A 54,837-nucleotide genomic window follows, 5' to 3' on the forward strand; every position below is an offset into this window, starting at 1 on the left:
CCTGCAGACCGCCCCCAACGCGCCTGCCACAGCCGACACCTTCTACGGCTATCTCCAGACCAGCTTCTTCTTCTAAAAACCACGCCGGCCCAACAGCAAATGCCTGTGGGCCGGCATCTATTTTTTTCGGCCGTGTGAAATTTCGTCCCTAGCATTCCTCGATTGAGGAAAGAGTAGGCGATCAAGTCTGGCATCAAACACCAGAGCGCGTACCGCTTTAAGTCCCGTAGCTCTGCACGAGACTGCCGGCCACCAGCGCCCAGCCGTCGACCAGCACGAAGAAGATCAGCTTGAACGGCAGCGACACAACGACGGGCGGCAGCATCATCATGCCCATCGACATCAAGACCGATGCTACCACGAGATCGATGATCAGGAACGGCAGGAAAAGCAGAAATCCGATCTCGAAGGCGCGCTTCAGTTCGGAGATCATGAAGGCCGGCATCAAGATGCGCAGCGAGAGTTCAGCGGGCGTACCCGGCGGCGGCTCGCCAGACAGATCCATGAACAGCTTGAGATCCTTTTCCCGCACGTTCTTCTGCATGAAGCCGCGCAGTGGAACGGACGCGCGCTGCAAAGCGTCCTCAACCGTGATTTCGTTCGCAACCAGCGGCTTGATGCCATCGTCGTAGGATTTCTGCAGCGTTGGTCCCATTACGAAGGCAGTGAGGAACATCGCAAGTGCGATAATGACGGAGTTGGGAGGTGCGGTCGCGGTGCCTAGCGCGGTACGCAGCAGTGAAAGCACCACCACGATGCGCGTGAACGACGTCATCATGATCAAAATCGACGGTGCAATCGACAACACGGTGAGCAGCGCGATCAGTTGGATCGCACGCTCGCTCACGCCGCCGTTGCCGGCGCCGCCAAGATTGATGCTGATATCCTGCGCGAACGCCGGATCGGTGAGCGATCCGGCGGCTATCAGAATGAGAAGGAATGAAACTCTACGCGGGTGGGTCGCCGCACTCACGAAGGGGACTTCGAGCGCCCGAGCAGAGACGCCATCTCGTTCTCAAGGTGCTCGAACCCGGATTTCGGACCGGGCGGGGCGACCGGCGGTGCCCCTGACGATTCGCTACGGGATGCGGGACCGGGTGTAATTTCCGTACTGCGCGGACGAGGCGGTGGTTCGGAGGTCGCGGGCGCCACGGCCGAAGGCTTGCTGTCGCCCGTCGGGCGCCGGAGTGCGGCCTCGAGACGTTGCGCCATCTCCGCGAGATTTTGATCCGCGTTGGAGGCAGAGGGAGGCGGTGAGGGCGTCGGCGCAGGAGGCGGTGCTGGACGCGGCGGCATCACCGGTTCCTGTCGCGCCGGACGGGCGCCGCGAATGTCGGTTCGGCTCATGGGCTCGGGCGTGAAACCGGCCAACGGATCGCTGCGGCGCTCAGCGGCAACCGGCCGGCGTGGGGCATCGGCGAAGGGAGGGCGGGCCGGGGGAGGCGATTCCGGGATTGGAGGCTCGGGATGGCCGGACGGATCGGAGCGAGTGCCGTCGGACTCCATCCAGCCGGTCTCGGCCAGCGGTGGCAGCCTCGGCATTTCAACGTTCGATAGCGGGCGTTGCGGAGCCTGATCGCGTCCGGGGCTGGCGGCGCGAACGATGTTGTGCTCCACGACAATGTCGGTCGGTCCTCCGATCATCAGCAGGTGCTCGACATTGTCCCGGCGCACCAGGACCAGCCGCCGACGTCCGTCGACTGCGGCGGCATCGATCACCGCCAAACGGGGCATGCGTCCGCGATTGGCATTGACGCCGAGACGATCTCCCGCGAATCGCCGCACGAGCCAGGCGGCCCCGGCGATCAGCGCCAGGACCACAATGAATGCGATGACGAATGTGACTGCCTGCATGCTGTGTTCCTGACAGAAAGCGCCTTTAATTCAGCTTCGGATCGTCGAATGCCTTCCGGCATTCCTCCCGTGACGATCGAGCCTTGGCCCAGTCTATTGATCCCGCCCGGCAAAAACTGCCGCCGACAGCCTTAATAACCTATGAATCGACGAGACCAAAACAACTTCTGCGCGTCGTACGCTCCGGTTAACAAAGGTGGTTAACGCACTCGTGGCAAGTATCTGGGCAATCCGAGATTTTAACGTGCGCCTGAGCGGAAAGCGGGTTTAGGCAAGATCCGCCGCTTTGCTGTTCTTAACCCGCTGTTAACCATGAGGGGGGCAAATTCTGCCTACCTCGGCGGCGCCCCGTCCCGAGGCCGGAGCAAAGACCCGTGCCCCTCAACGATATTACCTCGCTGGCGGCGCTGCGCACCCGGATGCAGTGGCATCACGAACGCCAGCGTGTTCTGGCCGAAAACGTCGCTAACTCCGATACGCCGAACTTCAGGCCGCACGATCTGGTGGAACCGAGGTTCGACGCGCAAGGCGGCAATGCCTCGGGCGGCGCGACTCTGGCGATGATCCGCCCCACCTCAGGTCAGAGCATCGCCGGTTTCGAAGCGTTCTCGCACTTCGGACAAAACGGCAATGGCGGCTTTCAGACCCGTCCGGCTGGCAACGCCGTCAGCCTTGAGGATCAAATGCTCCAGGTGTCGGCCAACCAGATCGACTATGCCGCCGCGACCTCGCTCTACAGCCGTAGCCTGCGGCTGCTGAAGATGGCTGTCGGCAAGGCGTGACGCAGGGCTAAACGGAAGGAGACCGCATCATGGCAGACAACGGCGCCGACTTCATGCGATCGATGAGCATCGCGACCTCTGGTCTGCGAGCGCAGGCCGGGAGAATGCGGGTGATTTCGGAAAACATCGCCAACGCCGACTCAACCGCGCAAGGGCCAGGCGGCGATCCTTATCGCCGCAAGGTGCCGACCTTTTCTTCGGCCCTCGATCGTGCGCTCGATGCGAAAGTGGTGACGCTCGGCCGGGTGAGGCCTGACATGTCAACGTTCCGCGTCAAGCACGAGCCGGGCAATCCGGCCGCAGACGCCAGCGGCAACGTCAAATATCCCAACGTCAATTCGCTGGTGGAGATGACCGACATGCGCAACGCGCAGCGGTCCTACGAGGCGAACCTCAACATCATCAGCGCAACGCGCCGGATGATCCAGCGCACACTCGATATCCTCAAGTCCTGATCGGAGATCTGACCATGGCGTCGCCCACAGTTGCAGCAAATGCCTATGCGAGCCTCGCGAGGATGATGGATTCCGGCGCCGCCGGTGGCAAAGCGCCGGGCGGTGATGGTCCCGCGTTCAGTGCGGTGCTGAAAGATGTGCTCGGCGGCGTGAGGGAAGCGGGGCGGGCGTCCGATGCGCAGACGGTGGCGATGGCATCAGGCAAGGCCAACCTGATGGATGTGGTGACCGCGGTCGCGGATACCGACGTCGCGGTGTCGACGCTGGTGTCGGTGCGCGACCGCGTCATTCAATCCTATGAAGACATCATGAGGATGCCGATCTGATTGGAGCGCACATCAGCTCGCTGATGCTGCGTCATTCCTTATCTGGCCGAAAAGAGGTTTGTCATGACCGGCGCTGAAACACTGGATGTCGCGCGTGACGCGATCTGGACCATCGTTCTGGTCTCCGGACCGCTGCTGGCGGTCGGACTCATCGTCGGCGTCGCGATTTCGCTGGTGCAGGCATTGACGCAGATTCAGGAGCAGACGCTGGTGTTTGTGCCGAAGATTCTGGCGATCTTCGTGACGCTGGTGCTGGCGCTACCGTTCATGGCCGATGCGCTGCACGCCGAAATGATACGGATTTCATCGCGAATCATCGGCGGCTGACGCACAGTCGCGAGATGCACATCGATATCTCGCTTCTACCCGCTCTCGCCGCCACCTTCATGCTGGTATTCGCCCGCATTGGCGCGATGGTGATGCTGTTGCCTGGGTTCGGCGAGGGCTTCATTCCGGTGCGTGTGAAGCTCGCCATCGCTCTGCTTTTGACCCTCATCATCCTGCCGCTGCATCGTGCCGCCTATCACGTTGACATGCAGTCGGTCGCGCCACTGGCGGTTTTGTTGGTGCACGAGATCATTATCGGCGTCGTGCTGGGCGCTACGGCACGTGTCACGCTCGCGGCCTTGCACGTGGCAGGCTCGATCATCGCACAGCAGCTCGGGCTTGGATTCGTCACATCGGTGGACCCGACGCAGGGCCAGCAAGGCGCGTTGATGGGAAACTTCCTGACCCTTCTCGGGATCGCGCTGCTGTTCGCAACCGACACCCACTATCTGGTCATTGCCGCGCTCAACGACAGTTATAAGATATTCTCGCCAGGCGAACTGATGCCGAGCGGCGACGTGGCGGCGCTGGCGACGCGTGCTTTTGCCGGCGCTTTCAAGATCGGCCTGCAACTGTCGGCTCCGTTTCTGGTGTTCGGACTGGTCTTCAATATCGGGCTTGGCGTGCTCGCGCGGCTGATGCCGCAGATGCAGGTTTATTTCGTTGGCGTGCCGCTCTCGATTCTTATCGGCTTCATGATCTTCGCCGCCGTGCTGGCGTCCATGATGGGAACCTACATGGATTATCTGGTCGGCGTGATGCAAGATCTGACGTCGCTGAACTGAGGTCTCCGCGATGGCCGACGAGAGCGACGATACCGAGAAAACAGAAGACCCGACGCAAAAGCGCCTCGACGATGCGCTCGAGCGCGGCGACGTCGCCAAGAGCCAGGAGATCAACACCTGGTTCGTGATTGCGGGTGCGACACTGGTACTTTCGACGTTTGCTGGTTCGATCGGCGACGGGTTCCAGACGCCGTTGCGCAATCTGATCGCCAATTCCTGGCAAATTCGGACCGACGGCCCCGGTCTTTTGGCACTGACCGAGCAAATCGGGTATCGCCTTGCTGCCGTGCTGGGCATTCCGTTGCTTTTGCTGATGATGGCTGCCGTTGCCGGCAATGTCATTCAGCACCGCTTCGTCTGGTCGGGGGAATCGCTCAAGCCGAAGCTCAGCAAGATTTCAGTGGTGTCCGGCGCCAAGCGGATTTTCGGCAAGCAGGCTGCTGCGAACTTCGCCAAGGGACTTTTCAAGCTGATCGCGCTGGGCGCGGTCATGACGGCGGTGCTTTGGCCGGAGCGCTCGCGGCTCGACGCGATGGTGCGGCTCGATCCGGACGCCCTTCTCGGAATTACGAAAAGCCTGACGCTGCAATTGCTCGGCGCCGTGGTTGTGATGCTCGCGCTGGTCGCGATCGCAGACTACCTGTTCCAGTACCGGCAATGGTTCGAGCGACAGAAAATGTCGCTGCGGGAGATGAAAGAGGAGTTCAAACAGTCAGAGGGCGATCCGCATATCAAGGCTCGCATCAGACAGTTGCGCCATGTCCGCATGAAGAAGCGCATGATGGCCGCCGTTCCCAAGGCTTCGGTGATCATCACCAATCCGACGCACTATTCGGTCGCTTTGTCCTACGAGCGCGGCATGTCGGCGCCGGTCTGCGTAGCCAAAGGCGTGGATAACATCGCGCTCAAGATCAGGGAAATCGCCCGCGAGCATGACATTCCAGTCGTCGAGAACGTGCCTTTGGCCCGCGCGCTGTATGCCGTTGTCGAAATCGACGACGAGATTCCGGCCGAGCACTATCACGCCGTCGCCGAAATCATTGGTTACGTCATGGGCCTGAAGCGCGGGTTTTCGGGGCACCGGATCTGAGGCCGGTGGCCGGGATCGGAGGAGCATCGGGGTGGGGGAAATGGCGGGAATGAGCCCATGAGGCGCTTGCGCTGCCGGGTCCGATTCAGGCACTCAGGACCCGGCGCATGCGCATTCCGCGCCCGCCGCGATAGGCCCCGCCGGATTCCATGACGCCAGATCCCGACATCGATTCACCGCAGGTGGGGCAGGAGCCGGCGCGGCGGAGCGGCAGCATCCTCCTGGTTCTGCTGGTCGCGGGTTCGATCGTCGCGGCCGCCGTGGCGTTTATGACGCTGGGGAGTACTAACGCCCAGCCTTATATTCTGGCGCTATTGGCCTCGCTGGCGATGGTCGGGCTGTTCACGCTTTTCGCGTTCGCGGCCGGGATCGTCCGCTTTGCCGACCGCACCATTGATGATCCGCTGATGCGTCCGATAGCGGATCACGCCTTCGACGGTATCGCCGTCACCGATTCCGGCGGGCACGTCATTTATGCCAACTCCGCTTATCTCGCCCTGACCGGAGCTACGTCGATGCAGGACGTGCGGCCGGTGGAGCGCGTATTCATCGGCAATCCCGACGTTTCCGAGGCGGTGTTCCGCCTTTTGAAGGCGGCGCGCGAGGGTAAACGTCAGCAGGAAGAGGTGCGCGTTGCCGCCGCCGACGGCACGAACGGTCGCTGGCTGCGGCTGAGGGTCCGCCGGCTCGCACAGGCAAAGCGGTATTCTCGATATGCCGTGTGGTCGATCGCCGACATCACCCGTGATCGCGAGCGGCAGGAAGATGTATTCCAGGAACTGCGCCATGCGATCGAATATCTCGATCATGCGCCGTGCGGGTTCTTCTCGGTCAACCAGTCAGGCGATCTTGTCTATGTCAATGCGACGCTTGCCAACTGGCTGGATCACGATCTGGCGGAGGTCGGCTCGGGTGGCCTGAAGCTCGCCGACATCGTTTCGGGGGACGGCGCGTCTTTGCTGACATCGATCATTGCTGCGCCCGGCGAAGTCCGCACCGAGGTCTTCGATATCGATCTGCGGATGCGCAATGGCAAGACTATGCCGGCGCGGCTGTATCACAAGTTGGCTTTCGGCGCCGACGGTGTGCCCGGTCCCTCGCGAACGCTGGTGATCAGCCGCGCCCGCGACGAGCGCGTCGATCCGCAGCGTGCGGCGGAAGTACGCTTCATGCGCTTCTTCGACAACACGCCGATGGCTATCGCGACGGTCGATAAATCCGGCGCGGTTGGTCGCGCCAACGCGCGGTTTGCGAAACTCGCGCAAAGCCTCAGTCCGGACGGCGCCGTGGCCAAGTCGATTCTTGCGGCGGTCAAGGAGCGCGATCGTGGTCAATTGAGCGCGGCCATCCACGCTGCGGCGGACGGGCAGGGTGATATCCCTCCCGTCGAGGTGATGCTGGAGGGCGCGCGCGAGCGATGGGGACAGTTTTTCGTCACCGCGGTGGAGGACGATCGCGACGCGGAAGCAGCCATCGTCTACATGCTTGAGACGACCGAGCGGCGCACGCTCGAGAGCCAGATCAATCAATCCCAGAAGATGGAGTCGGTTGGCCAGCTTGCCGGAGGCATCGCGCACGATTTCAACAACGTGCTGTCCGCCATCATGATGGCAAATGACTTCCTGCTGAACGCGCACAAGCCGACCGATCCGTCTTTCCAGGATATCATGCAAATCAAGCAGAACGCCAACCGCGCCGCAGCCCTGGTGCGGCAATTGCTGGCGTTCTCACGGCGACAGACCCTGCAGCCGAAAGTGCTCGATCTCGGCGACACCCTGAGCGACATCGGCATGTTGCTTAAACGTTTGATCGGCGAGAAGGTTACTTTCCCAGGCGTCGTGCACGGGCGAGACCTGTGGCCGGTCAAGGCCGACGTCTCGCAGTTCGAACAGGTTATCGTCAATCTCGTGGTCAATGCGCGCGACGCCATGCCAAATGGCGGCAAGCTCGCGATCCGCACCGCGAACGTCGCGGCCGCGGAGGTCGCGGCGTTCGGCCACAAGGGAATGCCGGCCGCGGACTATGTGCTGGTCGAGATCGGCGACACCGGCACCGGCATTCCGCCCGAGATCGTCGATAAGATTTTCGAGCCGTTTTTTTCCACAAAAGAGGTGGGCAAGGGCACCGGGCTCGGTCTGTCCACGGTCTACGGCATCGTCAAGCAGACCGGCGGTTTCATCTACGTTGACTCCAAAGCGGGCGAGGGCACGACGTTTCGTATTTTCCTGCCGCGCCACCATCCCGAAGCCGAGGCGCCGCCGGCGTCGTCCGGCGTGATCGGCGCGGCGAAGGAGCCTTCTCCCGCGGCCAAATCGGTCAACACCGATCTGACCGGCCAAGGCACTATTTTGTTAGTGGAGGACGAAGAGGGGCTGCGTTCGCTTAATGCTCGCGGCCTGCGTTCGCGCGGCTACAGCGTGATCGAGGCATCCAACGGCATCGAAGCGCTGGAAGCGCTCGACGAGAATGGTGCCGTCGATCTGGTGGTTTCCGACGTTGTTATGCCGGAAATGGACGGGCCAACTCTGTTGCGGAAAATGCGGGTGCGCAATCCCAATCTCAGAATCATTTTCGTGTCGGGTTACGCCGAAGAAGCATTCGATAAGAGTCTGCCGGAGAACGAGCAGTTCGCTTTCCTTGCGAAGCCTTTCGCGCTCAGTGCGCTGATCGCCAAGGTCAAGGAGACGATGACGGCATCCTAGCCTCGATGTTTCGGCCTACCCTTGACCGCTCGGCCTTCAAGAACCGGTTTGGCAATCCGCTCATCTACCCTTTTATTGGATTGCGTCCGGTTCCGCGCGCGGCAGGCGCCGTGCCGGGTTGGACAGCGCCGTGACGCCCGTGCGCCGGCGCTGTCCGCGTGCGATTGCGCCCGTCATCGTAAAGGGTGGAGCGATACTTCGCCCGAGCTTCCGTCATCGTGGCGCCGCGCCAGGCGGCCAGCATGATTCGCGCAGAGCGTTCACTGAGCGCGTCGTAGAGGCGCGAGAGCCGATAGACCTCAGTGACGGACGTGCCGATGGCCGGATCGAGAAACAGCAAAATCTGCTGGAAGATTTCAGAGGGAATGCCGATGGCCTTGGCGGCGCAAACGAGTGGCTCGCCGCCCGCATCCTTCACCACCTGTTCGGAGATCGCGGCGGGAAGCATCAAGGTTGCGCTGAGTTCGGTCGCGAAGCTATCAACGTCGGACGCGAATGCGGCCATGTGCAAAATCTCGATCGCCCGCAGGGCACGGGACGGATGAATATGCGGCGACGGCCGCAGCGGGGCCGTGGACAGATTGTGCAGGATCAAAGCGCGATCTTTAGAGCTTGCGCCAAAGAACATCTCACTTATTTCGGCGGCGTCACCTGGTGCCATCGATAGCGTTGCGACCGTGTGCTGTTTCGTCGCTGAGGCCGCCGTCGCGGGCGGCGATGGCGGCGCGGGGCTACCAGCCTGCGGTGGGGTGGTGGACGCGTCGAGCCGCAGCTTGCTCATGATCGCCGCCGGCGTCCGCGGGTAGATCGACAGGCGGGCGCGCACTACGGCGCGGGTGGCGTCGTCGACATGATCGATCAGGCGTGAGGTGAGTTCGACGAAGTGTCGTTCCTCTTCGACAGAGTGTGTGCTGGTCTGCACGTAAAGGTCGGTCAGGACCCGTAGCAGAGTCGGACGGATGTCAACGCCGTCCCGGCGGGACAGCATCAACAACCCGTCGAAGCCGGGAAACATCGGAGGTGCGGTCATGGCGGCTTACGCTTACGGAACCAGTTTGTTCTCAACCTAGCGCGGCCGCTTTAACAGGCCGTTAACCATGCGGGGTTCTAAATCCCGACGCGTCGCTGCCCAAATCGCGACGAGCGCTGGGGCGAGGAGAGACTGAGCATGGGCACCGTTATTGCGTTTCCGGCAGATGCGGCTTCGCGGCTGGGATCAACGGTAAATCGCTCTTCGGATCAGATGAGGGGAACGGTGGTGATTCTGCCGGTCATACGCATCGACCGCGAGACCGACGAAACCAGCGGTGGAAGCGGTCCCGAGCAAGGCACGGCTGCCGGGCGGCGGCGCCGCCGCCGCGCCCGCTCCTGATTTTTCCGGACACGCCCGATGCAGGAGACGTCGCTTGCGATGCCAGGGCTGAAACGTTCACCTCTCACTTCGCTTGTTTCCGTGATTCTATTAGGAACTGCGCTCGCAGCATGCAGTGGTGGTGACTTCGGCCGCGTTCGTCAGGATGCACGCAACGACGACATGCACCGCTGGATGGGCGCGGAAGCGACCGGCAGCATCGGTCGTCAGCCGTCGCGGTTTCAACTAACCGAGAGCGAGAGGATGTTGCGCGATCTCGCCTATCCGCTGGTCGAGCCGCCGCATTCGCGGCCGGCCTGGAAGAGTGTGTTCGGCGACTACGACCCGCTCGCTACGCCATGGCGGCAAAAGCCTGCATATGATCGCTCCGCTTACGGCCGCCTGCTCATCGACGAGCCGCATCGTTCTCACACTTCGCGCTATACGCAATTAATCGATGACGTCCGCGACGACATCACCCGTTTTGATCCGTTCTTCAACACCGCCCGGCAGGTCTTCGTTCTCGACGGCAAGCGCAACGCCAGCCTGAGATTGGTGTCCGACCTATCGCCGCGTGAGCACGCTGACGCCGTCGCCCGCATGGAGGAAAACACTCTGATCGTGCAGTGGGTGCAGCAATGCCTCGAGCAGCGGATCGCGTCCTATCGCTGGGCGCTCGAGCATCTGGTGGTTCAGGCGCCGGACGGTATGGCGGCCGACGCAGACCGCCTGATCGGGCAACTTGCGGCGTTGACCGCCAATCCCCCTGTGACCGCGACCCCCGTGATCGGCCGCGCCCTGCGTACGCGCGGGTAGCGTATTCTTGATTGTAACGAACGCTTGACGAGAGCAAAACCGACCAAGCCTCGTTAACCCGGATTTCCTCGCAAACGTCCTATCGTTTCGCTTCCGGTTTCACCACGGGCGGCTCAGTTTGCAGCCGGCATTTTGCGGCGGCGAGAGATGATTTCGCCTGCTGCGTCATGCCGGACTCAGGCGCCAGCGCCTTCAGAACGATCAGCCCCGTCGTCGAGGGGGAGTCGATGATGAGACGGTCCGCGGCCGTCACGTCCTCTTCTTCGGGCAGCTCTGCGTGCTGTGCTTCGGTCATCAGATTGAGTTCGATCACCTTGCGTCCAGCTGAACGGTCGTTGATGGCGTAATAGGCGACGTTGCTTTGGGTGTAAAATGACACCGACGTGTAGGCCTCGCTCACGGGCACCGTGAGCTTGATCGATCCGTCTGACAGGTCGTAGCGGCAGACCGCGACGGCAAAGGCGGGGTCCATGAAAGGCATCAGCGAGTTGGCGGGATCCGCCGGCGGCAACGGCGTCACGGCGTTCAGCGTCGTCATTTCCGTTAGTCGCGAATAGGCGTCCTGCGAGGCGATCCGCGGCAGCGCCAATACGCTGACGAGATGCACGATCCCGCCGAGCAGAATGCCGCCGACGATCGCAAACAGCAGGCGGATCATGAACACCTCTCTGTCGCGATGGAAGGCATTGGGGCGTCGCGTCGGGTTCGCGTACCCACTCCGACGGGCGTGTCATAGAGTCGAAGCATCAGCACATAGCTCTCGATGCCGCCGGTCGGCAGCCAGTTGCCGGCACGCGCGCGAGATGCCACATGCACCACGAATGAGCCGTCGGAATTCCGCACAATTTCCTGGCTGGTGAAGCCATAGCGTTGCAGCGAGTTCGCCACCAGATGGCCCTTGCGGTCGTGGAGCGTCAGCGTCCAGAACCGCGCTGCCGGTGTGACGCCGCTGATGATGACGTCGCATCGGCCATCGAGCGGTCGCTTGGCGTCGTCGGTCGTGGCAAGAAATGCTATGCCGTCTCCCGCTCCGATCGGCAGCTCTCCACTTCGCGCAATTGCGGCGCGGGAGTAAGGGTCGATCTCGGCGGATCCAATCCTTGGTTTTGCCGTCCATGCGCCGATGGTCAGCGTGCCGAGATTAGTGCCGCGCGTTGCGGTGATCCAGGTAGTTCCGAGGCCTATCGCGGTGGCGAGACCGAGGCCCAGCAAAATGACAATCAGCCGCACGTGTCGGCGCTCCGGTGTTGAAGCCATTCGAGTCGCGCATCTGTAATGCGAATGTCGGAAACACGCCACGTTTGGATCAGAAAGATCCAAATCATAACTGTGATCGATTCCATTGTTTATAGCGGTCGCAAACCGTACACACTTCCGCATCCCACTCTAATTCTTGCTTGGCGCCGGGTCTGCTCGGTCGCTGGACGTCGCGGCCGCCAAGTTTTCTGCGCCGCCGCCAGAGGAGGTGGGACTAAGGGCGCCGGAGCGAGCCGGATCGACCGGTTTTCCGGCCGAGGTTTTTCCGATTGTCTTGGCTGCTTGATCCAGCATCTTTTCCACGCGGACTAGGATGTCGGCTCCGCGTTTGGTCAGGATCGGCGGGGGGGCCGGTTTTGCATTGTCGTCGCTGGCGGCGGTTTTGGCTGCCGCGTCGGCGGTCGGCTTCGCTGGCGCTGCAACGCCGGCGAGGTCTTTGACTTCGATACCGCGATGCGCGGCCGTCATGATGTCGTGCCAGGTTTGGGCGGGCAACGCGCCGCCGGTCAGGCGATTGGTTGGCGAATAGTCGTCATTGCCGTACCAGACACCACATACAAAGTTGCCGGTGTAGCCGACGAACCATGCGTCGCGATAAGCGTTTGTGGTGCCGGTCTTGCCCGCGGCCGGAATGCCGTCGAGAATGGCGCGTCGTGCGGTGCCTTCGCTGACCACATGACTCATCATACCGGCCATATCCGCGGCGACTGAAGGCGGAATGATCTGGCGCGGTGCGGGGCCGTCGCGGTCGTAGCGCCACACCAGATCGCCGGCGCCGGTCCGAACCTCCAGAACCGCGTGCGGCGCCACCGCCTTGCCCTTGTTCGGGAATGTCGCATAGGCGACGGCGTGTTCGAGCACGTTGACCTCGTCGGCCCCGATCGGCAGCGAGGGCGTGTCGGGCAGCGGTGTGACAATGCCGAACTTGCGGGCGACCTCGACGATCTTGGCGCGGCCGGCTTTAGCGGGATTTTTTGCCCCCTTGCCGAGCGCGATCGAGAGTTTTACCGGCACGACATTGATCGACCGCGTCAGTGCCTGGGTTAGCGTCACCGTCCCGGAGTAGGAATGGCCGTAATTCTGCGGGCACCAGTTGCCGAGGCAGACGGGGCCGTCGACGATCTTGGATGTCGGACTGAAGCCGTTGAGCAACGCTGTGGTGTAGACATACGGCTTGAACGATGATCCGGGCTGGCGCAGGGCATCCGTTGAGCGATTGAACTGACTTGCGCCATAATCGCGTCCACCGACCATTGCGCGCACGCCACCGTCGAGATCTGCGACGACCGTTGCCGCTTGCGTCGCGTGATAGTCGCGTCCGAACTGGCGCAACTGGCTCTCAATCGCTTCTTCCGCCGCTTGTTGCACATTCATGTCGATTGCGGTGCGGACGACAAACACGCGCTCGGTGTAGGAGCGCGGAAACGTGTCGACCAGCTTGCGCATTTCTTCGAATGCCCAGTCGAGATAATAGTTCGGCGAGTTCTCGTCGCGGCGGTCGACCGCGGTGGCGGGATTGCGCCGCGCACCGAACACCTGGCCCTCGGTCATGAAGCCTGCATCGACCATGTTGTCGAGCACCTGGTTGGCGCGGGCGCGGGCGGCGGGCAGATTGATGTGCGGCGCGTATTTTGTCGGCGCCTTGAACAGGCCGGCGAGCATCGCGGATTCGGCGAGGTTGACGTCACGCACCGACTTGTTGAAGTAGAAATGCGCCGCGCCGTCGACGCCGAAGGTTCCGCCGCCCATGTAGGCGCGGTCGAGATACAGTTTAAGGATCTCGTTCTTGCTCAGTCGGGTTTCCAGCCAGACGGCAAGGAAGGCCTCATTGACCTTGCGCTCGATGGTGCGCTCGTTGGAGAGAAACAGATTCTTCGCAAGCTGCTGGGAGATCGATGAGCCGCCTTGCCGCACGCCGCCGGCTTGCGCATTGGTTACCAGCGCGCGGAAGGTGCCGCCGACGTCAATACCGAAGTGATCGTAGAAGCGGCGATCTTCGGTCGCGAGCGTCGCCTTGACCAGGTTGTCGGGAAATTCCTCCAACGGAATCGAATCGTTGTGTTTGATGCCGCGGCTGCCGATCGGATTGCCGTAGCGATCGAGGAACGCCACCGCGAGATCGGATTTCTTCAGCCAGTCCTCGTCGGCGGTTTCGCGGAACGCCGGCTGTGCCAGCGCCAGCAGGAGGATGAGACCGCCGAGACCCAAGGTCGCAGCTTCAGACAGCGGCTCGACGATGACCCAGCGCTTCCAGTGGCCGACATAGAAGCGGTCCATGAACGTGGAGAAGCGCTCATAAAGTTCCCGCGCGCCGGCCGCCGAGGAGAACAGGGTCGAATCGATGCGCGAATCGAGATCCAGCAGGATGTGCCGGATTCGCTTCTTCCAATCGGAGGGCAGGTTGTTGCGCACCAAGGCCTGTGACCGATCTGCGGCATCGCAGCGCCTTCTCTAAGGCGCCATCTCGCCACCCTCATGCAAGAACGTTACGGCAAACCCAAGGCACTCGAGAAGGCATCTCAAAACCCGCGCTGGACCATCATCTTGGCATCCTCGGGAAAGCCGATTTTCTTCTATCCGAGCGCGGAAGATAAACCAATGGCCGGTTGCGATTTCAGCCTGGCATAGCCGCTATTGGCATCCCAGATCCCTAGGGCGCTTGCGCGAGGTGCCGGCGAAGCCCATAGACGGAAAATCGGTTTTCTTCGGCGCAACCTCTGGCACACCCCTTGGCTCACTCCATGACCCAACGACCCGCGCGATCATCGGAACAAAACGGGTTCTTCTGGAAGACCAAATCCTTGGATGAAATGTCCAGCGCCGAATGGGAAAGCCTGTGCGATGGTTGCGCACGCTGCTGCCTGGAGAAGCTGGAGGACGAGGATACCGGCGACATTTATTTCACGCATGTTTCCTGCCGGCTTCTGGATGCCGGGCTCTGCGCCTGCAAGGATTATCCGAAGCGTTCCGAACAAGTTCCGGACTGCGTCCGCCTCACGCCGGACAATGTCCGGACCTTGAACTGGTTGCCGCCGAGCTGCGGTTATCGCCTGGTCGCGGAGGGGCGCGATCTCTACTGGTGGCATCCGCTGATTTCCGGCAATCCCAATACCGTCCACGAGGCCGGTGTTTCGGTGCGTGGCCGGGTCCGCGGCACCGAGGATGAGATTCCCGATTCTGAACTGGAGGATCATATCGTGCAGTGGCCAGTTCGGTTGCCGAAGCGCGCCCGGCTTCGGAAATCGCCGAAGGGTTGACCGGTCTCCCATCACAAATTTGCGATTTTGCATTGGAGGCTTTTTATTCCGTCGGTCGCTGTCCGAACGCGGGCCTCAAGCGTTAATGTTTACAAAGCAGCGAACCGCACCGGCCTCCGCCTCTTGTTAGCCAGTTCATATTTTGTCTGTCCGCATGAATACATTCGAGCGTCTGGGTCGGGGTCCGTCGGATCCCCCGATTCTGTCCGGCGACGCCGCGCCAGAAGCTGCGGCGCGTTCCGGCAAGGCTGACGGTGACGCCAGTGCGCCGCCGGTCGTGACGCCCGCGCCGCTGAGCCGGAGCGAGGTGCGCACCATTCTGGTCAGCCTGATGCTGACCATGTTCCTCGCCGCCCTCGATCAGACCATTGTCGCAACCGCGCTGCCGACCATCGGCCGCCAGTTCCACGAGGTCACCACCCTGTCGTGGGTCATTACGGCGTACCTGCTGGCGTCCACAGCGGTCGCGCCGTTGTTCGGTACCTTGAGCGATATCTACGGTCGCCGTGCCATGATCGTCACCGCGCTCGGTCTGTTCGTTGCGGGTTCGGTCCTGTGCGCGCTGGCGCCAAACATGGCGGCGCTGATCGTGGCGCGCGGCGTGCAGGGCATTGGCGGCGGTGGTATCCTGCCTGTGGTGCAGACCGTGATCTCCGATGTGGTGACGCCCCGGGAGCGTGGTCAGTATCAGGCTTATTTCAGTGGCGTATGGACTGCGGCAGGCATCGCGGGGCCGGTGCTGGGGGCGTTTTCGCCGAGCACTTGCACTGGTCGATGATTTTCTGGATCAACGTGCCGCTCGGCTTTGTCTCGCTGGCGTTGCTGTTGCCGAAAATGGGTAAGATTCCGGTGTTCCACCGCCGCCGCAGAGTGGATTGGACCGGCGGCCTGTTGCTGATGGCATCCGCCGTTGTTTTCCTGCTGGTGCTGACATGGGGCGGTAACCGCTTCGCCTGGGCGTCGCCGCAAATCGCCGCCATGCTTGGCGCCTCGCTTGTGCTTGCCACGGTCTTTGTCCGGCACGCGCGCAAGACGTCCGAACCATTCCTGCCGCTGTCGCTGATGGGCGGCCCGGTGGTTCCGTATGCGATAGCCGCGGGTGCTTTGGCGCTCGGCGCGATTATCGGGATCACCGTGCATTTGCCGCTGTACTATCAGGTCGTCCACCATCTCAGCGCGAGCGAATCCGGACTGGCATTGATTCCGATCGCGGCGATTTCGACCGGCGGGGCGGCGCTTGCGGGCCGCTCCATGACGCGTACCCTCCACTACAAGCGGGTCGCGGTACTGGGGACCACATTTGCCGCCGTCGTGGCCGCCATTCTGGCTGTGGTGACGCCGCCTCTATGGCCGCTGCTTGCGTTGCTATCCTTGTTCGCCTTCGGCCTCGGCACGATATTTCCCGTCAGCGTGGTGTCGCTGCAGAACGCGGTGGCGCGTCAGCAGGTCGGAACCGTCACCGGCGCGATGAATTTTTTTCGCGCGTTGGTTTCCTCGTTCGCCGTCGCTGCATTTGCCGCCATCCTGCTGATGGCGCTGGGAACCGATGCCTCGATCGGCAATGAGGGCGGCGGTCGGGTCGGTGTAATCTCCGCCTCCGACCTCACGACCGCATTTCGCTATGTATTCGCCGCCACAGCCGCGATGCTGGCGGGCGCCGCGCTGCTGCTGGTGCGAATGGAGGAACGGCCGCTCACCGGCCCCCCGGCTTGATCCGCACGCAACTTTTGCTATCGCTCTTAAGCATTCTTTCAGAGTGTCGGTTAGGCTCCGAGAAATCTTTCAACTCTAGCATCCTATTTTTGAAAGGTTGTCGCGCTGCGCCCGATCACTATTGGAGCATCCGCGGGGATTCAAAGGCTGGAGTTGGCGTTGCACCTCATTCCAAAACTTGCGTCGGATTTTCTGCGGGACGAAACAGGCGCCACGTCGATCGAATATGCCCTGATTGCTTCCGGCATCAGCATCGTCATCGTGGCCGCGGTCACCGGCATCGGCAGTTCGCTCAAGGACCGCTTCGACACGCTGAACGGGCTGCTGAGATAAGGCCAGGCGACAGGTAAATTTTCCTAGGAAAATATACCTTGACAGCGTGACGCTGCCGGAGTAGGTTTACGCCATGCTCCACAGTTGCGCCGAGACATCACGCGATGCTTTCTGATCGCGCGGCTGACGAAACCGTCAAACGAACATTGCCGGGAATTCCCGGATGAAGCTCATAGCGAGTCGTAACCACGGCTCTTTTTTTGCACGGAACATCGCAGGGAGTCTGCTGTTGTCCTGAACAATTGGCATGCGATGGCGGACCGTGGGGGAGAACGAACATGACGACGGAAAAACACAGTCAAACTGTGAAGACATCCATGGAGATGCGACGGTCCGAGCCTGAGCTTCCCGCCCTTTTGCTGTCGACCATCAGCACCGGTCTGGTCGCGTTGATCCTTTGCGTAACGTGGCTCGTATTCGTCCATCAGTGAGATCGGACTCAAGGGTCTACACAATAAAAAATACGGCTTTGGTCGGCGGGGATGAAACCGGCCAAGGGATCCGAAATCTTCATCGCAATCCAGCTAATCCAGGAATTCAGCGGCATTGGGTCCGCTTGAAGGGAGTTCTTGATCTTCATGTGTGCGACGCGAACCGGCAAGCCGGCACGAAAGCCGGCGGCGGGGCGCGTTGCCTCTCGCTCAAAGCTGACGCCATCCAGGACCGGAACGTCCTCAGCATCGAAGAAGAAAGCGTCGTCGTCATCGGAGCAGAATAAGCCGCTCACGCCGGCCGAAGCGGCGATAAAGCGAAGCGCGGTTAGAACGTCGCCCCCCAGCAAGACCCGCGCCGCCGTTCTCGCGCGCAAGGCGACAATCGCTGCCACCACACGGTACGTTGATGATGTCCCCGTTATCGTTGATGAAGACGACGATGCGGCAAAGGCCGGATTGAAGCGGCAGCGCAAGCGGCCGACAACCGCCCGCCGCAAGGATCAACCAAGCCCGCGCATCAAGCGCACCGCAGTCGAGCGTGTCGACGATCCGCCGCCGGCGACAGGCGCGCTTTTGATTGAGAGGGTGACGCGCGCGATTGAGCGCGAGCTGTCCCTGATCGAGGTGATCGTCGGCGGCAGCCATCTGAAACCGCAGCAGCGCACGGAGGCCGAGCGCCGTGCCCGGACGCTGGCGAGTCTCGCGCGTACGCTCGGAGAGGTGACGCGGCTGCGCGCAGGTCAGGAGAAGGTGAAGCCAGCCGATGACGACGCCGTGCCCCGCGACCTTGACGAGTTCCGGCGCGCGCTTTCGCGCCGACTGGAGCAAATGGTCGCCGCGCCAACGCCGGCTCCTGCTGGAGAGCATGAGTGAGACGGAACTCGGATTTCTTGCCCGACAGTGGGATGTTTTCGCGCATCCACATCAACGGCCTTCCGAACTCGCTCCGAACGGCGCGCCGTGGCTGATCTGGCTGATGATTGGCGGCCGCGGCGCCGGAAAGACCCGCGCAGGAGCTGAATGGATTCGTGCGCAGGCGTTGGGTCTGCCGCCGTTCGCCAGCGAGGCGGTGTCGCGCATCGCACTGGTCGGCGAGACCGAGCATGACGCGCGCGAGGTGATGATCGAAGGCGTCTCCGGGTTGCTCGCGGTTCACGCCGCTCATGAGCGGCCATCATGGTCGCCGTCGCGCAAGCGGCTGGAGTGGAACAACGGCGCGGTGGCGCAGGCGTTCTCGGCCGAAGATCCCGAAAGCCTGCGCGGGCCGCAGTTCGGCTGTGCCTGGTCCGACGAGATGGCGAAGTGGCGCTACGCCGAAGCCGCGTTCGATATGCTACAGTTCGGCTTGCGGCTGGGATCGAAGCCGCGCCAGCTCATCACGACGACGCCGCGGCCGACCGCGCTTTTGAAACGCCTGATGAACGACCGGGCGAGCGTGGTGACGCGCGCGCCGACGCAAGCGAATGCTTTCAATCTGGCGCCGACCTTCTTGCAAGGCGTGATGGCGCGCTACGCCGGAACGCGGCTTGGACGTCAGGAGCTTGATGGCGAAATCATCGAGGATCGTCCGGATGCGCTGTGGTCGCGTGCGCTTCTGGAGCGATGTCGCGTGCACGAGGCGCCGCCGTTGCAACGCATCGTGGTCGCGGTCGATCCGCCGGCGAGCGCAAGCAAGCGCGCGGACGCCTGCGGCATTGTCGCGGCGGGGCAAGCCGCGGACGGCACTGTTTACGTGATTGCCGACGAGACAGTGGCGGGCGTGACGCCGGCTCTGTGGGCGGCGAAGGCGATCGCGCTGTGGCGGCGATGTGAGGCCGATGCGCTGGTGGCGGAAGTCAATCAGGGCGGCGACATGGTGAAAGCCGTGATCGCGGAGGTCGACGCGGAGGTGCCCGTGATCGCGGTGCGCGCGACTCGCGGCAAATGGCTGCGCGCCGAGCCGGTGGCGACGCTTTACGAGCAAGGCCGCGTCAGGCACGCCGGCAGCTTCGCCGCGCTGGAAGACGAGATGTGCGATTTCGCTCTGTCCGGCCTGTCGTCGGGGCGCTCGCCCGACCGGCTCGACGCCCTGGTGTGGGCGGTGACATCGCTGGCGCTCGCACCGCGTGCTCAGCCGCGGGTGAGGGGGTTCTGAGAGGGAACTGCAATGCCGCACAGAGCGCTGCGTTGCAGCCACGACATAACAGGAAAATGGCCATGCGCTTGCGCTTGAAAAACATGTTCACCCCGCCCGAGACAAAAGCCAGCCGCACGGCCAGACTGCTCGCCTTCGAGAGTGGCGGCCGCGCGCGCTGGACACCACGCGATTATGCTGCGCTGGCGCGCGAAGGATATCTAACCAATCCCATCGTGCATCGCGCGGTGCGGCTGATTGCGGAGAACGTTGCGTCATGCAGCTACCTCGTGTTCGAGGGCGCGCAGGAACACGAAGCGCATCCGCTGTCGCTGCTGCTCGCGCGACCCAACACACGGCAGGACGGCGGCGCACTTCTCGAGATGCTGGTGTCGCATCTGCTGCTGGCAGGCAATGCCTATGTCGAAACCGTCGCTCTTGACGGGGCGGTTCGGGAGCTTCATGCGCTGCGGCCCGATCGCATGAAGGTGGTGCCCGGATCCGAGGGCTGGGCGGAAGCGTATGAATATAGCGTCGGCGGGCGCAGCGTGCGCTTCGATCAAGCGTCATCCGTGGTGCCGCCGATCCTGCACCTGACATTCTTTCATCCGCTCGACGATCACTACGGTCTTGCGCCGATCGAGCCTGCTGCCGTCGCCATCGACACCCACAACGCCGGATCGAAATGGAACAAGGCGCTTCTCGACAACGCGGCGCGGCCGTCCGGCGCGCTGGTCTATTCCGGGCCGGAAGGCGCGGTGCTGTCGGATTCACAGTTCGATCGGCTCAAGCGCGAGTTGACCGACACCTATCAGGGCGCGGTGAATGCCGGCCGGCCGCTGCTGCTCGAAGGCGGACTCGATTGGAAAGCAATGTCGCTGACGCCGAAGGACATGGACTTCCTGGAGGCCAAGCACACGGCCGCGCGTGAGATTGCACTCGCTTTCGGTGTGCCGCCAATGATGCTCGGCATTCCCGGCGACAACACCTATGCAAATTTCCTGGAGGCCAATCGCTGCTTCTTTCGTCAGACCGTTCTTCCGCTGGCGTCCCGTATCGGTAACTCATTCGCGCAATGGCTGTCGCCGCAGTTCGGCGAGAGAATCCGTATCGTCGTCGACACCGACAGGATCGACGCGCTGGCCGCCGATCGTGCGGCATTGTGGGAGCGAGTCAGCAACGCGGCGTTTCTTACGCTCAACGAAAAGCGCGAAGCGGTCGGCTATGCACCGATCGAGGGCGGCGACAGGCTGGAGTAAGCAGCCATTTTCCGCAAGGGAAAGAGGCGAGAAAGATCGTCATGCCGGACCTCATCCGCATCTTCAGCGAGCGCGGCGATCTTGCGCATCTCGCGCTGTTTCTTTGGGCGAGCGCCGCGAGCGCGGGTCTGCTGTTCACGCTTCGCGAACTGTCTGCGGCCTCGCGCCGTTTCGATGATTTCGTTCGCGAATTGCAGCGCTTCAACCGCAAGGCGCATCGCCGCGCCGGAAACCTCAAAGAGGATCTGGACTGATGGATACCCTTCACAGCGTGTTACGGTCGTTCGGCGCCGAAACGAAATCCTCGCGCGATCATCTCACCGTGTTTCGCGAATTCCTCGCGCATCTTGATCGCGTTCAGCGCAAGCCACCCGCGGCTCGCGCGCCTCGTGCCAAATCGCAGACGCGGCGCAAGCCGGTGAAGCGCAACCGCAAGGGATAGCGTTCATCCAGTGACGCCCGGTGCCCTGATGGGCGCGTGGCGCAACGTCCTGTTACGAATTTCAGACATCCTCCCCGCCTGTTGCGAGGCCGATCATGCATGCTCCGTTGTCATCCGTCTCGCGTCTGTCGTTCTCCGGCGACGGCACGGTCGAAGGTTATGCCAGCCTGTTCGGCGAGATCGATCAGGCGCGCGACATGATGATGCCCGGTGCGTTCACGCAGACGCTGAAGACGCGGGGGCTGCGCAGGATCCCGATGCTGTTCCAGCATGATCCCGCCGAGCCGGTCGGCGTCTGGCTCGAACTGCGCGAGGATTTTCGTGGCCTGTGGGCGCGGGGAAAGTTGATTCCCGACGTGATGCGCGCGCGCGAATTACTTTCTCTGGTCGAGGCTGGCGCGGTGGACGGACTGTCGATCGGCTATCGCACCGTACGTGGTCGAATCGATCCGCGCACGCGCGTGCGCCATCTCTATCAGGTCGACTTGTGGGAGATTTCCATCGTCACGTTCCCGCTGCTGGCGGGAGCGCGTGTCCGCGCGGTGAAGCAGGCGACAACCCAGTCGCCGCGCTCACGCGTGCGGACACAGGCCGAGCGCGGCTGGCGGAGCATGACGGAGGCCGCGGATGAACCGGCACCGCAGCTCCGCCCGCGTTCGGCGATGGTTTCGGCGTCTCTGCGCGGAAGGGAAGCGCGGCGCGCTGCGCTTCACGGCGCGGTGCGCGCGCAGTTGGCGGGAGCGCGCTGATGTCAAATCATGCTGGCATATTCGAAGCCGCGCAGTGCGCGCGCTGGATCCGGCCGGACGCCGCGCGCTTTCTCGCTCCCGGCATTGATCCTCGTGATGTCTATCCGGCGCTTCAACGCAAGTTCAACCCGGACCAGCCGCGCGTGCCAGCGGGCAATCCGGACGGCGGACAGTGGACGGATGGCGGCGGCGGCATCAACGAACGGATCTTTCGTCTCCGTAGAAAGTGCAAACGAACCGGACACTTGAGCGGAATCCGGATCAAGTCGAGGCCGTGGCGACTGGGCGGTTAGCTAAAAAATTTATAACATATCGTTTTGGCTACAAGACCGGCCGCGAGGCTTTCAGGGAAGACGTCGATGCGGTGCCTTACCTCCGAGACACCTATGGGGTCGGCGTATCTATCGTACATGATCCACGCGCTGCCAGGGGTTTCAGCGTGATAACGGCCTATCCCAGAAACGAACCTAGCAAATAGCAAGGAGAGGTCATGTTGGTTCCGAAAGAGTTCGACCACGTGGTCCAATGCTTCTATCAGGGCAGCAGCGCTGAAGTCTCCTCGATGGAAGAGTGGGTTGCGCTGGCCCTGGGATATTCGAACAAACAGGATCAAGCGATCGTCAAGCGCTTTCTGCAGGAATTGCTCGCGCAAAACCTTACGGACGCCGAGTTGGGGCGGATATGGAACGATGCCGGGGCCGACTACTTCTTTGACAACATACGCGGGGTATTGACGCTGATACGGGACGCGATCGATTAGGAGACAGCGAGAAACGCAAGGGCCGGTAGACACGCGTTCGCACGCGTGAAGGAAACGCGTCAGATCAAGATCTGACAGTTCCGCTTCTGATTCCATCAGAAGCGGAAAGGCTCCAAAAATCTGATCTTATGGCTTCCAGAGTCCGATTTCGGCTCGCAGCCGCTATTTTGTAATCGGCGCGGACGGTATCCTGTCGCGGTTTCGCCTGCGGACATATCGGATCACCGTTTGAACGCCAGCGCCAGCGCGAGGCCTGCGATGGCTCCGACGCAGATCGCCGCGCCGCCGGTGGCCATGCTCCAGTTCAAAAGATAAAGCACTATCGACAGCAGCGATTTTTCGGCGCTGGCGCTCAGCATTACGAAGGATATCCCGAACGCCGCCAACAGGACGACGCAGGCGGCGATCGCGAACCAGGCGACGACCCGCCTCAAGGGCTGCATCGCATACCACGCGCTTCCGGCCGAGGCGACGGCCAGAGTTATCCAGACAAAGATCAGAAATCGCATTGTTCGCCTCAACGTGCTGCCGTTGCCGGAAGCCATTGTAGCGCACAACCGCGCGCAAGTCTTGGGTGTCAGAGAAGCCTTGGGGTCAACAGGGTCTTGGGGTCAAACAAGTCTCAAACGTCAGACACGACGGGGCGAAATTATTATCACCGAGGAGAGCATGAATGGACTTCGATATCACCGACATCGCGCCGGAGCATAAATCCGGCGGCGCCGTCCGCGGCGGCTACGACGACTTCCGCGTCACCTTCGAGGAATTCAAGGCGGCCAACGACGAACGCCTGGCAAGGCTGGAGCAAAAGCGCGGCGACGTGCTGCTGGAGGAGAAGGTCGATCGCATCAATGCCGCGCTCGATGCCCAGCACAGGCGCATGGATGAACTGGCGCTCAAGAGCGCTCGCCCGGCGCTCGAAGGCCGCGCTGGAATCCTCAGGGATGCTGGCTCCCGCGAGCACAAAAGCGCCTTCGAGGCTTACGTGCGTGGCGGCGAGACCGGCACCTTGCGCGCGCTCGAGACCAAGGCGATGTCGGTCGGCTCCAATCCGGATGGCGGTTATCTCGTGCCGGTCGAACTCGAGCACGAAATCGGGCAACGCCTGGCGGCGATCTCGCCGATCCGCGCGCTGGCGTCGGTTCGTACCATCTCGGGCAATGTCTACAAGAAGCCGTTCATGACCGCGGGTCCCGCCACGGGTTGGGTCGGTGAGACGGACTCGCGAACGCAAACCACCTCGCCGACGCTGGATGCCTTGAGCTTCCCGGCGATGGAGCTTTACGCCATGCCCGCGGCGACTGCGACGCTGCTTGACGATTCCGCCGTCAACATTGACGAGTGGATCGCGCAAGAAGTCGAGCTGACCTTCGCGGTGCAGGAAGGCGCGGCGTTCGTTAACGGTGACGGCACTAACCAGCCGAAGGGTTTTTTGCAATCCGATACGGTTGCGAACGGCTCGTGGGTGTGGAGCAAGCTGGGTTACGTTGCCAGCGGCGCGGCCGGCGCGTTCGCCTCGAGCAACCCGTCGGATGCGCTGGTCGATCTGATCTATGCGCTGAAGGCTGGCTATCGCCAGAATGCTGCTTTCATCATGAACCGCAAAACGCAAGCCGCGATCCGCAAGTTCAAGGACACCGGCGGGGCCTATCTGTGGCAGCCGCCGGCGCAGGCTGGCGGACGCGCCTCGCTGATGACCTTCCCGCTGGTCGAGGCCGAAGACATGCCGGATGTCGCGGCGAATTCGCTGTCGATCGCGTTCGGTGATTTCCGCCGCGGGTACCTCGTGGTGGACCGCGCCGGCGTGCGCGTGTTGCGCGATCCCTATTCGGCAAAACCTTACGTGCTGTTCTATACCACCAAGCGCGTCGGCGGCGGCGTGCAGGACTTCGATGCCATCAAGCTGATGAAGTTCGCAGCGAGCTAAGGAAGGTCGCCGGTCCTGCATCCGGCGTCATGGCCGGACCAAACCGCGAAGCGTGTCTTCACGCAGGCCCCCGCGTATGACCTGAAATTCAGCGGCGCGCCTTTCTGGCGCGCCGTTTTTTTGGAGCGCGCGTCGTTCCTCAAGGACATATTTTCATGCCACCGCATCACGACGCCTGGCTGCGCCATCAGCAATCGCGATGGCTGCGGCCGGATGCGGCACGCTGGATTCGTCCCGACGCCGCGCGCTTTCTTCCGCCCGGAGCGGATGTTGCCAAAGCGTTTCCCAGACTGGCGCGCAAATACAATCCAAACCAGCCGCGCGTGCCGGTCGGAAATCCGGACGGCGGCCAGTGGACGGATGGCGGCGCAGGAGGAGGCAGTCTCGGCCTCTTTCAGATCACGCCGCGCGATAACACGATCGACGGCGTGCGGCTCGCGGGGGATTGGCCGCCGGATGACGGACCCGGCATTCCGAGTGACGAGCCGCCGCAAATTCCGCCAAAGCGACCTAGCACAAGCGCCGAACGAACGAGCTATCTCCGTGCGGCCGCTAGTTGGCTGGTCCGGCACGGAGGGCTCGCAGGCGAAATTTACACCGGCGCAATGAACAATGCGGAATGGCTCAAGAATTAACGTGATCTGGTTCAAGCGGCGCGCGACGAACCGAAGTCGCTTGACGAATTACAAGCCAATGTCGGTTTGAAGCGGCCAGGTTACGATGATCATCATATCGTCGAGCAGACGTGGGCAGAGCGGTTCGGCTATAGCCGCAGCGAGATCGACGATCCATCCAATCCTGTCAGTATTCCACGGTTGACGCATTATCAAATAACAGGCTGGTATATGACCAGCACCGAAGAATTTGGCGGGCTCTCGCCGCGTCAGTATCTTGCGGACAAGGGCTGGGATTCGCGTCGGCGGGTTGGCCTGCAGGCTCTTGTAAGGTTTAAGGTATTAAAGCCATGAACGTCAAACGGGTTCGCTTGGCTGACGTATCAACAGAAGACCTTGTTGATCGATTTGCGCAGATCGGTGTTGAGCAGGATCAAGCGCTGCTCGGTGGGCAAATCGCGAAATTCAATCGGTTGTTCGAGCTAATGAGTGATGTCTCCAACGAGCTGAAGGCGCGCACAGGGGATCATCGCCGTAGCCTTGTAAGGCTGTACGAATATCCAAACATGCAGGTGCGGCTTAAAGCGGCCAAGCATACGCTTGCTGTCTTGCCGATCGAAGCAAGACAGCAACTCGAGTCTATCGCGGAGACACATTGGATGCCGCAAGCTGAGGATGCTGGGATGTGTCTTGAGCTTCTCGAAAATGGCACATTCAAGCCGAGCTGATGGACCACGGGGCTTGTCGTAACTTATATCCACGCTCCCCAGCTTCGTGCCGTTGTTAGAACCTAGTCGCGGTAGAGCGCCAGCGTTGCCGCGCGTTTCGCGCCTGCGTTCAAGCATGACCGGAAATTCAGCGGCGCGCTTCTTTGGCGCGCCGCTTTCTTTTTTTGGAGCGCGCGTCGTTCCTCAAGGACATATTTTCATGCCACCGCATCACGACGCCTGGCTGCGCCATCAGCAATCGCGATGGCTGCGGCCGGATGCGGCACGCTGGATTCGTCCCGACGCCGCGCGGTTTCTCCCGCCCGGCGCAGATGTAGCCAAAGCGTTTCCGACGTTGGCCTGGAAATACAATCCAAACCAGCCGCGTGTGCCGGCGGGCAATTCCGACGGCGGGCAGTGGACGGATGGCGGCGCAGGAGGAGGTAGTCTCGGCCTCTTTCAGATCACGCCGCGCGATAACACGATCGACGGCGTGCGGCTTGCGGGAGAACCGCCGTCCACCGAAGAACCGCCGGAGATTCCACCAGCTGCCCGGAAGCCAGGGGAACGACCGATCGAGCTTATTCGCCGAGTGATTAAATATCTTCGCGTCGTCGGTCCTATGTCGCCTGCCGCTGACTCAGTTTTCGAGGCGCTGCGGCAAGCCGAGGGACTTAGGGGAGAGACGGCGGCGATCAAATCAGCAAATGATCCGCCGCGCACGCTCGAGGAGTTGCAAGCCCGCGCGCAGCTGCCCAGCGAGCCCGGCTACCAGGATCATCACATCGTTGGTCAATTCGCGCAAAACAGGCTGCAATTCGGGCGCGTGCGGATTGACAGCCCTGAAAATACGGTGCGGATTCCTGTCGTAAAGCACCTCGATATCAACGGTTACTATTCAAGGGCCAACGAGCAATATAATGGTCGGTCGCCCAGAGATTATCTTCGTGGCAAGAGTTGGGATGAGCAGACACATGAAGGACTAAAAATCCTGCGCAAGAATGGGGTGCTCAAGTAATGATATTTGTTCAGCCGGATGATGCTCTTGTGAAGAACCTCGTTGCGCAGTTTGTCGAGGTCGGTATAGCGCAATATGATGCGATTTATGTAATCGACAATGCTAAGTATAATCGCTTGTACAAGGAGATGGAGCGTATAAGAGCAGAGCTAAAAAAGATGCCTGGCGATCAAAGGAGGGCTCTGTTGCCGCTGCTCTCCCATCCGAACGTACAGGTTCGACTGAAAGCGGCTCACTCTCTTCTTGCGCTCTATCCGGATTTGGCTCGCAATGCGCTTGAAAGTATCCGCAGATCGGGCATCGAGCCACAAGATGGAGAGGCTGCAATGGCAATCAGCGGGCTTGATGAGGGCAGCTATATTCCAAAGTGAGGAACGACAGAGACAAACCTTGCTCTAGTTAAATTCAAGGTTCTAAGCCAATGAAACGCGCCAACTTGAAAGAAATGAGCTCTCCTGATCTCGTCGAGCGTTTTACAGAGATCGGTGTTGCGCAGGATCAGGCATTGCTTGGGGGGCCAGACCTCAAAATTCAATCGCCTATTTAAACAAATGGTTGAACTATCGAATGAACTGAAGAAGCGGGACGGTGATCAGCGACGGGCGCTTGCATCTCTTTATCAGCATCCAAATATGCAGGTCAGGCTCAAAGCCGCGATACACACGCGCGAGGTTTTGCCCGTTGAGGCTCGCCAGCAAATCGAGGCTATCGCCGAGAGCCACTGGATGCCTCAGGCGGGCGACGCCGGCATGGCACTGGCCATCATGGATGGTGACTTGAAGCTGGCGGGATTGAAGCGGGATTAAACCGGCTCGCTCCCTATATCCTCGCATTTCAACTCCGTGCCGTTGTCGTGACTATCTTCGCGGCAAGAGTTGGGACGAGCAGATGCAAGAGGGATTGAAGATTCTGCGCAGTAAAGGAGTGCTTAAGTGATGACCTCCGTTCAAATCGGATGACGCCCGAGTACAAAGTCTCGTTGCGTAGTTCATCGAGGTCGGCATCGCGCAATATGATGCGATTTATGTAGTCTGACAATGCTAAGTATAATCGCGCCGCTTTCCTTTTTGGAGCGCATGTCCTCAAGGACATACTTTCTCAAGCCATGATCTTCAGAAAAATTAGACTCGACGCAATGGCCGTCGATCAGCTGGTCGTTCGATTTGCGGCAATCACTGCCGCACAGGATGGCGCGCTTCTCGGCAACGAACTCACAAAGTTCAATCGTCTCTTCGATCGAATGATGGAAGTCTCGGAAGAACTGAAAGGACGTCCAGGCGATCAACGACGCGCATTGATAGCGCTTTATAACCACCCCAACATGCAGGTTCAGCTGCAGGCAGCCAAGCTCACGCTGGCTGTTGTGTCTGACGAGGCTCGCAGGAAAATTGAGGCCATTGCATCTTCGCGATGGTTACCTCAATCTGGCGATGCCGGCATGTGCTTGCTTAACCTTGATCGTGGAATTTTCAAGCCGACGTAGCTCACGGCCTCCGCCAGCTTCGCAACGTCATCGCCATCAAGTTGCGATAGAGCGGAGAATGCGGCGTGGATTTCAAAGGTCCAACATCTTCGCATCAATGGATGGTACTCTACGCCTAGCCCGGATTATGGTGATTTATCGCCACGGGACTATCTTCGCGGCAGGAGCTGGAATGAGCAAATGCGAGAGGAGTTGAATATCCTGCGCGTAAAGGAGTGCTTAAGTGATGACCTCCGTTCAATGGGACGACGCTCGAGTACAAAGTCTCGTCACTCAGTTCGTCGAGATCGACCTTGCGCAATATGATGCGATCTATGTGATCGACAATGCTAAGTACAGTCGCTTGTACAAAAAGATGGAGCGTATAAGGGCGGAGCTTAAGGAGATGCCTGGCGATCAGCGAAGGGCGCTGTTGCCGCTGCTTTCACATTCGAACGTTCAGGTTCGGTTGGCAACGGCGCGTTCGCTCCTCGCGCTCTATCCGGACTTGGCTCGCAATGCTCTTGAGAGTATCCGTGAATCCGGCATCGAGCCACAGAACGGGGAGGCGGCGACGGCTATCAGAAGGCTCGATGAAGGCAGCTACATTCCGAAGTGAGGGACGAACCTTTTTCATATCCCAGCGCCCCAGCTTCGCGCCGTTGTCAGAATCCAGTCGCGGTAGAGCGCGAGCGGCGTGACGCCGGTAAGGCCGCCGCAGCCTGACGCGTTGTTCGGTCCCGTCGACCAGCTCACGACACCGACGATGACAGCGCCGCCGCTGGAGTCGAGAATCGCCGGCGCGCCGGAATCTCCGGTGCAGGCGCCAAGACCCGCGCGCGCGTTGTTGGTTGAAGGATCGACCAGACGGATCTGCAAGGTGCCGGGCTGCCCCGTCACCGCAAGGCTTGCGGCCCGCGCCACGCCGCCGCTGCGGCCGTCGCCAACGGTTGCGACGCCCATGCCCACGACGGTGAGGCGCTGACCGACGTTGATCGGCATCAACGCGCCGCCGATCCGGAGGGGTTGCACAGCGAGCGGCGCGGCGAGTTGCAACAAGCCGACGTCGGCGGTGGCGCGGTGCGCGAACACGCTCTGCGGGTTGAACTGCGGATGCACGGCTACGCTCTTGATATCAAGCAGGCGCGGCGGCTGACTCTTGTAGTCCACCATCTTGGTGGTGACGCCGGGCGCGATGCAGTGCGCGGCGGTCAGGATGATATCGCGCGCGATCAGCGTGCCGGTGCAGGATGAGCCGCGCGAGCCGACGATGGTGACGACTGCGTTCGCCACCGCGGGCGAAGGCGCACCGCCGCCGCCGACCATGGCAAGGGCAGGGTGCGTCAGCATCACGGCTGTCGCGGCTGCAGCCAAACGAATGAATTTTTGAATCATGCAGCGATGTGAGCCATCGCGTCGCGTGTCTGTCAACATATGCATCGTCACAGCGAGGATATCCGATGCCGTCGATACTCCTGACCGGATCTGCGGTCGAACCATGGTCGGTCGAAGAGGCCAAGAGCTTCCTGCGCGCGGAGAACGATGACGACGACGCGATCATCGCGTCGCTGATCGCAGCGGCACGAAGCCATGTGGAAGCGATGACTCGCTGTGCTTTGATCGCTCAGACCTGGCGCTTGGTGCTGGACCAGTGGCCGAATGACGGCCGCATCAAGCTGGGCCGGGGACCGCTGCGGGCGCTCGCCGCGGCGCGCGTCTACAACTCCGCGGGGATCGCCACGCCGATCGACGCCGGAACGTTCGTTCTCGACAAGGCGGCGGGCGTGATCGTCTCATCCGCGTGGGTGCTGCCGGGCCGCGCCAGCGCCGGCATCGAGCTCGATGTCGAGATCGGATTTGGTACGAGCGCGACCGACGTGCCTGATGTGCTTCGCCATGCGGTGCGGACGCTCGTGGCGCACTGGTACGAGAACCGCAGCCTTATCGCCATCGGCCAGAGCGTCGCGATGATGCCGGCCAGCGTCAGCGCCATGATCGCGAGCTATCGCGTCCATTCGCTCTGATCGTTCTCGCATTCTCGAAAAGGACATCATCATGACCAGCGCCAATGCAGCGCTTCGCGCTGCCGTTCACGATGCGCTCGCTGCCGACAGCGGCCTTCAGGCCGTGCTCGGCGGCAAGCGGATCTATGACGAGCCGCCGCGCGGAGCGCTGTTGCCTTACGTTTCGATCGGCGAGGCGCGCATCACCGACGCATCGGTGGACGAGGGGCCGACACAGGAGCACCAGATCACGCTTCATGCGCGTTCCCGTCAAGGCGGCCAAAGCGAAGCTCATGCCATCGCCGGCGCGGTGTTGCAGGCTCTCGACGACGCGCCACTGACGCTCGCCGCTCACCGGCTGGTCAATTTCCGCTTCGCGGTCGCCGACATCCGGCGCGAGTCCGACGGCCGCACCTATCACGCACAGGTGCGTTTCCGCGCCGTGACCGAACCCAGAACCTAATCAAGGAGCCGTCATGGGCGCACAAAAAGGCAAGGACCTGCTTCTGAAGATGAGCGATGGCTCGAGCTTCGTCACGGTGGCGGGACTGCGCAGCCGCAGGATCGCGTTCAACGCGGAGATTGTCGATATTACGAATGCGGAATCGACCGACCGCTGGCGCGAGTTGCTTGCGGGCGCCGGCGTCAGGCGAGCGTCGCTGTCGGGACGCGGTCTGTTCAAGGACGCCGGATCCGACGCGCTGGTTCGACAGGCATTCTTCAACGGCACGATCAATGACTGTCAGGTGGTGGTACCGGACTTCGGTGCCATCGAGGGTCCGTTCCAGATCGCAAGCCTCGAATTCGCGGGCGAACACAATGGCGAGGTGACGTTCGATCTTTCGCTCGAGTCCGCTGGCGCTCTGACGTTTACGGCGCTGTGAGACGAAAGGATTCAAATGCCCAACAAATATCGCGGTGAGATCGGTGCCGAGCTTGGCGGACGGCAGCGCACGCTGGTGTTGACGCTGGGCGCCCTGGCGGAGCTTGAATCCGCATTCGGCGCTGGCGACCTGATGGCGCTCGCGGAGCGGTTCGGTTCGGGGCGAGTGTCGTCGCGCGACTTGATCCGTATCATCGGTGCCGGCCTGCGCGGTGCGGGAGAGGCTGTCAGCGACGATGATGTGGCCGTGATGACGGTGGAGGGCGGCGCGGCTGGCTTCGTCAGGATCGCGGCGGATCTGATCGGCGCGACCTTCGACGAGAGCGGGGCTCCATGAAGCCGTTCCCGTGGCAACAGGCAATGGGCTTCGGCTTCGGCGTGTTGCGTCTTGCGCCGGATGATTTCTGGCGGATGACGCCGCGCGAACTGGCGCAGGCGATCCGCGCGATCCAGGGGTATGCGACCGCGCCGCTGGCGCGGGCCGAGCTCGATGAATTGCAGGCACGGTTTCCGGATGCGCCGCCCAAGGGAGGACGCGATGACTGACGACACGAGTTTGCAGGATACGTCGAGCACGCTGGATGGCCTCACCGCAAAGACCCAGGCGCTGACGATCAGCGCAGGCGGTTTTGCCCGAGCGATGACGCAGGCTTTTTCATCATCGGTCGTCGGCGGCAAGCAGTTCGACGACGTGCTGAAGACGCTGGCGCTGCGCGTCTCGGGTCTCGCCGTGACGGCGGCGTTCAAGCCGCTGACGGCGAGCCTGACCAGCGGCATCTCCAGCCTATTTTCGGGGCTTGCTGGCAGCATTGGTTCGACCGCGTCCAACGCGCTTGGCTCGATCAAGCCGTTCGCGACCGGCGGCGTGATCGGCATGCCTAGCTATTTTCCGATGATGGATGGCGGCGTTGGTCTCGCCGGGGAGGCGGGACCAGAAGCGATCATGCCGCTGGCGCGCGGGTCCGACGGCCGGCTTGGCGTTTCCGGCAAGGGCGGCGGTAACAGCATCACGGTGCAGATCGCGACGCCCGACATCGACAGCTTCCGCCGCTCCGAGAGTTACATCGCGGGCCAGATCGCGCGCGCGGTGGCGCGAGGACAGCGGAGCTTGTGACACATGACCAGCTTTCACGAAGTGCTGTTTCCGCTCGACGTCGCGCTGAAGAGCGCGGGCGGGCCGGAGCGGCGAACCGATATCGTCAGCTTCGGCTCGGGCCGCGAGGCGCGCAACGCGCGCTGGGCGCAGTCGCGGCGGCGCTTTGACGCCGGCTACGGCGTCAAGACGCTGGATACCTTGCAGGCTGTTATTGCTTTCTTCGAGGAGCGGCGCGGAAGGCTTTACGGCTTTCGCTGGCGTGACCGGCTGGATTGCGGTTCCGCGACGACTGGGAGCGTTATCTCGCCGCTCGATCAGGTCATCGGAATAGGAGACGGAACGACATCGACGTTTCAGTTGATCAAGACATATGGCGGCGCGTTCGCGCCTTATGCGCGCGTGATCGCCAAGCCGGTGAACGGCAGCGTGCGTGTCGCGGTTGCCGATAGCGAGATGGTGGCGGGATCGACCTTCACCTGCGACGCCACCGTCGGCGTTGTGACGTTTCTTCCGGGGCACACGCCGCCGCCGGGAGCGGCTGTCACCGCCGGATTCAATTTCGACGTGCCGGTGCGGTTCGACACCGACTATCTCGAAGTCGATCTCGCGACCTTCGCCGCCGGCGCCATTCCGAAGATTCCGCTGGTGGAGATCCGCACGTGAGAAGCATTCCCTCCGCGCTTCAGGCAAAACTCGATTCCGGCGCGACCACTCTGGCGCGCTGCTGGATTGTGACGCGGCGCGACGGCGTCGTGCTCGGCTTCACCGATCACGATTGCGATCTGACGATCGGCAGCGTCGTCTGTCGCGCCGCGACCGGCTTTACCGCGTCGGAAGCCACCAGCCGCTTCGATCTGGCTGTCGATGGCGCCGAGATATCGGGGGCATTCTCGGACGATACTCTGAGCGAAGCCGATCTCTCCGCCGGACGTTACGACGCCGCCGAGGTCGCGACCTGGCTGGTTGATTGGAGCGACGTCTCGCTGAAGATCCTGATCGCCCGCGGCACCATAGGAGAGGTCCGGCGCGAGGGGGCCGCGTTCACCGCGGAATTGCGCGGGCTCGCGGATGCGCTGACGCAGGATAGCGGACGCCTGTTTACGGCGCGGTGCGGTGTCGATCTTGGCGACGGAAAATGCCGTGTCGATCTGACCAGCTCGACCTTTCGCAGCAGTGGGACGGTCACAGCAATCGAAGGAACGTCGATCCTCGCCGTTTCGGGCCTTATTGGCTTTGCCGGCGGCTGGTTCACAGCGGGGCGATTGAACTGGACCGGCGGGGCCAACGCCGGGCTTGCGATTGAGGTCAAACAGCACCGCGTCGTCGCGGGCGAGGTGCTGATATCGCTGTGGCAGGCGATGGCGGAGCCGATAGCTATCGGCGACAGCTTCGTGATCACCGCCGGCTGCGACAAGAGTTTCGCGACCTGCCGCGACCGCTTTGCCAACACCGACAATTTTCGCGGCTTTCCGCAGATTCCCGGCAACGATTTCGTCGTCAGCTATCCGCTGCCCGGTTCGCCCGACAACGGCAACGGCAGCAAGGCGTTGTGAAGGAGCCGCTCGTGACTTGCGCGTATTCGACCCGCGCGGCCATCGTCGCGGAAGCCCGCGCCTGGATTGGCACGCCCTATCGGCATCAGGCCTCGCTCAAGGGGGTCGGCTGCGACTGTCTCGGCCTCGTGCGCGGCGTCTGGCGCAATTGCATCGGCGATGAGCCGGAAGTGCCGCCGCCCTACGCGCCGGACTGGGCCGAAGCAAAAGGCGACGAGACACTGGCCGCGGCGGCGCTGCGCCATCTCGTTCCGGTCACGTGCGACGGTTTCGAAGCGGGCGACGTGCTGCTGTTTCGGTGGCGTGACGGGTTTGTCGCCAAGCATGTCGCGATCGCATCGAGTGAGCGCACCATGATTCATGCACATGACGGCGCGGCCGTCTGCGAAATCGTCCTCGCGCCGTGGTGGCGGCGACGGCTGGCTTATGCATTTCGTTTTCCCGGAGTTTCTGACTGATGGCAGCGCTTGTTCTTTCCGTCGCAGGCGGCGCCGCTGGCGCGTTGTTCGGGCCGGCAGGTGCAATTGCCGGGCGTCTCGCCGGCGCGCTGATCGGAAATGTCGTCGATCGCAAGCTGTTCGGGCCAGGAAACCAGACGATCGTCGGGCCGCGCCTCGCCGATCTCGATGTGATGGCCTCGACCGAGGGCGCGCCGATTCCGCGCGTTTACGGACGCGCCCGGCTGTCGGGTCAGGTGATCTGGGCGACGCGGCTCGAAGAGGCCGTCAACAGCGAAACCTCGTCGTCCGGCGGCAAGGGCGGCCTGTTCAGCGGACCGAGCACGACGACCACCACTTACAGCTATTTCGCTAATTTCGCGGTTGGTCTTTGCGAAGGCGTCATCGGCCGTGTCGGGCGGATTTGGGCCGACGGCAGTCCTCTGGATGTGTCCGGCCTGACCTTCCGGGTCCATCGTGGCACCGAGGATCAGGCTCCTGACGATCTGATCGTCGCAAAAGAAGGGGCGAGCAACGCGCCGGCCTATCGCGGGCTCGCCTATGTCGTGTTCGAGCGGATGCCGCTGGCAAAATTTGGCAACCGCATTCCGCAGCTCTCGTTCGAGATCATCCGCCCCATAGGCCAACTTGAACGGATGGTACGTGCCGTGACGCTGATCCCCGGCACCACCGAATTCGGCTATGAGCCGTCCGCCATCGTGCGATCGCTCGGTCCGGGTCAGTCGGCGCCGGAAAACCGGCATGTGATGAATGCTGAATCCGACGTGATCGCGGCGCTCGATGACTTGCAGGGCATGTGCCCCAATCTCGAACGCGTGGCCGTAGTGGTGGCGTGGTTCGGATCGGACCTTCGCGCCGGAAGCTGCGTGGTGCGTCCCGGCGTCGACAGCGCGAGCAAGATCACGCGCGGCAGCGACTGGTCGGTGGCTGGGGTGACACGAGAAAGCGCTTATGTGGTGTCACAGGTCGATGGTCGTCCGGCCTTCGGCGGCACGCCGTCCGACGACAGTGTCGTGCATCTGATTGCAGAACTGAAGGCGCGCGGCCTCAAGGTCACGTTCTATCCCTTCATCATGATGGACCTTCCGGCAGGTAACGGCCTGAGCGATCCGTGGAGCGGAGCCTCGTCGCAGCCAGCCTATCCCTGGCGCGGCCGCATCACTTGCGATCCCGCGCCGGGACAAACGGGTTCGCCGCAGGACACCGCGCCGGCGGCGACGCAGGTCGCCAGTTTCTTCACGAGTGGAAGCTGGAACTACCGCGCCATGATCCTGCACTATGCCAACCTGACGGCCTCCGCGGGAGGCGTCGATGCGTTTCTGATCGGCTCGGAGTTGCGGTCGTTGACGCGCGTGCGCTCGGGGGCCGGCATCTATCCTGCCGTCGATGCGCTGGTGACGCTTGCGGTGGACGTGAAATCCATCGTCGGCTCGTCGACGATCGTGACCTATGGCGCGGACTGGACAGAATATGGCGCGGATGTCGTTGACGCCGGTGCGTCCGAGGTTCGCTTTCCGCTCGATCCGCTGTGGGCGTGCAGTGCAATCGACGCGGTGGGGATCGACTACTATGCGCCGCTCGCGGACTGGCGCGACGAGGCCGGACATCTGGATGCAAGCGTCGCAGCCTCGACCTATGATCTCGATTACCTCGCGGAGAATGTCTATGGCGGCGAGGGTTTCGATTGGTATTACACAGATGACTCGGCGCGCGCCGCGCAGAACCGCACGCCGATTACCGACGGACTTGGCAAGCCGTGGACATTCCGCGTCAAGGACATCAAGTCGTGGTGGTCGTCAGCGCATTATGAGCGGGTCGGCGGGGTCGAACTTCCAAGCCCGACCGCGTGGGCGCCGCAAAGCAAGCCGGTCTGGCTGACGGAGGTCGGCTGTCCGGCGGTAGATAAAGGCGCCAACCAACCGAACGTGTTTCCCGACCCCAAATCGTCGGAAAACCACCTGCCGTATTTCTCGAGCGGTAGCCGCGATGATCTGATCCAGCGCCGCTATCTGCAAGCCTTTCTCGGCAAGCTGGATCCATCGTTCGGCGCGGCGGATGCCGACAATCCCGTCTCTCCGATCTATGGGAGCCGCATGATCGAGCCGTCCGCGATCCACCTTTGGACCTGGGATGCGCGACCATATCCGGCGTTTCCCGCCGCGACCGAGGTCTGGAGCGACGGACCGAACTGGCAGACCGGGCACTGGCTCACCGGCCGTCTCGGCGCGGCGCCGATGGATGCGCTGGTGCAGGCGCTTCTTGCCGATTGCGACGTCACCGGCGCCGACACCTCGGCGCTGCGCGAGAGCTGCGACGGCTACGTGGTCGACCGGCCGATGTCGCCGCGCGCCATGATCGAACCGCTTGCCGGGGCTTACGCCTTCGATGCCTCCGCGGCAGACGGAACGCTGCGCTTCGTTTCGCGGGGCGGTATCCCGATTGCGGAATTTGTGGAAGATGATCTGGTGCTGACGGGCGACGGCGGGCTGGCGCGGCTCACGCGCGCGCAGGAAACCGAATTGCCGCGCGAAGCGCGCTTTGGTTTTACCGACGGGACGGTCGATTACAGGCGCTCTGCTGTGACCTCGCGCCGGCTGGCCGGTGGTTCGAACCGGAGCGTTCACTCCGATCTCGCGGTTGTCAGCGATGACGCGGCGATGGCGCGCCGCACCGAGGTTTGGCTTCAGGATTTGTGGGCCGGCCGCGAAAGCGCCGCGTTCGCGCTCGGACCGCAATGCCTGTCGCTCACGCCGGGCGATGTAATCGCCGTGACGATCAACGGGCGGAGACGGCTATTCGAAATCAGCGCACTGCTTGATGCCGAAGCGCGGCAAGTCACTGCCCGCAGCATCGATCCCGAAGTCTTCTCCGTGCCGCTGTCGACACCGCGGCCGACGCGACCCGGAATTCCAGCGGCGCTCGGACCGGTTCAGGTTGCAGTGCTCGATCTGCCGATGATCGAGTCATCGGAGCCGCCGGTCCTGACGCGGCTCGCCGTCTTTGCCAGCCCCTGGCCGACGTCGGTGACGGTATGGACCTCGCCGGACGGTGCGGGTTTTCAGCCGGCGGCGATTATTCCGGCGCCCTCGACATCGGGCGAAACGCTCGATCCGCTGCCGGCCGGAGCCCCAGGGCGATGGGACCGCGGCAACGCCTTGCGCGTGCGTCTCTACGGCGGCCTGCTCACGTCGGTGTCCGATGCCCGCGTGCTCGCCGGCGCCAATGCGGCGGCGGTGCAGAACCCGAACGGCGATTGGGAGATCCTACAGTTTGCCAATGCGGAGCTGGTGGACAGCGGCACGTATAAACTGTCGCGCCTGCTGCGCGGGCAGGCTGGCAGCGATTACGCCATCACTGATGTGTTGCCGCCGGGCGCGCCCTTTGTTCTCCTCGACACGCGTCTTGTGCCGCTGGCGAAAGGATTGAACGCGCAGGATCGTCCGATCCTGGTGCGGCTTGCCGCCGCCGGACGCAACCATGACGATCCCACGGCGGTGGCGCTGACGGTCACGCCGCGCGCGACTGCCCTGCTGCCGCTGTCACCGGTGCATGTGAAAGCGTTCCGCGAGAACGGCGGTGTGCGTATCTCGTGGATTCGCCGGACGCGCATCGACGGCGACGGCTGGGGCGTCGAAGTGCCGCTCGGCGAGGATGTCGAAGCATACACGCTCGACGTTTTCTCGGGCGGAGCGATCGTGCGCAGCATCGCATGCAGCGCGCCCGAAGCGTTTTACCCCGATGCCGACGAACTGACGGATTTCGGCGCGCCGCAGAGCAGTCTGCACCTCCGCGTCGCGCAAGTATCGGCGACCGTCGGCCCCGGTCACCCTACTGAACTTACTCTCACCCTCTGAGTTGCCATGACAGACACACCGAATCTCGGACTGCCGTATATCGATGGCAGCCAAGCCCAGAAGCACGTCACTCACAATGAGGCGCTGCGCATTCTCGACGCGGCGATTCAGATCGGCGTGCTCGATCTGACGCTCACCGCGCCGCCCTCCAGTCCAGCGGAGGGCGAACGTCATGTGGTCGCAAGCGGCGCGACCGGCGCGTGGGCCGGGCAGGACGATACAATCGCGACCTGGCAGGACGGCGCCTGGGCCTTCCTCGCGCCGAAGACCGGATGGTGTATCTGGTCGGCGGCAGATGAGAGCCTGTTCGTGTTCGACGGTTCTGCGTGGCAGGGCGCGGGCGGTCCGTCGGCGCTCGATAACCTGGCGCATCTCGGCGTCAACACCGCTGCGAGCAGTCCCAATCTGCTCGCGGTCAAATCCAATGCCGCGCTGTTTGCCGCCATCGACGCTGCCGACGGCGGCACCGGCGACATGCGACTTCAGGTATCGAAGGAAAGCTCCGCTAACACGGCGTCGATCTTCTTTTCCGACAATTTCTCAGGTCGAGCGGAGTTCGGCCTCGTCGGCGCTGATACCTTCAAGCTCAAGGTGTCGGCGGACGGATCAAGCTGGACCGAGGCTCTCGATATCGATCAGGATACCGGGCAGGTGACGCTGCCACGCGGATTGGCACTGACCGGTGTCGTTGCTCCCGCACAGATCACGGCCGATCAGAACGACTATAATCCCGCGGGCCTTGCGGCGGCGTCGGTGCTGCAAATCAGTTCGAACGCTGCGCGCAACGTGTCCGGCCTTGCGGGCGGAGCCGAAGGGCGTTGTCTCATCGTCATCAACGTGGGCAGCCAGCCGATCACGCTGCTGAACGAAAGCGCATCGTCGTCGGCATCGAATCGTTTGTCTCTCGACAATAACCTTACGATGTCGGCGAAGCAGGCCGCGATCCTTCGTTACGACGGCACCGCCGCGCGCTGGCAAGTGATCGCGCGCGGGGCGGGGGCGGCTGCAACCAAGTCGCAGCAGCAGGCGGGCGCCGACAACACAGTGGCGGTAACGCCGGCGCATCAGCAGGATCATGACAGTGCGGCAAAGGCATGGGGCTATTTCACCCAGTCCGGCGGCACATACACCTTGTCGGCCGGCTACAACATCGCAAGCATCAGCAAAAATTCGACGGGGAATCTCACAATCGGCTTCACGACGCCCTTTGCCTCGACGAGTTTTGCACTAGTTGCCACCGTCAACCAGTTCGGAGGGGTGGGGACCACGGAAACGGTTCAGGAGGTGTTTGCGAGCCGCTCTTCATCCAGCGTGACGCTTGCCATCACCGGGACGGGCGCCGGCGGCAGCGCGATCGATCGCGCCTTCAGTGTCGTCGTCTTCGGTCGTCAGTGAATTTGCGAAAAGCATCAGATGCCCTCGCCGGGTGAAGCCCGGCTCCATCGCCAAAAGGACCAATCCAATGCCCAACGCAGCCTCGGCCGCGAACGCTTCCGCCATGCCTGATTTCGGAGCAGCGCTTCGCAAGCTCTGGCCGTTCGGCAATAGCAGAATTGCCGGGCTGGTCGAGACCATCACGGCAACGGCACCGGCCGTATTCGACGAACACGAGATCGCCACGCCGCTGCTGATTGCCCATGTCATGGCCCAGATCAGCCATGAATGCGGGGCCGGGACTGCCGTGATTGAGAACCTGAATTATTCGGCGGGCCGAATGACCCAGGTTTGGCCGTCGCGGTTTCCGAACGCGTCCAGCGCCGCGCCTTACGCGCATAATCCGCGTGCGCTCGCCAACAAGGTCTACAATGGCCGCATGGGCAATCGTGCGGACTCCGACGACGGCTGGAATTTTCGCGGCCGAGGCGCCGTTCAAACAACAGGAAGGGACGGCTATCGGCGACTAGCGGCGGCGACCGGCCTCGATGTCGTGACGCATCCCGACCTAGTGAACGATCCGGCGCACTTTCTGAAATGCGGAGTCGCAGATTTCGTCAATTGCGGATGCCTTCCGTTCGCTCAAAAAGACGACGTGCGCGGTGTCACAAAGCGGCTGAACGGCGGTTATGTCGGGCTGCGAGATCGCGAGGCGTGGCTTTCAAGATGGAAGCGTAGCCTCGGAATCCACTAAAGGGAAAATCTTTCATGCTCTCTCAAATCGTTGGGCCGGTGGATTTCAATTCCGCCGCCGTGCTTTGTGTTGCCTTCATCTGCCTTTCAGCCGTTGCGTCGCTCGCGGTCACGCGGCGCAGCCGTCTGGCCCTCGATCAGGAACTCGAACTCGCGAAGATCCGGCTTCGCAACGAGGACGAAGCCAGCAAGCGGCAGACCGACGCCAAGCGAGACTACGAGCTGGCCAGAATGGCGAGCGAGCGCGAAATCGAGTTCAAGCGCATCGATACCAATCTGATTACTTCGCACGCGCGGGTCGCGAGTGAATAGAACGACCGCCGCGCGACGGGCTCGCGCAATCCTCAAAACATTACTGGAGACAACACATGACATCGGATTCGGTGTGGCAGATCGTGCGCTACCTGCTGATCGCGGCGGGAAGCTTCGCTACCGGCAAGGGATGGGTCACCGCTGACCAGGTGACCGGCATCATCGGCGCGATCGGTACGCTCTTTACGGTGGCATGGGGGCTCTACGTCAAGGCCGACACCAGGACGGTTCGCTCGGCCACCGCCGCGCGTCCCGACGTGCCGACCGTCAGCGGCGCGACCGGCGCGGTCAAGTAATCCAGACAACAGGAGCTTTCATGCGAAAACTTGTCGCCACGATAGCGGTCGTTTCCGGTCTGGCGCTGGCAGGTTGCCAGACCGTCGCGCTGCCGTCGCTGAATCTGAACACCGCCGTTTCGCTCAATACGGTGTACGGCATCGAGAACGCCTTTGGCGTCGCGGTGAATGCCGCCAATGCCTATAAGGCGCTGCCACTTTGCCGGACGGGAACCGAGCCGGGGGTGGCCAACATCTGTGCCAAACGTTCGGTGATCGAAAGGTTGCAATCGGCGATGCGCAAGGCGCGCCTCGCCGTGAACAATCTGGTCGCGTTGCAGAAGGCCTATCCGTCCGTCGACATCACCAACGCGCTAGCGGCGGCGCGGTCGGCGCTGATCGTCGTCCAGCAAATCCTCTTATCAGGAGCATAGCGCATGGTCACCGCAGCAGAAGTAACAGCCGGCCTTGCGGCCGCTGAAGCCATCGTCAGCGCCATCGTCAAGGTCGCCCCCGCGATCGAGCAAGGCGTGGTCTCCTCGATCCCCTACGTTCAGGCCATCGCCGGCCTGATACGCGGCAGCAATGCAACCGCCGAAGAGATCGATGCGGTGCTGGCCCGGATCAACGCCGAGGCCGACGTGTTCCTGAGTCCGCTGCCGCCTGATGATGGCTCGACCACGACGTGACCTGGTAGGTCGGCTCGGCGGCCAGCGCAGGCGTGTCCGCCCCCCGGGCGGAAAAAAGGCGTAAGCGGGTTCTTGCTGTTCATTTGCCATTCACGCGGTGGCGGTCCATCTTGACGGGAGGAATCAGGAGTCCGCTTTGCGCCTTCTCGTCGTCGAAGATGATCCCGACCTCAATCGCCAGCTTACGACCGCGTTGACCGACGCCGGCTACGTGGTCGATCGCGCGTTTGACGGCGAGGAGGGACATTTCCTTGGCGACAGCGAGCCTTATGACGCGGTGGTGCTGGACATCGGCCTGCCGAAGATGGACGGCATTTCCGTGCTGGAGGCTTGGCGACGCGGGGGACGGACCATGCCCGTCCTGATTCTTACCGCGCGAGACCGCTGGAGCGACAAGGTTCAGGGATTCGACGCCGGCGCCGACGATTATGTCGCGAAACCGTTCCATCTGGAGGAAATCCTGGCACGGATGCGGGCGCTGCTGCGACGGAGCACAGGACACGCCCAATCCGAACTGACCTGCGGGCCGGTGACGTTGGATACCCGCACGGGCCGCGTCAGCGTCGGCGGCAATCCGGTCAAGATGACGTCGCATGAATACCGGCTGTTGGCCTATCTCATGCACCACACCGGTCGGGTGGTGTCGCGCACCGAGCTGGTCGAACACCTTTACGATCAGGATTTCGATCGCGACTCCAACACCATCGAAGTTTTTGTCGGCCGCATCCGCAAAAAGCTGGACGTCGATATCATCCAGACGGTGCGCGGACTCGGCTATCTGCTCACGCCGCCGGCAAATGCGCGCTAGGCAGTTTCCGGGCGTCCGTTCCAATTCGCTGGCTACGCGGCTGTTTCTCTCCGCGACCGCGTGGGTTGTGGTCGTTCTGCTCATCACCGGCGTGGTGTTGTCGTCGGTCTATCGCTCAGCGTCCGAGCGTGCCTTCGACCGTCGCCTCAACCTCTATCTTCGCACCCTGATTGCCGAAGTGACGGCGCCTGACGAGCCTGCCGATCATCAGTTCCAGTCGCTCGGCGAGCCGCTGTTCGATCTGCCGTTATCCGGCTGGTATTGGGAAATTGACCGCAGCGATCCGGACAAGAAAAAGGAAACCCGCGCGTCACGCTCGCTATGGGACAATAAGCTGCCGAAGCTGGAGGATCAGGGGATTGAGCTTTCCTTATCCGGAGTCCGCGTCGGATATGTCGACGGGCCAGAAGGGCAAACCCTGCGCATGGTGGAGCGGCCGGTCGATCTTGGCGCCGACGGCAAGTTCCGTGTCGCTGTGGCCGGAGACGCCAGCGAAATTTTCGATGAATCGCGGACTTTCGACTATTATCTCGGCGGCACATTTGCCGCGCTCACGATCGGGCTGCTTTTTACAACGATCTTTCAGGTGCGGTTTGGTCTTGCGCCGCTGAAACGCATCTCAGACGCGATCGCGGATATCCGGTCCGGCCGTGCGGAACGACTGGAGGGCGAATTCCCCGTCGAAATCGCGCCGCTCGCCCGCGAGACCAATGCGCTGATCGATGCCAACCGTGACATCGTCGAGCGTGCCCGCACCCACGTCGGTAACCTCGCGCACGCGGTCAAGACACCGCTTTCGGTTATCATCAATGAGGCCAGCTCGCATGAGCGCGATCCCTTCGCCGTGAAAATGCTCGAACAGGCCGAGATGATGCGCAATCAGGTCGCTCATCACCTGGAACGCGCCCGCATGGCTGCGCGGCTCACCGTCGTTGGAACGGTGACCGATGTCGCGCCCGTCGTCGAGGCGCTGCGCCGGACCATGGAGAAGATTCACCGCGACCGCGATGTCGCTATCGATGTCGACGTCAGCCCGGCGGCGAAGTTTTGCGGCGAGCGCCAGGATCTCGAGGAGATGGTTGGCAATCTCGTGGACAATGCCTGCAAGTGGGCGCATTCGCGGGCGTTCATTAACGTCTCGGTCCGTCCGTCTTCCGGAGCGGAACCCGCGATGTTGCGGATTATTGTCGACGATAACGGTCAGGGACTGTCGGATGCCGAGCGGATGCAGGCTTCGCAGCGCGGGCGCCGCCTTGACGAGACCAAGCCAGGTTCCGGACTGGGTTTGTCGATCGTCACCGATCTGGCGGCTCTCTATGGCGGTCGCCTGACACTGGATACGGCGCCGACCGGCGGATTGCGCGCCGAACTCTTGCTGCCGGCGGTTTGAGTTCCCGTTTCGCTGGCCCCATGCCAACTCCCTACTGTGCGCAGAACCACTTGCCGGAATGCCGACGAGAACTGGGGCGCGATCGGAAGGCCCGCGAGTTTGAATCAAATCAAAGCTTTGCTGATTTGTGTTCGAGTCTCGAACGAGCCCTTTCGCTTCCGATGGAATCGGAGCGGGATTGTGATTTTATTTGAGGTATTTTCTTCACGCGAACCGGTATCCCGTTGTCTCGAAAGTCCTCTGGCCTTCTGCAACGCATCCTTAAGACCGTCTCTGATATGACACGCTACGGCTTTCCGGTGCCCGCGCGATCGTTCGCGCGAAGATGTGCGTGCATGGACCAGACCTCGATTGAACGGCTGAAGGACTATCTCGCGCAGCTTCCGCCGAAATCGCAGGCGTTGCTTATGCGAGAGTTCGAGCGCGCGGCGGAGCGCGGCGAAGACGCCGCGGTCGCCAACCTTGTACTCGATCAGCTGCGCCGGATCGTCCGCAGATCGGGTGACGGCGAGCAGCGGAATGAAAACCCGGCTCAACATCTGTTCCGTCATCTGCATCCGTTTCTTGTGGAGGACGGCGTCGTGTTACGCCCCGGGCAGATCCGGCGCACCTCGCTCATGCCGGTCTGGCAGTGGCTGGCGCGCGAGGGTGCACCGGCCGCCGCGCACGCGTTCGAGGCTGCGTTGGCGACTCAGATTGGATCGACGTCCGATATCGAGGCGGCCGCGCGGACTTTTCAGCTGGCCGCGGCAGCCGCGATCCAGCGGACCCTCACGGATCGTTCCGATATGGATCGCCAGCGCGCACTTGGTCGCATCGGAGCCCCCAGCGTCGTTGAAGATCTGGCCGCAATCGGAGCGGTTCTGAACGCGCGCGATGCCCTCGACACCCTAAATAGCCGGCTGCCGAGTTTTCTGCACATCTTCGGCGAGTCGCAGATCGCCTCCGTGATGATGGCGCTTAATGTTCCTTCCCTGCAAACGCCGCTGGCCTTGCCGTTTGCATTGTCGCTGGTGATGCAGCGGTTGTCCGCATCGTGGCAGATCATCCGCCTGGCGGTCCGGGTAGCGGGTTCGGACGACGAGATACGAGTGGCGGCGACGCCTTATGGCGTGGCGGTCAAGATGGCGCTCGACGATCTGTCGCAGACGTCCGCAGGCTTGCGGACCGATATCCGGCGCGGCCGGTTCGAGAATGTCTCCCAACACTTGAAGACCTTGCATGATGGCGTTCGCGGGCTGCGGACCGAACTCGATATCCGCTCCGATTCAAACTGGGGTCGTCAGCTCGCGGCGATCAGGGTCAATATTTCCGAGGTTCTGCAATCGGAAATCGAGGGCGTCTCCGGCCGCGTGCGGCGTCTGCTGCGTCAGCGGCCCGACAAGGACATTCCATCCGGTGCGCAGCTCGACCCGATCGAGGTCGAGGAAACCGCCGCGTTGATCGATTTCGTCGCGGTGTGCCGGAACTACGCCAGCGAGCTGGCTATCAACGAAGTCACCATGCGGACCTATTCGGATTTGCAGCATTACGTCGAGCGGACCGCCGAAACACTGGTCGAATCGCTTCGCAACGGTGATGAGCGTGTCCGCGCATTCCGCCAGCAACAGGTCAAGGCGGTGATCCGCTTCTGCGAGGTTCTGTTTGGTCAAGACTATTCGTCGCTGATGAGCCGGGCGGCAGAACAAGCGCTCACGGTCGAACGCAAATCATCGCGGGCGGGGTGAGCAGGCAGGGGCGTTTCTGAATAAACTCCATCAAATCATGCGGTTGTGGATGTTTGCCGCCGATTGTGCCGCAATTGTCAATTGCGTCCTTTTCCCAGTCGTGATGTAACCCGGCCATCGGATCGGCCGTTTCCGTCGCCGGTCCAACGGAACCCTGATGAGATGACGTTGTGGTTTGTGTTCGCGCTGATGACCGCCGGAGCGGCTTTTGCGGTGCTGTGGCCCCTCGGCCGGTCGAGCAAGCGGCGAACCTCGGGTGGCAGCGAGACCACAGTTTACCGCGACCAGCTGGCAGAGGTCGGACGTGATGCCGCCGCGGGCCTGATCGGCGAGCCAGAGGCGGCTGCGGCGCGAGTCGAGATCGGACGGCGGCTCCTGGAGGCGGCTGATGCGGAAAGCCATCAGCCCCAAGAGTCGCAACTCTGGCTGCGTCGTGCGGTGGCGGTCGTAGCGCTGGCCGGGATACCGTTGCTGGCGTTCGTGATCTACCTTCCCCTGGGGTCGCCCCAACTGCCCGATTTTCCCCTTGCGGCGCGCATTCAAACGGCCGATTCATCGCAATCCCTAGACAACCTCGTGGCGCAGGTCGAATCGCACCTGGAAAAGAATCCCGCTGACGGCCGGGGCTGGACCGTTTTGGCGCCGGTGCTCGCAAAACTCGGTCGCTTCGATGAGGCAGCGCGCGCCTATCGCAACGTGATCACGTATGAGGGCGAAACCGCGCAACGCCGCGCCGAACTCGGCGCAGCGATGACCGGGGCCGCCAATGGCATCGTCACTGCCGACGCGAAAAACGAGTTCGAGCGAGCGGTCGCGCTGAATCCTCAGGAGGTGAAGGCGCGCTTTTTCCTCGGAATGGCCGCGGAGCAGGACGGCCGCACGACCGACGCGGTCAAGATATGGAAGGCCCTGTTGGCCGATGCGCCTGGGGATGCGCAGTGGCGTGCGACCGTACAGGAGGCGCTGGCGCAGGTCGGGGACGGCGCGCCTCGTCCGACGGACGAAGCGGTGGCCGCGGCGAACGACATGAATGAAGCGGATCGCACCGCAATGATTCACAGGATGGTCGACCGGCTTGCTGCGCGCCTGAAGCAGGACAGCAACGATGTTGAAGGATGGTTGCGGCTGGCTCGCGCCTATATGGTGCTCAATGAGCCGGAGAAGTCGCGCGCCGTGCGCGATGACGCGCGCCGCGCGCTCGGGCAGAATGAAGCAGGTTTGCGCCAGCTCAACGAAGGGTTCAAGGCGCTCGGGATAGATGGATGATCGAGGTATTTGCTTTGCGCGCAGGTGAAACATGACTCGCAAGCAGCGGCGCTTGACGATGATCGGCGGATCGCTCGTGGTGCTCGGTATCGCAGCCGCGCTGGTGCTGAATGCACTGCGCGACTCCATTGTGTTTTTTTCGACGCCGATGATGGTGTCGGAGAAACACATTCAGCCGGGGCAACGCTTCCGGCTGGGCGGACTGGTGCAGACTGGCTCGTTGGTCCGCGGTGACAATCTCGCAGTGACATTCCAGGTGTCTGACGGAAGCGCGACTCTCCCGGTGACCTACAAGGGCATTCTACCCGATCTGTTCCGCGAAGGGCAGGGTGTGGTCGCCGAGGGGGCGCTCGATAGGTCGGGTGTGTTCCAGGCCGACACCGTGCTGGCTAAGCACGACGAGACCTACATGCCGAAGGAGGTCGCTGATGCCTTGAAGAAGCAGGGGCATTGGAAGGACGATTATGGCGCGCAGGCCGGAGCTGTTGAGGCCTCGGGCAAGCCGGAGGTGTCGCAATGATCGCTGAGATCGGACATTACGCGCTGGTGCTGGCGCTCGGGCTCGCCTTGATACAATCCGTGGTTCCGATTATCGGTGCGAAACTGCACGACGGCGCGTTGATGAACGTGGCGCGCTCGACCGCGCTAGCGCAATTGCTGTTTGTCGCTGCTTCGTTTTTTGCGCTGGCGACACTGTACGTCGTTTCCGATTTCTCGGTCGTCAATGTCTTCCAGAACTCCCATTCGCTGAAGCCTTTGATCTACAAGATCACCGGCGTCTGGGGCAATCACGAAGGCTCCATGCTTTTGTGGGTGACGATCCTCGCGCTGTTCGGCGGACTGGTCGCCGCGTTCGGCAATAATCTCCCGCTGACGCTGCGCGCCCATGTGCTGGCGGTGCAGGGCTGGATTGCGACAGCGTTCTACCTGTTCATCCTGTTGACATCGAACCCGTTCATGCGGATCGCCAACCCGCCGATGGAAGGCCGCGATCTCAATCCGGTGTTGCAGGATATCGGGCTCGCGGTGCATCCGCCGATGCTGTATCTCGGCTATGTCGGATTCTCCATCGCGTTTTCCTTCGCCGTCGCCGCTCTGATCGAAGGCCGCATCGATGCAGCCTGGGCGCGTTGGGTGCGGCCATGGACGCTGGTGGCGTGGATTTTCCTTACCCTCGGGATCGCGATGGGGTCGTACTGGGCCTATTACGAACTTGGCTGGGGCGGCTGGTGGTTCTGGGATCCGGTCGAGAACGCCTCGCTCATGCCGTGGCTGGCGGGTACGGCGCTGCTGCATTCTTCGGTGGTGATGGAAAAGCGCAACGCGCTCCGGGTATGGACCATTCTGCTCGCGATCCTGACCTTCTCGCTATCGCTGCTCGGCACCTTCCTGGTTCGCTCGGGCGTGCTGACCTCGGTCCACGCCTTCGCCACCGACCCGACGCGCGGCGTCTTCATCTTGCTGATCCTCTGCACCTTCATCGGTGGCAGCCTGACCCTGTACGTCTGGCGTGCCTCCGCGTTGAAGCAGGGCGGACTGTTCGCGCCGATCTCGCGCGAGGGTGCGCTCGTGCTCAACAACCTGTTCCTGACCACCGCCTGCGCCACGGTCTTTATCGGTACGCTGTATCCGCTTGCGCTTGAGGTCATCACCGGCAACAGGATTTCGGTCGGCGCGCCGTTCTTCAACCTGACGTTCGCACCCTTGTTCGTTCCGCTCCTGATCGCGGTGCCGTTCGGGCCGCTGCTGGCGTGGAAGCGGGGTGATCTGCTCGGCGCTTCGCAACGGCTGATCGCCGCCGGCGTCGGCAGCGTGATCGCAGTGGCCGTGCTGTTGGCGTGGACACGGGGCGGCAGTACATTTGCGCCGCTGGCGATCGGGCTGGCGGTGTTCGTGATTCTCGGGGCCCTTTGCGATCTCGCCGAGCGCATCAACCTGTTCCGTACGTCGCTGGCGGTGTCCTTGCGCCGGGCGAAGGGGCTGCCGCGCTCGACCTGGGGTACGGTCTTCGCCCACGCCGGCCTCGGAGTGGCCTTGATCGGCATCGTCTGCGAAACCACCTGGAACACTGAATACATCGCCTCGATGAAGACGAACGATGTAGCGCAGGTCGGTGGCTACAGTCTGACGTTCGAGGGTACGACGCAGCAACAGCGATCCAACTATCGTGAACAGATCGCGCGCTTCACCGTCAGTCGAGACGGGCAGCCGATCGCGGTGATGACGCCGTCGAAGCGTAACTTCACGACGCGCCCGGCTTCGACTACGGAAGCGTCGCTGCTGACGCGGGGTGTGAGCCAGCTCTACATCTCGCTCGGTGATGCCTCCGCCGATGGATCGATCGCGGTGCGCATCTACCACAAGCCAATGGTGCTGTTGATCTGGTTTGGGCCGGTTCTGATGGCTTTTGGCGGCGTGCTATCGTTGTCAGACCGCCGTTTGCGGGTCGGGGCGCCGAAACCGGCGAAGTCTGGCCACGCTCTCCAGCCGGCGGAGTAAGGCCGCCATGCATGAACTCGTGCAAGCATTATCGTCGCTACGCAGACGGTTCATTGCACCGGGCAGGTTCCTGCCTGTTTTCGGCGCCGCCTTTTGTTTTGTGCTCGTGGCGGTGTCTTCCGCTCATGCGGTGCAGCCTGACGAGATCATGTCCGACCCCGCACAGGAATCGCGCGCGCGCGACCTGTCGCGCGGGTTGCGTTGCATGGTGTGCCAGAATCAGTCGATCGACGATTCTTCGGCGCCGCTGGCCCGAGATCTCCGTCTGCTGGTGCGCGAGCGCATCGCCGCTGGCGACAGCGATCAGCAGGTGCTGGATTTTCTGGTGGACCGTTATGGCGACTTCGTCCTGCTGAAGCCGCCTTTCGAGACCAGCACGCTGGCGCTTTGGCTTCTGACTCCCATTCTTCTGGTCGGCGGCGGACTGGTGCTTTGGGGATACAGCCGGCGGCGGTCGAAAGCGTTGAAGGCGGCCCAGGATACGCCGCCGCGATTGAGCGAGGAAGAAGAGGTCCGGCTCGCGAAGCTGGTGGCGACGGAACGCCCTGCGGGTGAGACGTCCAAGGGTTGAGTCGACTTCAACCTCATCTGCGTTGACATGATCGCATCCTAAACCGCGTACGATTTTTGGGATCGTGCTCCAGCGAGCGGTTTTTGGCTTTGTGTTCTGGAGTGCGACGGTTGACGACCCAGTCAGCTCACAGCGGCTCCGAGCAAAGTGTCAAAGGGTTCGCGAGAAAAAAGCGGAGAACTCACTTCAACTCCATCAGAAGCGGAAACTCGTTGATGTGCGCCAAACCGCCGCATGAGGGCGCTTGCTGTTGTTACGAAACATTAATTTCACGGCCAGCGTGCCGTAAGGTGCAAATACCCATCTTCAGGGACATGAAGTGCTGGTTTTCAGCACCTATATCAAATCTGTCTCTGGAGATTTTCGCATGATCGACTTGCCGACCTCTCAGTTAAACCCCGCTCGTTCTAAAGTCACCGCGCGCAAGTTCGCGTTGATGGCGTCGGTCGTCGCGGGCGTCGGCGTAGCCGTATACGGGTTTAACCCTTCCGCAGACAAAGCCGAGTTCTTCACCAGTCCCGCCCATGCGCAGGTGAACACCGACGTTAGCAAGGTCGCGCAGCCTATCGGCTTTGCCGACATCGTCGAGCGCGTGAAACCATCGGTGATTTCGGTCAAGATCCGTATGAAGGAGAAGGCGGAAGCCGGCGGCGAGGAATGGTCGTTCCAGCCGGGTTCGCCGATGGAACGTTTTTTTCGCCGCTTTGGCGGACCGGATGGTCTGCCTCCAGGAATGCGTGGCCGGCGTGGCCATGGCCTCGTAACAGGGCAGGGCTCCGGCTTCTTCATTTCGGCTGACGGGTATGCGGTAACCAACAACCATGTGGTCGACGGCGCCGACAAGGTCGAAGTCACGACAGACGAAGGCAAGACCTTTACCGCCAAGGTGATAGGGACCGATCCGCGCACAGACATTGCTCTGATCAAAATCGAGGGCGGCTCTAATTTCCCGTTTGCAAGACTGTCGGACGACAAGGTGCGGATTGGCGATTGGGTTCTCGCGGTCGGTAACCCGTTCGGTCTTGGTGGCTCGGTGACCGCCGGCATCGTATCCGCCAGCGGTCGTGACATCGGCACCGGTCCGTATGACGACTTCATCCAGATCGACGCCCCGGTCAACAAGGGCAACTCCGGCGGCCCGGCTTTCAACATGAAGGGCGATGTCATCGGCGTGAATACCGCGATCTATTCGCCGTCCGGCGGCAGCGTCGGCATTGCGTTTTCGATTCCCGCAAACACGGTGAAGAGCGTCGTCGCTCAGCTTAAGGACAAGGGCTCGGTGAGCCGCGGATGGATCGGCGTCCAGATCCAGCCGGTGACATCCGACATCGCCGATAGCCTCGGTCTCAAGAAAGCGGAAGGCGCGCTGGTGGCGGAGCCGCAGCCCAACGGCCCGGCGGCCAAGGCGGGTATCCAATCCGGCGACGTGATCACCGCCGTCAACGGTGACCATGTCAGGGATGCGCGAGAACTGGCGCGGACCATCGGCAGCTTCGCACCGGGAACGTCGATCAAGCTGAATATCCTGCACAAGGGCACGGACAAAGTCGTCAATCTGACGCTTGGCACCCTGCCCAACACTGTGGAAGCCCGGGCTGATCTTTATGGCGATCGTGACTCATCGCACGATAGCGACGTTCCGAGGCTTGGCTTGAGCGTTGCGCCGGCGGCGTCAGTGGCGGGTGCTGGAACGGAGGGTGTTGTTGTCGTCGACGTGGATCCAAAAGGCGCGGCGGCCGATCGCGGGTTCAAGGAAGGCGACGTGATTTTGGAAGTTGCGGGAAAGAGTGTGTCCAACTCGGCCGACGTACGCGATGCAATCAAAGCGGCACGCGCGGACGAGAAGAACAGCGTTCTGATGCGGGTTCGCACTGGCAGCACGGCGCGATTCATCGCGATACCGATCGCGAAGGGCTAAGCCTGATGCCGAAAAGTGAATCTGGATTTTTGAATAGGATTATGCCCGATCGATAAGGCTCAGTCTGGTTCAGCGCAGTTCAACCAGACTTGAAGTACGAGCCTTGCGGGAGATGGGAAGCGTCGTCGGCATCAGTCGCCCCCCGCCGACGGCACTTTCCGGGGAGCGGGTCAAAAGCCCGTTCCCTTGAGTTACCTTCCGATGGGAAAAGCCCCCCTCCGTCGGAAGGACTAGGGCGGTGAAGTTGCCCCAAGCTTCACCGCCCGTTTTTTGCGTAGTGGGGTCTGGTCTTGCAGTCTTGCGCACGGGGCATGAGCACGCCATGGTGATGGAAAGACAATACCTCTTGGACAATTCCAGTAGCCAGATGCGCCTGCTGATCATCGAGGACGATCGCGAGTCCGCAGACTACCTCGTGAAGGCGTTTCGCGAGGTCGGACATGTCGCGGATCTCGCCAGCGATGGTGAGGAGGGGCTCTCCCTTGCCGACGGTGGGGATTACGACGTGCTGGTGATCGACCGGATGCTGCCCAAGCGCGACGGGCTTTCCGTGATCGGTTGTCTGCGCGACAAGGGTATCCGGACTCCGGTGCTCATCCTCTCTGCGCTTGGCCAGGTTGACGATCGTATCAAGGGCTTGCGCGCTGGTGGCGACGACTATTTGCCGAAACCCTATTCATTTGCCGAGTTGTTGGCGCGGGTGGAGGTTCTGTCGCGCCGTCATGGCGGCCGGGCTGAGGAGACCGTCTATCGCGTCGGCGATCTCGAACTCGACCGGCTGTCGCATCGCGTCGCGCGGGGTGGGGAGGAACTGACGCTGCAGCCGCGTGAATTTCGTCTCCTGGAGTATCTTATGAAACATGCGGGTCAGGTCGTGACCAGAACCATGTTGCTCGAGAACGTCTGGGATTATCATTTCGATCCGCAGACCAACGTTATCGACGTGCACGTTTCGCGGCTGCGCTCCAAGATCGACAAAGGCTTCGAGCAGCCCCTGCTGCACACGATCCGAGGCGCTGGATACATGATACGTGATGGTGTTCACTCATCCCGAGCTTGAAATCATAGATATCCGTAACAGCGTTTCGATCAATGGACGGCAGTAACCCTATGGTCCAAGAGTGACGATCCGTGACGGCGTTCGGTAAGCTGTTCCGTACCACGGCGTTAAGGCTGACGTTGGTCTATCTGCTGTTGTTCGCGCTGTTTGCGGCCTCCCTTCTCGGGTACTTCGCCTGGAATACTCGCCGCCTGATCACCGATCAAATCACGGCGACAGTCAGCGAGGAAATCGACCTGCTCACGGGCGTGTTCAACCGCCGCGGCTTGCGCGGATTGGTTGGCGCCATTGAAAATCGGGCGCTGCGACCCGGTTCCAACCTTTATCTGGTGACGACGCCGGCAGGACTGGCGGTGGCGGGCAATGTCGGGTCGCTTCAGCCCGGTGTGATGGAGACCGCTGGCTGGGCCCAAACCGCCTATCGCCGGTTGGACGAGCAGGACCAAGCCCATCACTACGCGCTGGTTCGCGTGACCGAACTGTCGAACCATTTCCGGCTTCTGATCGGCCGCGATCTGGAGGAGCGGCATCGCATTATCGGCGTGGTTGCTTCGGCCGCGCAGTGGTCGCTGCTGATCGTCGTGGTCCTCGGCCTTTGCGGCGGCATCTTCGTGGCGAGGCGGGTGCTGCACCGGATCGACGCTATGACCGGGACCACGAAGCGCATTATGGCCGGCGACTTGAGCGGCCGGCTTCCGGTCGGTCGTAGCGGCGACGAACTGGACCGGCTGGCGGAAAACCTCAATGCGATGCTCGAACGCATCGAAGCGCTGATGAATGGATTGAGGGAGGTGTCCGACAATATCGCCCACGATCTCAAAACGCCGCTCACGCGGCTACGCAATCGCGCCGAGGAAGCGCTCGCCAAGTCCGGCAATGAAAGCGATTATCGCGCGGCATTGGAACAGACTATCGAGGAATCCGATGGTTTGATCCGCACCTTCAATGCGCTCTTGATGATCGCCCGGGCGGAATCCGGACATGCACGTGACAACATGGCCGATTTCGACGCGGCAGTGGTCACGCAGGGAATTCACGAACTCTACGAGCCGCTAGCCGAAGACAACGGGCTGAAACTCCGCGTTCAGACCGAGTTTGCGCCGCTGCATGGCAATCGCGAACTGATAAGTCAGGCGCTTGCAAACCTCGTCGAAAATGCGATCAAGTACGGGCAGCCGGCCAAGCCTGCGCAGCCGCCCGACGCGGATGAGGCCGCGGCCGGCGGCACGATACTGATCGAAGCTCGCCATGACGGCGATCGGATTATTCTCGCCGTAACCGACCATGGCTGCGGAATTCCCGAAGCCAACCGCAAGCACGCGGTCGAACGGTTTGTGCGGCTCGAGACCAGCCGGACCCTGGCGGGATCCGGGCTCGGTCTGAGCCTGGCGTCGGCGGTAGCCAAGCTGCATGGCGGCGATCTCACGCTCGACGATGCGCAGCCGGGTCTGCGCGCCACGCTGTCGCTCCCCGCGCGAAGCGCCTCAGGGCTTGCAGCCCCGACGGTGGACGTGCAACAGATTGATGCATGATTTCATCCGTTAAGGGCGACGCGGACGCGGCCTGTCTGGCGGCGCGTCTTGCGGACGGACCAAAACTGTTCGCGCCTATCGAGACCGAACGCCGGCTGGAAGATTGGCTGTCCGATCTGACACCGCAGCAATCGGGCGAGATCAGGACGCTGGCCGGTACATTTCCGCAGGTCAAAGCCATCCTGCTCGGCATCGCGGAGTCCTCGCCCTATCTTTTTGATCTGGTGTGCTCCGATCCCGACCGGATGCTTCGTCTGTTACAAGGCGATCCCGAAGGCCGTCT

General features: G+C 62.2%; 64 protein-coding genes and 1 pseudogene (1 of these 65 only partly in view). 57 read left to right on the top strand and 8 right to left on the bottom strand.

The annotated features are described in order from the left end of the window. Positions 1–217 precede the first annotated feature (217 nt). Entirely contained in the window at positions 218–973 is a 756-nt protein-coding gene (gene fliP / locus AC1RT6_RS19355; RefSeq protein WP_079446195.1) for a flagellar type III secretion system pore protein FliP, read from the bottom strand. After that, positions 970–1,854 (bottom strand): flagellar biosynthetic protein FliO, encoded by an 885-nt coding sequence (locus AC1RT6_RS19360; protein ID WP_079446196.1) that lies wholly within the window; start codon positions 1,852–1,854, stop codon positions 970–972. The genes fliP and AC1RT6_RS19360 overlap by 4 nt, the downstream gene beginning before the upstream one ends. Before the next feature lie 419 nt (positions 1,855–2,273). Between AC1RT6_RS19360 and flgB the strand changes: the two genes are divergently transcribed. From flgB to cckA, 7 genes are all read left to right on the top strand, one after another. Next, complete coding sequence (flgB, locus tag AC1RT6_RS19365; RefSeq protein ID WP_374708881.1) at positions 2,274–2,636, top strand: flagellar basal body rod protein FlgB; 363 nt, start codon at positions 2,274–2,276, stop codon at positions 2,634–2,636. A 29-nt stretch (positions 2,637–2,665) separates the two neighbouring features. Next, positions 2,666–3,091 (top strand): flagellar basal body rod protein FlgC, encoded by a 426-nt coding sequence (gene flgC, locus AC1RT6_RS19370; protein WP_079446198.1) that lies wholly within the window; start codon positions 2,666–2,668, stop codon positions 3,089–3,091. A 14-nt stretch (positions 3,092–3,105) separates the two neighbouring features. Then, positions 3,106–3,417, top strand: coding sequence for a flagellar hook-basal body complex protein FliE (gene fliE / locus AC1RT6_RS19375; protein WP_079446199.1), 312 nt, complete (start codon positions 3,106–3,108; stop codon positions 3,415–3,417). A gap of 63 nt (positions 3,418–3,480) precedes the next feature. After that, positions 3,481–3,744 carry a flagellar biosynthesis protein FliQ gene (gene fliQ / locus AC1RT6_RS19380; protein WP_079446200.1) on the top strand — a complete coding sequence of 88 codons (264 nt, stop codon included), beginning with the start codon at positions 3,481–3,483 and terminating at the stop codon, positions 3,742–3,744. A 14-nt stretch (positions 3,745–3,758) separates the two neighbouring features. Then, entirely contained in the window at positions 3,759–4,529 is a 771-nt protein-coding gene (gene fliR / locus AC1RT6_RS19385) for a flagellar biosynthetic protein FliR (RefSeq protein ID WP_079446201.1), read from the top strand. A 10-nt stretch (positions 4,530–4,539) separates the two neighbouring features. Continuing rightward, on the top strand, positions 4,540–5,619 hold the full coding sequence (gene flhB / locus AC1RT6_RS19390) for a flagellar biosynthesis protein FlhB (protein WP_079446202.1): 1,080 nt from the start codon (positions 4,540–4,542) through the stop codon (positions 5,617–5,619). 149 nt (positions 5,620–5,768) lie between these two features. Beyond that, entirely contained in the window at positions 5,769–8,321 is a 2,553-nt protein-coding gene (gene cckA / locus AC1RT6_RS19395; RefSeq protein WP_079446203.1) for a cell cycle histidine kinase CckA, read from the top strand. A gap of 64 nt (positions 8,322–8,385) precedes the next feature. Here the strand turns inward: cckA and AC1RT6_RS19400 are convergent, their stop codons facing one another. Next, a complete protein-coding gene (locus AC1RT6_RS19400) occupies positions 8,386–9,351 on the bottom strand; it encodes a DUF2336 domain-containing protein (RefSeq protein WP_079446204.1) in 966 nt (321 codons plus the stop codon). A 138-nt stretch (positions 9,352–9,489) separates the two neighbouring features. On the opposite strand from AC1RT6_RS19400, the gene AC1RT6_RS19405 reads away from it, so the two are divergent. Both AC1RT6_RS19405 and AC1RT6_RS19410 read left to right on the top strand, forming a co-directional pair. Then, positions 9,490–9,693 carry a hypothetical protein gene (locus AC1RT6_RS19405; protein WP_079446205.1) on the top strand — a complete coding sequence of 68 codons (204 nt, stop codon included), beginning with the start codon at positions 9,490–9,492 and terminating at the stop codon, positions 9,691–9,693. 39 nt (positions 9,694–9,732) lie between these two features. Continuing rightward, on the top strand, positions 9,733–10,488 hold the full coding sequence (locus AC1RT6_RS19410) for a hypothetical protein (RefSeq protein ID WP_079446291.1): 756 nt from the start codon (positions 9,733–9,735) through the stop codon (positions 10,486–10,488). A gap of 79 nt (positions 10,489–10,567) precedes the next feature. On the opposite strand, the gene AC1RT6_RS19415 is transcribed toward AC1RT6_RS19410, so the two are convergent. The 3 genes from AC1RT6_RS19415 to AC1RT6_RS19425 all read right to left on the bottom strand — a co-directional run bounded on the left by AC1RT6_RS19415 (position 10,568) and on the right by AC1RT6_RS19425 (position 14,157). Continuing rightward, on the bottom strand, positions 10,568–11,146 hold the full coding sequence (locus tag AC1RT6_RS19415) for a DUF1254 domain-containing protein (protein ID WP_079446206.1): 579 nt from the start codon (positions 11,144–11,146) through the stop codon (positions 10,568–10,570). Further along, positions 11,143–11,718 (bottom strand): DUF1214 domain-containing protein, encoded by a 576-nt coding sequence (locus AC1RT6_RS19420; RefSeq protein WP_079446207.1) that lies wholly within the window; start codon positions 11,716–11,718, stop codon positions 11,143–11,145. The genes AC1RT6_RS19415 and AC1RT6_RS19420 overlap by 4 nt, the downstream gene beginning before the upstream one ends. A gap of 156 nt (positions 11,719–11,874) precedes the next feature. Next, on the bottom strand, positions 11,875–14,157 hold the full coding sequence (locus AC1RT6_RS19425; RefSeq protein WP_079446292.1) for a transglycosylase domain-containing protein: 2,283 nt from the start codon (positions 14,155–14,157) through the stop codon (positions 11,875–11,877). Between the two features lie 329 nt (positions 14,158–14,486). On the opposite strand from AC1RT6_RS19425, the gene AC1RT6_RS19430 reads away from it, so the two are divergent. The 12 genes and pseudogenes from AC1RT6_RS19430 to AC1RT6_RS19485 all read left to right on the top strand — a co-directional run bounded on the left by AC1RT6_RS19430 (position 14,487) and on the right by AC1RT6_RS19485 (position 22,805). Continuing rightward, positions 14,487–15,002 (top strand): YcgN family cysteine cluster protein, encoded by a 516-nt coding sequence (locus AC1RT6_RS19430; protein ID WP_079446208.1) that lies wholly within the window; start codon positions 14,487–14,489, stop codon positions 15,000–15,002. A gap of 154 nt (positions 15,003–15,156) precedes the next feature. Next, a pseudogene (locus AC1RT6_RS19435) lies at positions 15,157–16,715 on the top strand (MDR family MFS transporter). A gap of 168 nt (positions 16,716–16,883) precedes the next feature. Continuing rightward, positions 16,884–17,048, top strand: coding sequence for a Flp family type IVb pilin (locus tag AC1RT6_RS19440; RefSeq protein WP_087881128.1), 165 nt, complete (start codon positions 16,884–16,886; stop codon positions 17,046–17,048). A 278-nt stretch (positions 17,049–17,326) separates the two neighbouring features. Continuing rightward, positions 17,327–17,479 (top strand): hypothetical protein, encoded by a 153-nt coding sequence (locus AC1RT6_RS19445; protein WP_158081507.1) that lies wholly within the window; start codon positions 17,327–17,329, stop codon positions 17,477–17,479. A gap of 147 nt (positions 17,480–17,626) precedes the next feature. Continuing rightward, positions 17,627–18,355 carry a hypothetical protein gene (locus AC1RT6_RS19450; protein ID WP_079446210.1) on the top strand — a complete coding sequence of 243 codons (729 nt, stop codon included), beginning with the start codon at positions 17,627–17,629 and terminating at the stop codon, positions 18,353–18,355. Beyond that, a complete protein-coding gene (locus AC1RT6_RS19455) occupies positions 18,348–19,616 on the top strand; it encodes a DNA-packaging protein (protein WP_079446211.1) in 1,269 nt (422 codons plus the stop codon). Before AC1RT6_RS19450 ends, AC1RT6_RS19455 begins: the two co-directional genes overlap by 8 nt. A gap of 62 nt (positions 19,617–19,678) precedes the next feature. Next, the gene (locus tag AC1RT6_RS19460) at positions 19,679–20,854 is read left to right on the top strand and encodes a phage portal protein (protein ID WP_472789361.1); all 1,176 of its coding nucleotides are present in this window, start codon (positions 19,679–19,681) and stop codon (positions 20,852–20,854) included. Positions 20,855–20,895: 41 nt separating this feature from the next. Next, a complete protein-coding gene (locus tag AC1RT6_RS19465) occupies positions 20,896–21,108 on the top strand; it encodes a hypothetical protein (RefSeq protein ID WP_079446212.1) in 213 nt (70 codons plus the stop codon). Beyond that, the gene (locus tag AC1RT6_RS19470; RefSeq protein WP_079446213.1) at positions 21,108–21,296 is read left to right on the top strand and encodes a hypothetical protein; all 189 of its coding nucleotides are present in this window, start codon (positions 21,108–21,110) and stop codon (positions 21,294–21,296) included. Before AC1RT6_RS19465 ends, AC1RT6_RS19470 begins: the two co-directional genes overlap by 1 nt. Before the next feature lie 95 nt (positions 21,297–21,391). Continuing rightward, positions 21,392–22,045, top strand: a complete 654-nt coding sequence (locus AC1RT6_RS19475; RefSeq protein WP_079446214.1) for an HK97 family phage prohead protease — start codon at positions 21,392–21,394, stop codon at positions 22,043–22,045. Continuing rightward, positions 22,045–22,338 carry a hypothetical protein gene (locus tag AC1RT6_RS19480; protein WP_079446215.1) on the top strand — a complete coding sequence of 98 codons (294 nt, stop codon included), beginning with the start codon at positions 22,045–22,047 and terminating at the stop codon, positions 22,336–22,338. The genes AC1RT6_RS19475 and AC1RT6_RS19480 overlap by 1 nt, the downstream gene beginning before the upstream one ends. Positions 22,339–22,535: 197 nt before the next feature. After that, a complete protein-coding gene (locus AC1RT6_RS19485; RefSeq protein WP_079446216.1) occupies positions 22,536–22,805 on the top strand; it encodes a hypothetical protein in 270 nt (89 codons plus the stop codon). Positions 22,806–23,026: 221 nt separating this feature from the next. On the opposite strand, the gene AC1RT6_RS19490 is transcribed toward AC1RT6_RS19485, so the two are convergent. Then, positions 23,027–23,314, bottom strand: coding sequence for a hypothetical protein (locus tag AC1RT6_RS19490; RefSeq protein WP_244553439.1), 288 nt, complete (start codon positions 23,312–23,314; stop codon positions 23,027–23,029). 164 nt (positions 23,315–23,478) lie between these two features. On the opposite strand from AC1RT6_RS19490, the gene AC1RT6_RS19495 reads away from it, so the two are divergent. From AC1RT6_RS19495 to AC1RT6_RS19535, 9 genes are all read left to right on the top strand, one after another. Continuing rightward, complete coding sequence (locus AC1RT6_RS19495) at positions 23,479–24,732, top strand: phage major capsid protein (RefSeq protein ID WP_079446218.1); 1,254 nt, start codon at positions 23,479–23,481, stop codon at positions 24,730–24,732. 155 nt (positions 24,733–24,887) lie between these two features. Beyond that, complete coding sequence (locus AC1RT6_RS19500) at positions 24,888–25,367, top strand: hypothetical protein (protein ID WP_472789365.1); 480 nt, start codon at positions 24,888–24,890, stop codon at positions 25,365–25,367. Positions 25,368–25,696: 329 nt separating this feature from the next. Then, positions 25,697–26,074, top strand: coding sequence for a DUF2019 domain-containing protein (locus tag AC1RT6_RS19505; RefSeq protein WP_079446220.1), 378 nt, complete (start codon positions 25,697–25,699; stop codon positions 26,072–26,074). Positions 26,075–26,273: 199 nt separating this feature from the next. Then, positions 26,274–27,071, top strand: coding sequence for a hypothetical protein (locus AC1RT6_RS19510; protein ID WP_244553441.1), 798 nt, complete (start codon positions 26,274–26,276; stop codon positions 27,069–27,071). After that, on the top strand, positions 27,071–27,442 hold the full coding sequence (locus tag AC1RT6_RS19515; RefSeq protein ID WP_079446221.1) for a DUF2019 domain-containing protein: 372 nt from the start codon (positions 27,071–27,073) through the stop codon (positions 27,440–27,442). The genes AC1RT6_RS19510 and AC1RT6_RS19515 overlap by 1 nt, the downstream gene beginning before the upstream one ends. 50 nt (positions 27,443–27,492) lie before the next feature. Beyond that, positions 27,493–27,618 carry a hypothetical protein gene (locus tag AC1RT6_RS19520; RefSeq protein ID WP_493029614.1) on the top strand — a complete coding sequence of 42 codons (126 nt, stop codon included), beginning with the start codon at positions 27,493–27,495 and terminating at the stop codon, positions 27,616–27,618. Between the two features lie 4 nt (positions 27,619–27,622). Beyond that, positions 27,623–27,877: a DUF2019 domain-containing protein gene (locus AC1RT6_RS19525; RefSeq protein WP_493029615.1), complete on the top strand. Its 255-nt coding sequence runs from the start codon at positions 27,623–27,625 to the stop codon at positions 27,875–27,877. Between the two features lie 329 nt (positions 27,878–28,206). Then, on the top strand, positions 28,207–28,554 hold the full coding sequence (locus tag AC1RT6_RS19530) for a DUF2019 domain-containing protein (RefSeq protein ID WP_472789371.1): 348 nt from the start codon (positions 28,207–28,209) through the stop codon (positions 28,552–28,554). Positions 28,555–28,780: 226 nt separating this feature from the next. Continuing rightward, on the top strand, positions 28,781–29,152 hold the full coding sequence (locus AC1RT6_RS19535; protein ID WP_079446223.1) for a DUF2019 domain-containing protein: 372 nt from the start codon (positions 28,781–28,783) through the stop codon (positions 29,150–29,152). 14 nt (positions 29,153–29,166) lie between these two features. Here AC1RT6_RS19535 and AC1RT6_RS19540 read toward each other — a convergent pair whose 3' ends face one another. Continuing rightward, positions 29,167–29,928: a S1 family peptidase gene (locus AC1RT6_RS19540; RefSeq protein WP_173815937.1), complete on the bottom strand. Its 762-nt coding sequence runs from the start codon at positions 29,926–29,928 to the stop codon at positions 29,167–29,169. A gap of 65 nt (positions 29,929–29,993) precedes the next feature. On the opposite strand from AC1RT6_RS19540, the gene AC1RT6_RS19545 reads away from it, so the two are divergent. The 27 genes from AC1RT6_RS19545 to AC1RT6_RS19675 form a co-directional block, all read left to right on the top strand. After that, positions 29,994–30,557 carry a head-tail connector protein gene (locus AC1RT6_RS19545; protein ID WP_079446224.1) on the top strand — a complete coding sequence of 188 codons (564 nt, stop codon included), beginning with the start codon at positions 29,994–29,996 and terminating at the stop codon, positions 30,555–30,557. Between the two features lie 31 nt (positions 30,558–30,588). Continuing rightward, positions 30,589–30,999: a DUF3168 domain-containing protein gene (locus tag AC1RT6_RS19550; protein ID WP_079446225.1), complete on the top strand. Its 411-nt coding sequence runs from the start codon at positions 30,589–30,591 to the stop codon at positions 30,997–30,999. 13 nt (positions 31,000–31,012) lie between these two features. Further along, a complete protein-coding gene (locus AC1RT6_RS19555; RefSeq protein WP_079446226.1) occupies positions 31,013–31,420 on the top strand; it encodes a phage major tail protein, TP901-1 family in 408 nt (135 codons plus the stop codon). Positions 31,421–31,435: 15 nt separating this feature from the next. Then, complete coding sequence (locus tag AC1RT6_RS19560) at positions 31,436–31,756, top strand: gene transfer agent family protein (RefSeq protein WP_079446227.1); 321 nt, start codon at positions 31,436–31,438, stop codon at positions 31,754–31,756. After that, entirely contained in the window at positions 31,753–31,965 is a 213-nt protein-coding gene (locus AC1RT6_RS19565) for a rcc01693 family protein (RefSeq protein ID WP_079446228.1), read from the top strand. Before AC1RT6_RS19560 ends, AC1RT6_RS19565 begins: the two co-directional genes overlap by 4 nt. Next, positions 31,958–32,533 carry a phage tail tape measure protein gene (locus AC1RT6_RS19570; protein WP_079446229.1) on the top strand — a complete coding sequence of 192 codons (576 nt, stop codon included), beginning with the start codon at positions 31,958–31,960 and terminating at the stop codon, positions 32,531–32,533. The genes AC1RT6_RS19565 and AC1RT6_RS19570 overlap by 8 nt, the downstream gene beginning before the upstream one ends. A gap of 3 nt (positions 32,534–32,536) precedes the next feature. Continuing rightward, complete coding sequence (locus AC1RT6_RS19575) at positions 32,537–33,178, top strand: DUF2460 domain-containing protein (RefSeq protein ID WP_079446230.1); 642 nt, start codon at positions 32,537–32,539, stop codon at positions 33,176–33,178. Beyond that, positions 33,175–34,068, top strand: a complete 894-nt coding sequence (locus tag AC1RT6_RS19580) for a phage/gene transfer agent baseplate hub protein (protein WP_079446231.1) — start codon at positions 33,175–33,177, stop codon at positions 34,066–34,068. Before AC1RT6_RS19575 ends, AC1RT6_RS19580 begins: the two co-directional genes overlap by 4 nt. Before the next feature lie 11 nt (positions 34,069–34,079). After that, complete coding sequence (locus AC1RT6_RS19585; protein ID WP_079446296.1) at positions 34,080–34,526, top strand: C40 family peptidase; 447 nt, start codon at positions 34,080–34,082, stop codon at positions 34,524–34,526. Next, entirely contained in the window at positions 34,526–38,380 is a 3,855-nt protein-coding gene (locus tag AC1RT6_RS19590; protein ID WP_079446232.1) for a baseplate multidomain protein megatron, read from the top strand. The genes AC1RT6_RS19585 and AC1RT6_RS19590 overlap by 1 nt, the downstream gene beginning before the upstream one ends. 6 nt (positions 38,381–38,386) lie before the next feature. After that, positions 38,387–39,775 carry a DUF2793 domain-containing protein gene (locus AC1RT6_RS19595; protein ID WP_338013161.1) on the top strand — a complete coding sequence of 463 codons (1,389 nt, stop codon included), beginning with the start codon at positions 38,387–38,389 and terminating at the stop codon, positions 39,773–39,775. A gap of 67 nt (positions 39,776–39,842) precedes the next feature. After that, positions 39,843–40,508, top strand: a complete 666-nt coding sequence (locus AC1RT6_RS19600; RefSeq protein ID WP_079446297.1) for a glycoside hydrolase family 19 protein — start codon at positions 39,843–39,845, stop codon at positions 40,506–40,508. A gap of 14 nt (positions 40,509–40,522) precedes the next feature. Then, complete coding sequence (locus AC1RT6_RS19605) at positions 40,523–40,819, top strand: hypothetical protein (RefSeq protein ID WP_079446233.1); 297 nt, start codon at positions 40,523–40,525, stop codon at positions 40,817–40,819. A 56-nt stretch (positions 40,820–40,875) separates the two neighbouring features. Next, positions 40,876–41,115, top strand: coding sequence for a Pam3-gp28 family putative phage holin (locus AC1RT6_RS19610; RefSeq protein ID WP_079446234.1), 240 nt, complete (start codon positions 40,876–40,878; stop codon positions 41,113–41,115). 20 nt (positions 41,116–41,135) lie between these two features. Beyond that, positions 41,136–41,528 carry a hypothetical protein gene (locus tag AC1RT6_RS19615; protein ID WP_079446235.1) on the top strand — a complete coding sequence of 131 codons (393 nt, stop codon included), beginning with the start codon at positions 41,136–41,138 and terminating at the stop codon, positions 41,526–41,528. A 3-nt stretch (positions 41,529–41,531) separates the two neighbouring features. Beyond that, positions 41,532–41,783 (top strand): hypothetical protein, encoded by a 252-nt coding sequence (locus AC1RT6_RS19620; RefSeq protein ID WP_079446236.1) that lies wholly within the window; start codon positions 41,532–41,534, stop codon positions 41,781–41,783. 136 nt (positions 41,784–41,919) lie between these two features. Beyond that, positions 41,920–42,591 carry a response regulator transcription factor gene (locus tag AC1RT6_RS19625; RefSeq protein WP_079446298.1) on the top strand — a complete coding sequence of 224 codons (672 nt, stop codon included), beginning with the start codon at positions 41,920–41,922 and terminating at the stop codon, positions 42,589–42,591. Continuing rightward, entirely contained in the window at positions 42,581–43,981 is a 1,401-nt protein-coding gene (locus AC1RT6_RS19630; RefSeq protein ID WP_079446237.1) for a sensor histidine kinase, read from the top strand. The genes AC1RT6_RS19625 and AC1RT6_RS19630 overlap by 11 nt, the downstream gene beginning before the upstream one ends. A gap of 335 nt (positions 43,982–44,316) precedes the next feature. Beyond that, positions 44,317–45,708 (top strand): hypothetical protein, encoded by a 1,392-nt coding sequence (locus AC1RT6_RS19635; RefSeq protein ID WP_493029616.1) that lies wholly within the window; start codon positions 44,317–44,319, stop codon positions 45,706–45,708. A 162-nt stretch (positions 45,709–45,870) separates the two neighbouring features. Beyond that, a complete protein-coding gene (gene ccmI, locus AC1RT6_RS19640; protein WP_079446239.1) occupies positions 45,871–46,974 on the top strand; it encodes a c-type cytochrome biogenesis protein CcmI in 1,104 nt (367 codons plus the stop codon). 31 nt (positions 46,975–47,005) lie between these two features. Next, complete coding sequence (gene ccmE / locus AC1RT6_RS19645) at positions 47,006–47,494, top strand: cytochrome c maturation protein CcmE (protein WP_079446240.1); 489 nt, start codon at positions 47,006–47,008, stop codon at positions 47,492–47,494. Continuing rightward, positions 47,491–49,473 carry a heme lyase CcmF/NrfE family subunit gene (locus AC1RT6_RS19650; RefSeq protein WP_079446241.1) on the top strand — a complete coding sequence of 661 codons (1,983 nt, stop codon included), beginning with the start codon at positions 47,491–47,493 and terminating at the stop codon, positions 49,471–49,473. The genes ccmE and AC1RT6_RS19650 overlap by 4 nt, the downstream gene beginning before the upstream one ends. Positions 49,474–49,480: 7 nt before the next feature. Next, positions 49,481–50,044, top strand: a complete 564-nt coding sequence (locus AC1RT6_RS19655) for a cytochrome c-type biogenesis protein (RefSeq protein WP_079446242.1) — start codon at positions 49,481–49,483, stop codon at positions 50,042–50,044. 367 nt (positions 50,045–50,411) lie between these two features. Next, entirely contained in the window at positions 50,412–51,962 is a 1,551-nt protein-coding gene (locus AC1RT6_RS19660; protein WP_079446243.1) for a Do family serine endopeptidase, read from the top strand. Positions 51,963–52,284: 322 nt separating this feature from the next. Continuing rightward, positions 52,285–53,022, top strand: a complete 738-nt coding sequence (locus AC1RT6_RS19665; RefSeq protein WP_079446244.1) for a response regulator transcription factor — start codon at positions 52,285–52,287, stop codon at positions 53,020–53,022. Positions 53,023–53,093: 71 nt separating this feature from the next. Beyond that, entirely contained in the window at positions 53,094–54,554 is a 1,461-nt protein-coding gene (locus tag AC1RT6_RS19670; protein ID WP_079446245.1) for a sensor histidine kinase, read from the top strand. After that, positions 54,551–54,837, top strand: partial view of a bifunctional [glutamine synthetase] adenylyltransferase/[glutamine synthetase]-adenylyl-L-tyrosine phosphorylase gene (locus tag AC1RT6_RS19675; protein WP_079446246.1) — the 5' portion only. It continues 2,677 nt past the right edge of the window; the window shows 287 of its 2,964 coding nt (coding positions 1–287); its start codon is at positions 54,551–54,553; its stop codon lies beyond the right edge, outside the window. Before AC1RT6_RS19670 ends, AC1RT6_RS19675 begins: the two co-directional genes overlap by 4 nt.

The sequence above is a fragment of the Nitrobacter sp. MLSD-S21 genome, from assembly GCF_058809865.1.

Bases quoted from the DNA above. Each gene is read 5' to 3' on its own strand.
- AC1RT6_RS19500 (WP_472789365.1), top strand. From the start codon at position 24,888: ATGCCACCGCATCACGACGCCTGGCTGCGCCATCAGCAATCGCGATGG.
- AC1RT6_RS19535 (WP_079446223.1), top strand. From the start codon at position 28,781: ATGACCTCCGTTCAATGGGACGACGCTCGAGTACAAAGTCTCGTCACT.
- AC1RT6_RS19455 (WP_079446211.1), top strand. From the start codon at position 18,348: ATGAGTGAGACGGAACTCGGATTTCTTGCCCGACAGTGGGATGTTTTC.
- cckA (WP_079446203.1), top strand. From the start codon at position 5,769: ATGACGCCAGATCCCGACATCGATTCACCGCAGGTGGGGCAGGAGCCG.
- AC1RT6_RS19635 (WP_493029616.1), top strand. From the start codon at position 44,317: ATGGACCAGACCTCGATTGAACGGCTGAAGGACTATCTCGCGCAGCTT.
- fliE (WP_079446199.1), top strand. From the start codon at position 3,106: ATGGCGTCGCCCACAGTTGCAGCAAATGCCTATGCGAGCCTCGCGAGG.
- AC1RT6_RS19415 (WP_079446206.1), bottom strand. From the start codon at position 11,146: ATGATCCGCCTGCTGTTTGCGATCGTCGGCGGCATTCTGCTCGGCGGG.
- AC1RT6_RS19445 (WP_158081507.1), top strand. From the start codon at position 17,327: ATGACGACGGAAAAACACAGTCAAACTGTGAAGACATCCATGGAGATG.
- AC1RT6_RS19530 (WP_472789371.1), top strand. From the start codon at position 28,207: ATGGCCGTCGATCAGCTGGTCGTTCGATTTGCGGCAATCACTGCCGCA.
- AC1RT6_RS19450 (WP_079446210.1), top strand. From the start codon at position 17,627: ATGTGTGCGACGCGAACCGGCAAGCCGGCACGAAAGCCGGCGGCGGGG.
- AC1RT6_RS19615 (WP_079446235.1), top strand. From the start codon at position 41,136: ATGCGAAAACTTGTCGCCACGATAGCGGTCGTTTCCGGTCTGGCGCTG.
- AC1RT6_RS19485 (WP_079446216.1), top strand. From the start codon at position 22,536: ATGTTGGTTCCGAAAGAGTTCGACCACGTGGTCCAATGCTTCTATCAG.
- AC1RT6_RS19460 (WP_472789361.1), top strand. From the start codon at position 19,679: ATGCGCTTGCGCTTGAAAAACATGTTCACCCCGCCCGAGACAAAAGCC.
- AC1RT6_RS19410 (WP_079446291.1), top strand. From the start codon at position 9,733: ATGCCAGGGCTGAAACGTTCACCTCTCACTTCGCTTGTTTCCGTGATT.
- AC1RT6_RS19600 (WP_079446297.1), top strand. From the start codon at position 39,843: ATGCCCAACGCAGCCTCGGCCGCGAACGCTTCCGCCATGCCTGATTTC.
- AC1RT6_RS19590 (WP_079446232.1), top strand. From the start codon at position 34,526: ATGGCAGCGCTTGTTCTTTCCGTCGCAGGCGGCGCCGCTGGCGCGTTG.
- AC1RT6_RS19660 (WP_079446243.1), top strand. From the start codon at position 50,412: ATGATCGACTTGCCGACCTCTCAGTTAAACCCCGCTCGTTCTAAAGTC.
- AC1RT6_RS19510 (WP_244553441.1), top strand. From the start codon at position 26,274: ATGCCACCGCATCACGACGCCTGGCTGCGCCATCAGCAATCGCGATGG.
- AC1RT6_RS19490 (WP_244553439.1), bottom strand. From the start codon at position 23,314: ATGCGATTTCTGATCTTTGTCTGGATAACTCTGGCCGTCGCCTCGGCC.
- AC1RT6_RS19540 (WP_173815937.1), bottom strand. From the start codon at position 29,928: ATGATTCAAAAATTCATTCGTTTGGCTGCAGCCGCGACAGCCGTGATG.
- AC1RT6_RS19400 (WP_079446204.1), bottom strand. From the start codon at position 9,351: ATGACCGCACCTCCGATGTTTCCCGGCTTCGACGGGTTGTTGATGCTG.
- AC1RT6_RS19655 (WP_079446242.1), top strand. From the start codon at position 49,481: ATGCATGAACTCGTGCAAGCATTATCGTCGCTACGCAGACGGTTCATT.
- AC1RT6_RS19605 (WP_079446233.1), top strand. From the start codon at position 40,523: ATGCTCTCTCAAATCGTTGGGCCGGTGGATTTCAATTCCGCCGCCGTG.
- AC1RT6_RS19525 (WP_493029615.1), top strand. From the start codon at position 27,623: ATGGTTGAACTATCGAATGAACTGAAGAAGCGGGACGGTGATCAGCGA.
- AC1RT6_RS19570 (WP_079446229.1), top strand. From the start codon at position 31,958: ATGACTGACGACACGAGTTTGCAGGATACGTCGAGCACGCTGGATGGC.
- AC1RT6_RS19495 (WP_079446218.1), top strand. From the start codon at position 23,479: ATGGACTTCGATATCACCGACATCGCGCCGGAGCATAAATCCGGCGGC.
- ccmI (WP_079446239.1), top strand. From the start codon at position 45,871: ATGACGTTGTGGTTTGTGTTCGCGCTGATGACCGCCGGAGCGGCTTTT.
- AC1RT6_RS19620 (WP_079446236.1), top strand. From the start codon at position 41,532: ATGGTCACCGCAGCAGAAGTAACAGCCGGCCTTGCGGCCGCTGAAGCC.
- AC1RT6_RS19650 (WP_079446241.1), top strand. From the start codon at position 47,491: ATGATCGCTGAGATCGGACATTACGCGCTGGTGCTGGCGCTCGGGCTC.
- AC1RT6_RS19560 (WP_079446227.1), top strand. From the start codon at position 31,436: ATGCCCAACAAATATCGCGGTGAGATCGGTGCCGAGCTTGGCGGACGG.
- ccmE (WP_079446240.1), top strand. From the start codon at position 47,006: ATGACTCGCAAGCAGCGGCGCTTGACGATGATCGGCGGATCGCTCGTG.
- AC1RT6_RS19505 (WP_079446220.1), top strand. From the start codon at position 25,697: ATGAACGTCAAACGGGTTCGCTTGGCTGACGTATCAACAGAAGACCTT.
- AC1RT6_RS19480 (WP_079446215.1), top strand. From the start codon at position 22,045: ATGTCAAATCATGCTGGCATATTCGAAGCCGCGCAGTGCGCGCGCTGG.
- AC1RT6_RS19360 (WP_079446196.1), bottom strand. From the start codon at position 1,854: ATGCAGGCAGTCACATTCGTCATCGCATTCATTGTGGTCCTGGCGCTG.
- AC1RT6_RS19405 (WP_079446205.1), top strand. From the start codon at position 9,490: ATGGGCACCGTTATTGCGTTTCCGGCAGATGCGGCTTCGCGGCTGGGA.
- AC1RT6_RS19665 (WP_079446244.1), top strand. From the start codon at position 52,285: ATGGTGATGGAAAGACAATACCTCTTGGACAATTCCAGTAGCCAGATG.
- flgC (WP_079446198.1), top strand. From the start codon at position 2,666: ATGGCAGACAACGGCGCCGACTTCATGCGATCGATGAGCATCGCGACC.
- AC1RT6_RS19470 (WP_079446213.1), top strand. From the start codon at position 21,108: ATGGATACCCTTCACAGCGTGTTACGGTCGTTCGGCGCCGAAACGAAA.
- AC1RT6_RS19430 (WP_079446208.1), top strand. From the start codon at position 14,487: ATGACCCAACGACCCGCGCGATCATCGGAACAAAACGGGTTCTTCTGG.
- AC1RT6_RS19595 (WP_338013161.1), top strand. From the start codon at position 38,387: ATGACAGACACACCGAATCTCGGACTGCCGTATATCGATGGCAGCCAA.
- AC1RT6_RS19465 (WP_079446212.1), top strand. From the start codon at position 20,896: ATGCCGGACCTCATCCGCATCTTCAGCGAGCGCGGCGATCTTGCGCAT.
- AC1RT6_RS19630 (WP_079446237.1), top strand. From the start codon at position 42,581: ATGCGCGCTAGGCAGTTTCCGGGCGTCCGTTCCAATTCGCTGGCTACG.
- fliQ (WP_079446200.1), top strand. From the start codon at position 3,481: ATGACCGGCGCTGAAACACTGGATGTCGCGCGTGACGCGATCTGGACC.
- AC1RT6_RS19550 (WP_079446225.1), top strand. From the start codon at position 30,589: ATGACCAGCGCCAATGCAGCGCTTCGCGCTGCCGTTCACGATGCGCTC.
- AC1RT6_RS19545 (WP_079446224.1), top strand. From the start codon at position 29,994: ATGCCGTCGATACTCCTGACCGGATCTGCGGTCGAACCATGGTCGGTC.
- AC1RT6_RS19575 (WP_079446230.1), top strand. From the start codon at position 32,537: ATGACCAGCTTTCACGAAGTGCTGTTTCCGCTCGACGTCGCGCTGAAG.
- fliR (WP_079446201.1), top strand. From the start codon at position 3,759: ATGCACATCGATATCTCGCTTCTACCCGCTCTCGCCGCCACCTTCATG.
- AC1RT6_RS19515 (WP_079446221.1), top strand. From the start codon at position 27,071: ATGATATTTGTTCAGCCGGATGATGCTCTTGTGAAGAACCTCGTTGCG.
- AC1RT6_RS19565 (WP_079446228.1), top strand. From the start codon at position 31,753: ATGAAGCCGTTCCCGTGGCAACAGGCAATGGGCTTCGGCTTCGGCGTG.
- flgB (WP_374708881.1), top strand. From the start codon at position 2,274: ATGCAGTGGCATCACGAACGCCAGCGTGTTCTGGCCGAAAACGTCGCT.
- AC1RT6_RS19520 (WP_493029614.1), top strand. From the start codon at position 27,493: ATGAAACGCGCCAACTTGAAAGAAATGAGCTCTCCTGATCTCGTCGAG.
- flhB (WP_079446202.1), top strand. From the start codon at position 4,540: ATGGCCGACGAGAGCGACGATACCGAGAAAACAGAAGACCCGACGCAA.
- AC1RT6_RS19475 (WP_079446214.1), top strand. From the start codon at position 21,392: ATGCATGCTCCGTTGTCATCCGTCTCGCGTCTGTCGTTCTCCGGCGAC.
- AC1RT6_RS19610 (WP_079446234.1), top strand. From the start codon at position 40,876: ATGACATCGGATTCGGTGTGGCAGATCGTGCGCTACCTGCTGATCGCG.
- AC1RT6_RS19555 (WP_079446226.1), top strand. From the start codon at position 31,013: ATGGGCGCACAAAAAGGCAAGGACCTGCTTCTGAAGATGAGCGATGGC.